The organism is Priestia sp. 40, from assembly GCF_049368575.1.
GTDB lineage: Bacteria > Bacillota > Bacilli > Bacillales > Bacillaceae_H > Priestia > Priestia zanthoxyli.
Map to the genome: position 1 here is coordinate 171116 of NZ_JBMPZA010000026.1, position 57671 is coordinate 228786.

The window sequence follows — 57671 nt, forward strand, 5'->3', positions numbered from 1 at the left end:
CAAAGTTGTTTCTCGAATAATTAATTTACACTCATACTGGTACTCTTCATAAGCTATCTTTTCTTTCAAAATTTGTTTAATAAGTAAATCTGCTGCTTTTGTTCCCATATCAAAAGCGGGCTGCGAAATCGTCGTAACGGCAGGCGTTGCTACATCTGCGTAAGGAATATTATCGTAAACAATTAAAGATAAATCATTTGGGATATTAAAGCCTTTTTGTTTAATAAACTTCTGTACTTCAATGAACACTAAATCGTTTCCAGCTAGCAGCGCTGTCGGCGGACTGTCGGCTGAAAATAGCTTCTCAAGCGCTTTTTGCATGTCCGCTTTTTTACAGTTAATAACCATCGATTCATTTACAGGCATATTGGCTGATGTTAACGCTTCTTTGTATCCTTCTACACGTTCGATCCGAGGTGTAATAGTTAATGGTTCTGTAATGATTGCTATATGCTTATGTCCAAGCTTGAGAAGATGCAAAATAGCCTGTTTTGTGGCTTCTTGGTTGTTTGCCACTACGGACGGAATTTTTCCTTTTACATCCTGAATTTTACGGTCCATAATAACAACGGGATATTCTTCTTTAATCATCTGTTCATAAAGAGAAGTATTCGCACCCGTTGGAAATAAAATAAGACCATCTACTTGCTTTGCTTTTAACATATTAATATATTTCTTTTCTTTATCAGGGTCATCATCTGCGTTACAGATGATGGCATGTATATCTTGTGAATGGCAGTAATCCTCAATTGCACGAATGACTTCCGTAGAGAATCTGTGCATAATATTCGCCACAATAATACCAATCATCGACGTTCGCTTTTGTTTTAAGCTTCGTGCTAGATAGTTGGGCTGATAGCCCAGTGTATCAATCGCTTCTTTAATTTTCTTTCGCGTTTCTTCGCCCATATATTCGTATCGCTTGTTAATGTATTGTGATACGGTGCTTTTGGAGACATTTGCTGCTTTTGCAACGTCCAGCATAGTAACTTTTTGCATCATGATCCGTCCTTTTCATTCAATCCCTAAAATTATGCTACTCCTAGTGTAAACGAAAAAAACGAAAAAGGAAAAGCCTTCTTGCTAGTAGAAGGCTTTATTTATTAAGCGTACGCAAGCCTAGCTTCTTGAATTTCATGAGTAAAACGTTTCGCTTCCCTTGTTACTTGAAGTAAGTATTCAGGAGTTGGAAGCTGCTTGCCATCTACTAATGTGCTTCCTGCTCCAATAGCAGCCGCTCCAGCTTTAATATAAGCGCCCGCATTTTCAGCCGTAACGCCGCCTGTTGGCATTAATGGAATGTGAGGAAGCGGTCCTGCTATATTTTTAAAATAGGCGGGACCTACTACGCTTGCCGGGAAGACTTTAATCATATCTGCGCCGCATTCATATGCTGTTAAAATTTCAGTAGGTGTAAAAGCGCCCGGGACGCTAATGACCCCGTACCTTTTAGCTGTTTTAATTGTTCGTTCATTCACCGTAGGAGAAAAAATAAATGACGCTCCTGCCATAATAGCAATTCGTGCTGTTTCTTCGTCTAGAACAGTTCCTGCTCCAATAAACATCGAGTCGTCAAATTCATTTTTTAACTCTTTAATAACCTCTACGGCAGCAGGGTTTTCCATTGTGATTTCTAGGTTTGTTACTCCGCCTTCTTTTAACGCGTAGGCAAGCGGAATAATTCGCTCAGCACTTGCTCCTCGAATGACCGCTACAATACCGCTACTTGTAATTTTCTCAATATGCATCTCAATTCTCCTTTTCTATCGTTACATTAAGCCGTTGTTTCAACTGGCTTCACACTCTGAACTTCTCTTGGCTTTTTCGTTGCGACAATGGTTAAAACTGCCGCAAGGAATAATGATCCAGCCATAAAGATATAGGAAGCGCCAAATCCTCCTGTTGATCCATTTAAAAATCCTACAATATAAGAACCGGCAAATGAACCAAGTGCGCCCATGCTATTAATTAAAGCCATCGCTCCTCCGGCAACATTACGCGGTAAAATTTCAGGTATAATCGCAAAGAACGGTCCGTACGGAGCATACATCGTTCCTCCGGCAATAACGAGTAAAGTAAAAGAAAGCCAGAAGTTGCTTGTGCCAACTAAATAAGATCCGTAAAAGGCAAGAGCTCCTACTAATAAGAACGGCCATACAAATGCGCTTCGTTTTAAAAACTTATCTGACAGATATGAAACCGTTAACATTAATACGACTGCTAATACGTAAGGAACGGATGCTAACCAACCGGTCTTTACTATACTCATGTTAGGCGCTGCTTTAATAATAGACGGCAGCCACATAACAAATCCGTAGACGCCAATACTCCATAGAGCATATTGAATGCTTAATAAAATAACGGTACGATTTTTGAAAGCTTCTTTATAGCCTTTAACAGGTTTGATTCCTTCTTGTTCTTTTTGCAGCGCATCGTGTAAATCTGCTTTTTCTTTTTTTGACAGCCAGCCTGCATCTTTTGGCTCATCGTTTACTAGTTTCCACCATAAAAACGCCCAAATAACAGCTGGAAAACCTTCTAAAATAAACATCCATCTCCAGCCAAACGATTCTAGCAAATACCCAGAAACAATCGACATCCAAAGAACGGTTGCCGGGTTTCCTAAAATTAAAAACGTGTTGGCTCTAGAACGTTCTGCTTTTGTAAACCAGTGGCTTAAAAACACGAGCATAGCAGGCATAACGGCACTTTCGACTACTCCTAAAGCAAATCGAATAACAAACAAAAATCCAACGTGGCTTACCATACCCGTAGCTGTAGCAAGTGCTCCCCATAAAATCAGAGACCAAAAAATCAGCTTTTTGGCACTTTTATTTTCAGCGTAGTGAGCGCCTGGAATTTGGAAAAAGAAATAACCTAAGAAAAAGAGCGATCCTAATAAAGACGAAATACCTGGCGTAATATGAAGATCTTCTGCCAGCCCTGCCGCTGCTCCAAACCCATAGTTTGCACGGTCTAAATAAGCAAGGCTATACGTAATAAATACGATAGGAATTAACCGAAGCCATCTTTTTTTTGCTAGCTGCTGTTTCATTATCACTTCACTCCTTGTTTTTGGGATTCCATATATCTTTGCAACTGCTGTTCAGTTGGATATCCGTCGTTATCTCCAGGGCTTTGTACAGCTAATGACCCAATGGCATTTGCTCTCCTTACAGATTGAGTAAGAGAATCATTTTGAAGAAGGCCGCTTAACAGTCCTACTGCAAAACCGTCTCCTGCTCCGACTGTATCCACTATTTGTTTCACTTTTATTCCTTCAACCATTCCTTGCTCTTTAGCCGTCTTAAAAAAGGCTCCTTGTTCACCTAGTTTAATAACGACAAGCTCTACTCCTGCATCTAAATAGTAAGAAGCAATGTCTTCTGGATTTTCGTAGCCGGTTAAGATTTTTCCTTCTTCAATGCCCGGCAGAACGTAGTTTGCTTGTTTAGCAGCTTCATTGATTGTAATAACCATTTCTTCTTTTGATGTCCAAAGAGTGGGTCGCAGATTCGGATCAAAGGAAACCGTTCTTCCAGCTGCTTTCATCGATGTAAGCGCATGTAGAGCAAAATCTCGCATACTTGCTGACACAGCAAGCGGTATTCCTGTCATATGCATATGTTTTGCTGCTAAAAAATAGTTTCGGTTAAAATCGCATGGGTGCAAGTGACTGGCTGCTGAATTTTTTCGGAAATAACAAACTTCGGGATCTCCCACTTCCACTTTTGATTTAATTTGAAAGCCTGTTGCATGTTCGCTATCTACTAGTACACAATCGGTGTTGACTGACTCCTCTTGTAGCCGTTTCATAATAAACGTACCGAAAGGATCGTTGCCGACTTTGCTCACCCAGCCTGCGCGCAGACCGAGACGAGCGAGACCAATTGCTACATTTGTTTCTGCTCCGGCCAGCTCCTTCGTATAATGCTTAATCTCATGCAGCGGTCCTGGCTGTTCTGCCATGAACATCGCCATTGCTTCTCCGAAGGTAATAACGTCTAATGAATTCATTGAACTTCCTCCTGTTCTGCTGCTTGCACCAATGAAATGAAGCCGGCGATTTGTTCCGGTTCATCGATTGGAAACTCTAAAGCTTTAAAAACCGAATGAGAAAACCCTTTCAAAATATCTTTCCACATTTCATTTGAATCGATTGATATAGCGGTTGTCACTAGCTTTCCACTGCTTTTTATTACGTGTTTAATATGAATATAGCCCACAAATGACCTTAGCTTTTTGATGGCTTCTTCGGGTCGTTCTTGTACATAAAGCCAATTACCAATATCAAACGTCATGGAAACAGGAACTTCGTAAGCGTTATCAAAAAATGCGTGCAGAGATGCTATATTGCCTCCGTAACTGGTTTGATCGTTTTCTACAAATAGACGTAAAGCTGGAAATGCCTCTAATAATTGCTGTAAATCTGCCATAGACGATTGGGGATGATAAAAACCAAGAGAAACTTTTACCCACTGAGCGCCAAGTGATACGGCTTCTTCAAGAATAGCTTTTAATTCTTGTTTGTTTAACTCTCCATTTTCTTTCCACAGTTCAATTGGAGCCGAATATACTGTAAAAAGCGGGTATTTTTTTAATTCTTCAGCAATAAGCTCAATTTCTTGATCTACTTTTTTCATTAACTCTCTTCGAATTTCCACTCCATGTACTTGCTGCTCATGTATTTTCCTAATCATGGTGTGCTGAAAGCCTGTTGTTTCAAATGCATTTAACGGGATAATGATACGATTCATAAATCGACCTACCTTTCTTATTGTACTAACTAACCACTTACTAAACCGGTTTAGTAAATCGATTTATCTAAATTATAAGACTATTGAAAGCGCTTTTCAAGCTTTTTTTATAAATTGTAAAAAAAAGAAACAACACAGCTTTATGCCGTGTTGTTTCTTAGTGATCATCTGTGCTTTTTACTAGATTGCGATCTTGCTGGTAAATATCATAGATTAAGAAACTAAAACCATAGTACAAGACCATGATGACAACTGACTTTGTCATGATAAATAAAGCGCCTAGCCCGATACCAACTAACAGCGTCTGGACACTTAAGCGGTCACGCTGGAAAGCTAGCTGTGACAGGAAATAACCAATACCAATTAAGACGGCCAACAGCCATGTGTTTTCAATGGCTAATATATAGTGACTATATAAATAAAAGCTAGGAAAATAGACGGTGCTTTCTACGAAGCTGGAAATACCGCTGTATGCAAGCCACCACTTTTGCTCTCTTTCCGTTTTAGGAACGGTTGCCTCAATTGACGTGGGCATTTCCTGTTCCACGAAAACCGTTTCTCCATGATCTTTCATCCATTGAATCATAATGGAAAGAATGATAAAGCCTGCAAAGATTAAAAGCAGCAAATATTCAATCCATGCTGGATACGGAGCCGTCCGGTGAATCGTATCTAGATACACTCCCTGCAACCCTAACATAGAAAATGGAACCGCATGGTATACCATCACCGCAATATAAAATAGTAAAATTAGCACATAAAAAAAGAACTGTTCTTTGTAGTAGCGAATCTTTTTGCCTTCTGAAGCAATTCGCTTAACAGTCACGCTCTCCAAGTACGGACGAATAATGCTTATGATAATAATAAGACACGTAAATACAATCATATAGTTATGTAATCACCTTTTCAACTTCATTATGTAACATTTTTTCCATCCGCAAGAACAGGTGGTTAACAGCTTCTGTCCTTTCTTATAGTACCAAAAAACTAAACTTTTTGACAATCCTGATTTATCAATTAGGAAGATGAAATAAGCGTAGCTACATTAATACCGCTAATTGTGACCATAGGAGATCCTCCTCCAGGGTGAGTCGTTCCTCCTACAAAATATAAGTTTTTAACATCTTTTGAGACGTTGCTTGGACGAAGAAAACTATCCATTTTCCGGTTTGAACTCACGCCATATAAAGCGCCTTTAAATGCACCAAACGTTTGTTCAATTTCATATGGAGTAACAATTCGTTCATGTACAATCGAGGGCTTAATATCTAAACCAAACTGAGAAAGCTTGCGATAGACAACTTCTCTGTAAGCTTTCATTTTTTCTTGATTCTCTTCTTTTACAGCAGGGGCATTCACTAAAATAAATAAATTATCACCCGGAGCTACCGTGTTATCGGTATACGAAGAATTACAAACGTAAATGGTAGGGTCGGTTGGAAGCGTTTTTTGCTGAAATAGTTCATAGAATTCCTGCTTGTAATCCTGAGAAAAGTACACTTGATGATGAATCAGCTGAGAAAAGCGCTTCTTAACTGCTGCCATAATTACATAGGCTGATATGGAAGGCTCAAATTCAGCTGCTTTTTTGTTTTTAAAATGAGGTCTATCCTGCTCTTTTACAAGTGCCGGATAGGCTTTTAGCAAGTCCCCGTTTACAATAACGATATCCGCGTCTATCTTTTCTTCTCCATTCACTTCCACTCCGACAGCCCGTTTATTTTTTACTATTATTTCAGTAACGCTGCAGTTTGTATACAGCTTTCCTCCGGCTTTTTGGAACACATGTCCCAGCCCTTTTGCAATTCTAGTATTTCCTCCTTTTACATAGTACACCCCATCATTCATTTCTAAGTGTCCAATCAGTGAAAACGTAGCGGGCGATGTATAAGGTGAAGATCCAATATAGGTTGCATATCGATTAAATGCATTTCGAATGTTTTCATTTCGAAAAAAGCGCTGATGAAACGTATCTACTGTTTCAAACGGCCTTACCTGCAGCAGTGCTTTTAATAGAGAAGGGTTTGTGTAATCTTTCCATGACGAAAATGTCCGGTAGAAAAATTGACTTTTTGCAATGTCATATATTCTTTTTACTTCTTTTAAATAGGCAGGGTATTGCTCCGCAGCAAAGGGATCGAGACGTTCAAGCTGCTCAATCATTTTTCGTTCATCGATAGACATAGAAAATTGTGAACCGTCGGTGAAGAAATTATTCGTATGATGCCTTAGTTTGACAAGAGGCATATAGTCTTCTGCACGTTCGCCCGCTTGCTCAAATAACCACTGAAAAACTTCTGGCATTGTAATGGTATTAGGTCCAAAATCAAAAGAATATTCTCCTAGCTCCACAGGCATCATTTTTCCGCCTACGTGCTCATTTTTTTCCACAATGGTGACATCGAACCCTTTTGTTTGAAGAAGAACTCCTGCAGCTAATCCACCTAATCCTGCCCCAACAATTAGTACTTTTTTCATTGATAATGCCTTCCTTTCCATTCATATCCCTGCTTTTTTCGTTCACGCTTCATAGAATGGTTCATCAGCAGCATCAGCGCAATTGCCGATGCCGGCATAGTAAGAAACAAAAGCCCTTTTTGCTGAGCCGATCGGTCAATTAAAAACCGCTGAAAAAGCATGATGCAAAAAGGCATAATCCAAAGCATGTTGCCTGTGAATATTCCTGCTATAAAAAAAGGAAGCGGCAGCACATAGTAACAGGCAAAAAAAACGCTTAGTACCCAAACTGCTTTTGCGGAGCGGCCCAGACCTACAAAGATGTTTTTAGCAAAACCGTTCCATACTTCTTCTGTTGTTTCATACATATAACAGCTAACATGAGAGGTAATATTGGCTAAAATGACGCGGTGTTTCTTTTGCTTAAAAAGCTGGGCTAGGTGGACATCTTCTACTAGTGAAGATTTGACGGCTTCATGTCCTCCTACAGCCTCGTATGCTTCTTTTTTTATAAACATAAAAGCACCGTGAGCCGCTGAAGCTTTGCTCATCTTGTTACGATTAGCTACGACAACCGGTAAATAACTAAAAACAACCACATGCTGAAGCGGAACAACCAACGCTTCTAACCACGTTTTTACGGGGAAACGAGGAAATCCTGTTAAAAGAGCGGCCTTTGTCGCTTGTGCGGTGGCTAAAGTATGTTCTAGCGTACGTTCTTTTAGTTCTACATCTGCATCTACAAACAATAAATAGTCTCCATTTGCAGCTTGCGACAGCTGGTGACAAGCATGAACTTTTCCGACCCAACCCTCTCTCAGCTCTTTTCCACCTATGATGGTAAACCTCGGATCCCCGTGAATTTCTCTCAACAGCTGTGTTCGTGTTTCGTCTGTGGACTGATCGTCTAGTATGACACATTCTAGATTGCTGTACGTTAATCCTTTAACAGAAGAAATGATTCGCTTTACATTTCGTTCTTCGTTTCGCATTGGAATCAAAATAGAAATGAGAGGCTGAGGTGTTTTTGAATCCAACTTGTATCTATTTAATTTGGGCATTGCTTGAATATTTACAATGGTTAGAAGTAGCATAAAAATAAATAAAAGCATATAGTAAATCATTATTTCACCTTCGCTTTCCACCACGTTAACCACTCGCTAAGCGTCTTTTTTCCTTTTAATAAAGTCGTAAATTCCTCGTCGTTTTCTTGAATGATTTTTTGTTTTTGATGATCGAGCTGAGCAGTGACTGCACCGGCTAGCGTTTTGGTTATATCTTCTCTTGCATTGGCTAAGTCGTAAAAAACAGCTTGCCCTACCCAGATAAAAAGCTCCGGTCGCTGATCATGGCGAAATGTATAGTAATATGTAATGGGAATAACTTCAACGTCAGAATGCTTCTTTAAAAGAAAAGCAGGTCCTTCAGAAAAAGCTAACGGTCTTTTCTCAAGATGCTCTTCTTTTCCTTGAGGAAAAATAAGCACGGTTTTTTTCTCTTCTAACAGCTTACTAGCAAACCTTAACGATTCCACCGTATGCTTCGGAGACGCTGCATTTACTGAAAAAGCCCCGATTCGTTGAAAAAAAGGAAAATCCTTCATTCCTTGTTCAGACATCATAGCGTATAGATCTGTTTTTAATACCGCGTTATTTAAATAAAATGTCACTAAACCGTCCCACCAGCTGGAATGATTAGCAATTAATAAAATTTTTTTATCTTTCGGGAGCTCTTCTATATGTAAATGAATACGATAAAACTGTTTTTTGAGCTGATATGTGACAAAGAGTTCAAAAAATCCCTCAAATAGTGAGTTTTTCTTCGGATAAATCATAAGCGAGTCTCCTTTTTATACACAATATAAAGAATAAGAAAAGGAATCATCGTCAGCCATACCACAAGCCACAGGCCATTTACTAACGCTACAATTACAAACATCATGACGACTGCACTATACAAAAACACCATTCTTCTTTCCCATACCGGCTCTTCTTCTTTAGGAACCTTAGCTAAAAAGAAATATACGACCAGCTGAATGAAGAAAGATAGTAAAAACCAGCCGGAGAAATTGGATAAAGGAATATTATAATAAAAGCTGTCCCCTTCCCACACCCAATATTGTTTAACAACATAGGCAACGGGATCAATAGCCAAATCCATAATAACAGCAAAAAGCGAACTAATGACTGCATAGGCAATTCCACGGACAATAAACGGCAGTTCCATACGTTTCATAATTCCCAGAGCTAATATTCTGCTTGTGATCACAACCATAAACCAAGCCGAACCAATGGTCAGAGGAACCCCTAAAATTTTGGCGCCAAAATCTTTTTCATAATCGTAGGATCCAAATAAAAATCCATACTTAACACCTAGGCTTTCGACATAAATAGATGCACCTGTCACAAATATCGCAACGAGCAGTGCCCGCCTTACTCCATAGGCCTTAGCTAGATAAATAAGAGCAAGAAGACTGCTCAAGTGTAAAAAAACCGCGTTTGCCCATTCTAACCATAAAGGCAGCAAATCGAAGGAAAGCAAGACGACTCCGCATACGTACCAAACAAGAAAAAAACGATAAATACCATTTGTGATCATCCTCTATCCACCTTCTCTCCAGCTTCTTTTTGTCAAAGTGCTATTATATAAGCTTGTACACATTCTCTCCATTTTCAATGTGCTCTTTTTTTGTGAGTAGTCCGCGCTCTCTTAAAGTTATGTAAAAACAGCCACTGTTAGTACGTTCCCTAAATAAGAGACTTTATTACTTATTTATAAACAAAAATAAAATAAACGTCCATTAAAATCTACTGATGTATAGATTGTAATGACGTTTATTTTTTCTTATGTATATACACTTCTAATAGCTTTTTGACAATGAGTCCGACAACAAGTCCTGGTATAACAGACAGCATAGGAAGCCAAATTGGCCCTATAAAAACACCGTTGATGGTTGTTACTGAGGAATACATAATCCCTACTGTAACAAAATAAGCACAGGAGACAAAAGGAATAAATGTAAATCTCGATGCGCCGTTTTCTGATTCTTTAACAGCATCCCAAATTGCAAAAAAATATAAACATGGATAAAACATTAACCACTGCATGTTCATTACCTCTAGGGATTGCCTTGTTTCTCCTAAAAAGCTTAAGCGAATGCCTTCATTAAAATTTGCCCCCATATTAATGAGAAATTCAAGTACAATAAACAAAATTCCTTTTATATGTTTTTTGTTTAGTAATTGTCCAAAGCCCGGCAACGCAATGCTCCATAAAAGAGCTTCTAGTCTAGTCACGTTCTGTCCTAACATTTTGACGTATGAAAGAACTCCACAGCATGATATCAGTAGAAATTTTGTCCATAGTTATCAACCTCACAATAATTTACTCATAGTTTTTGTAAATGTAAAATTTTTATACTACATCTCCTTTAATATTTGTAACTTATTGTAAATTAATAAAAAGTTTAGCTATTCAACCAGGCATTTTCGTTTAGAATTTTCTGTTTATTAAAACAAAAGCGTACGGCATACTAGTTTTATACGTACGAAAGGATGAGAAAGCTCACATGGAAACAAGTTTTTTTTCGATTTTAATATTAGGGTTTTTTTTAGGAATCAAGCACGCTTTAGAACCAGATCATATTATCGCTGTATCAACCATTGCTTCAAAAAGTAAAAAGCTGTGGCGCTCTTCGCTTGCAGGAGTATACTGGGGGATCGGCCATACGCTTACGCTGTTTATTTTTGGCATCATTTTAATGGTGTTAAAAAGCAGTATTTCTGAACGTATGAGCATGTCACTTGAATTTTTAGTGGGCATTATGCTCGTTTACCTCGGTTTTACATCGTTTCTGTCTTACAAAAAGCAAGTACATACGCATCACGAAAAAACGTCTTATTTAAAGTCATTAGGCGTTGGCTTTGTTCATGGACTGGCCGGAAGCGCAGCGATGGTTGTGTTAACGATGAGCACCGTTACTCACGTATGGCAGGGTGCTCTTTACATTATCATTTTTGGAATCGGTACTTGTCTTGGTATGCTGTTATTTACAACAGTTATTGGGATTCCATTCGTTACAACTAAAAAGCAAGTCACGTTAAACCGCTTCTTAATGCAGGTAACAGGCGCTGTCAGCATTATATTTGGCCTTTATTATATGTATAATTTAGGTGTAAGCGACGGATTATTTAGTCTGTGGTTCTAAAAGCGAATGAGACATAACGAAAACAATTCAATCTAAAGACGAATAAGTAGGATAAATGATCTGGACTGCTTGTTCCACAGCTGTTGATTTCTGTGCAAGACGTCGCTTTGTCCTCTAATCAACGGCTAGAAGGAACTACGTACAGGAAACCTACGTTCACCCCACCCATAAAAAATCCGAACGAATTTGATTCTCCATTAAGAACCCAGCTCGTTCGGATCTTCCTTCAACTACAGCACTTTTGTCCTACCCTCTTTAATACTTACGCAAAAGTGATACGTCAGCTTTTAGTAAATACTGTCGGAACAATCCGTATACTTTAGCGATTATGTCTTCAACTTCTTGTGTACTAGCAGCTAATATTCGAATAGCACATCCCGGGATCGAAAGTGCGGAAGCTCCTACTTTACAGCCTGCCTCTTCGCACAGCTGATGTACTTTCGCTATAAATGCGTCGTCGGCGTTTGGATGGACAATGATAATCGATCCAAAATGAGTAGACCCTTCCATTTTCATCATACCGTGCAAATGGCTTTCTGGCTTCAAGTATAAGTGATCGTATACCTTCAGCTGCTCGTTTACATACAGTTTAAGCTTGGAACGCATAGAGGTATATTGAAACAGCTGCCCATCCGGCGACCACCCCGGGGTGATGCTGTCACACATAAACAAAGCAGCGTTTTGTGCCATATGAACCGTTATTTCTTGTACAAATGCAGCATTTTCATACAAAATAAGCGGGTCTGGTATATATTCCATAATTGCTTGTTCTTCAAGGGTTATACACGTTTCTTGTAAAACCGCTTCGTTCGGTGTTTTGTACACCTTTGTCGCAGATTGAGTAGTAGTCGTCAGCTGGGCATTTTTCTCTACCGTTATCATCGTTTTATACTTGTCTCCGCTCACGTATCCTCCGCCTACGTGAAGCATATAAACAAAAGGGGATTCAGGAGTCATGTAAATAGGTCTGGCAACTTTGAAAGCCCCGTAATGATAAGTATCTTTAATGACGGTTCGCTCACTGTTTCTCTCTGCTCGAAGCTCTAAATAACCCGTGTAGCTCATGATTCAAGGCCGATTAAAAAGGCCTCTTTTTTAATCCATTTTATCACTTGGTCGAGCCCCTTATCTTCTTTTAAATTGGTGAAAACAAAAGGCTTGGGCCCTCTCGCTTGAATTGTATCTTTTTCCATTACTTCTAAACTAGCTCCTACATAGGGGGCTAAATCTGTTTTGTTGATAATGAATAAATCAGATTTAATCATTCCTTGCCCGCCTTTACGCGGGATTTTTTCCCCTTGTGCTACGTCGATGATATAAATCGAAAAATCAACGAGCTCTGGGCTAAACGTTGCGGCTAAATTATCTCCTCCGCTTTCTACAAAAATAAGTTCAACATCGGGGTGACGTTCTACTAACTCATCAATCGCAGCAAAGTTCATAGATGCATCTTCCCGAATAGCCGTATGAGGACACCCTCCTGTTTCTACTCCGACGATACGATTTTCTGGCAAGATACTGTTTTTTACTAGAAATTGCGCATCTTCTTTTGTATAAATATCGTTTGTAACGACCGCCATGCTTAGCTGTCCTTCTAGTGCACGCGTTAATCGTTCTACTAACATTGTTTTCCCTGCACCAACAGGGCCACCAATTCCAATTTTAATTGCATCCATTTTTTACGCCTTCATCGTTAGAAGGCCTTCCCTCCTTTTTTATGACATGAACAATCGAACATGCAATTGTTCATGCTGCATTTGAGCAATTTCTAACCCTGGTGTCACCGCACCAAATTCCTCTTGATCTGCTTGTAAAATATGATGAAGTGCTTGCTGCAGCAGCGGTTGAAAAAGAACGAGCGTTTTTTGTCCATCCGTTTGACCGATCGGTATGCCGCGAACAGCATTTTGAATTAACGACGAAATGCTAGCGTACAAGTGACTTAAAATTGCCTCTTCTTTTGTAATGTTTAACTGCAGGCTGGCTAATGCAAATACAACAGCAGGGTGTCCATACGCCTTCTTTGCTTTTACCTCACTCATATACTTTTCTAAATAAGAGCCTTGAAATAACTCTAAGCAAAGTTTTAACATGCGCTGGCCCACGCGTCTTGTCCCTTCTCTTGTTTCTTTTGACAAAGCAAGAGCGTATAATTCATGATCCACTCTCATAATTTCGGTAAAATGGTCATGAGCAGCATACTCATAAGCCAGTCTGCATGCTAAGCCGTCCGTATACGTCAGCTGAACATCAAGGTATGTACGAAGCGCTTCTTGAAAAGTTTCTGTGTTGTAAATTTGATCTCGCTGAATATACGTTTCAAAGCCAAACGAATGTGAAAATGCACCGGATGGAAAATTTGAATCACATAGTTGAATCAGCGAAAGCAATGAATTAGTCATGACTGTGTCCGATATGCTTAAAAGCTTGTTTTACTTTTCTTTTTTCGCGCTTATAGGGAATATCAAGCTGCTGAAGCAATTCTTCGACTAAATAATCGTACTGTACGAGCATGTCTCCACCTTCAAACTGTGCCGGCAAATGTCGGTTGCCAAGCTGATGAGCAATTTCTCCCATTTGCTGAATATCAATCGGCTGAATGGTTAAAATATCGTCTGCCACCACCTGCACAACGATCATATTGCTTTCATCCATAAACAGCACATCGCCATCAGTGAGCTCGCGGTTTTCTTTTAGACGAATTCCTAGTTCCTTACCGTGATCTGTTACAACGCGCTGAACGCGTTTTACTAAGTGATCACTTTCGATATATACCTTTTCTATATGCGGAGCCCGTTTTTCTAATGTTGCCATATTTCCGATAATTTTTTCGATTACCATTTCTTTCACCTCAAAATAAAAAGTATCGCTGCGCCATAGGCACAACTTCTGCTGCTTCACATGTAATCATTTGTCCATCTACTTTTACTTCATACGTTTGGGGATCAACTTCAATTTTAGGCATTTCCCCGTTTAACTTCATATCTGTTTTTTTTAATTGACGAATATTTTCAACCGGTTTAAGCTGCTTTTGTAACCCTAGCTTCTCGCCCACTTTGTTCTCGTACGCTGCTTTTGACACAAACGTAAGAGACGTTTTAGCTCGTGCTTTTCCATAAGAAGCAAACATCGGACGGTATAAAACCGGCTGCGGGGTTGGAATTGAAGCGTTAGGATCTCCCATTAAGCTATGTGCAATCAAACCGCCTTTTACAATCAAGTCAGGCTTTATTCCAAAAAACGCTGGCTCCCATAGGACTAAATCAGCCATTTTACCTGTTTCTACCGACCCTACGTATTCGGAAATTCCATGAGCAATAGCTGGATTAATCGTATATTTAGCTACATAGCGTTTGACACGTGCGTTATCGCCAGCTTCACTGTCACCATCAAGTTTTCCTCGCTGCTTTTTCATTTTGTCAGCTGTTTGCCACGTTCTTGTAATCACTTCGCCTACACGTCCCATTGCTTGAGAATCTGAAGAAATCATACTGAATACACCTAAGTCGTGTAAAATATCTTCAGCTGCAATCGTTTCCTTGCGAATACGGGAATCAGCAAAAGCGATGTCTTCTGGTACAGCTGGATCAAGATGATGACATACCATGAGCATATCTAAATGTTCTTCAAGCGTGTTGACAGTATAGGGTCTTGTTGGATTAGTTGATGATGGAAGCACGTTTGGAAAGCTTGCCATTTCCATAATATCAGGTGCATGCCCGCCTCCAGCCCCTTCAGTATGATAGGTATGAATGACTCGATCACCAATTGCTGCAATGGTATCTTCAACAAAGCCGCCTTCATTTAAAGTATCTGTATGAATTGCAATTTGAACATCGTACTCGTCTGCTACCTGTAAGCTTGTATCAATGGCAGATGCCGTGGTTCCCCAGTCTTCATGAAGCTTTAGTCCAATCGCTCCTGCTTTAATTTGTTCAATTAAAGGCTCTTTCGCACTTGCATTCCCTTTTCCTAAAAAGCCAATATTCATCGGAAATGCTTCAGCGGCTTCAAGCATTCGTTCAATATGCCACGCTCCGGGTGTACAAGTGGTAGCTTTTGTTCCTGTAGCCGGTCCCGTTCCTCCTCCAATCATTGTTGTAACTCCAGAGGCAAGAGCAGTTTCAATTTGCTGCGGACAAATGAAATGAATATGTGCATCAATACCGCCGGCAGTTACAATTTTCCCTTCTGCTGCAATCACTTCTGTACTCGCACCAATGATGATGTCTACTTCATCCATCAGCAGGGGATTGCCCGCTTTTCCGATGGTTTGAATGAGTCCATCTTTTATTCCAATATCTGCTTTATATATGCCTGTATAATCAACAATAATTGCATTTGTCAATACTAAGTCCGCTGCTTCGCTTCGAGTTGCAAGAGGATGCTGTCCCATTCCGTCACGAATGACTTTTCCTCCGCCGAACTTTACTTCATCTCCGTACGTGGTGAAATCTTTTTCAATTTCAATAAATAGCTCTGTGTCTGCTAAACGAACAGCATCTCCAACGGTTGGTCCAAACATATCTGCATACTGACGTCGCGACATTTGAAAACTCATCTTATACATCTTCCTTTCTATCAGAAAGCGATCTGTTTGTTTTATTGTTAAGACCGTAGATTTCTCTTGTTCCGGAGAAAGCAACGAGATCGACTTCTTTTGCATCACCTGGTTCAAAGCGCACGGCTGTACCGGCAGGAATATTTAAATGGTAGCCAAGTGCATCTTCGCGGGGGAATTCGAGCGCCGCATTCACTTCGAAAAAATGAAAGTGTGAGCCTACTTGAACAGGTCGATCGCCTCTGTTGATTACAGTCACGCTAATCGATTTCTTTCCCTTATTACATGTGATTGGGTCTTTTTTTAAAAAATATTCCCCTGGAATCATATTTTCCCCTCCTCTTAACGAATTGGATCGTGCACAGTGACGAGCTTGGTTCCGTCTGGAAAGGTAGCTTCTACTTGAATATCATGAATCATTTCCGGAATACCTTCCATTACATCTTCTCGTTTTAAAATCTTGGTGCCTTCTCGCATTAGCTGTGCTACCGTCTTGCCATCACGAGCTCCTTCCATAATTTCATATGTAATGATAGCTACTGCTTCGGGATAGTTAAGTTTTAATCCTCTTGTCTGACGGCGTCTCGCTAAGTCTGCAGCTACGACAATCATTAATTTCTCTTGTTCTCTCGACGTAAGTTTCAATGAAAGCTTCCTTTCTGCTAATCTATTTTCTTATTAACATCAAATGTGATATTTTCTAACACAAACACATAACTAATTATAGTAAATTTTCTGACAAAAAACAAAGGATTTATCTCTTCCGATAAAAAAAGATGAGCATTTTTGCTCACCTTTTACTCTTCTGAAATCGCTTGTGTTTTCCATTTCTGGAGGTGTTTCCAGCCCAAACCTTCAGCTAGCTGACGTTTTGCATAGTCTACTCCTTTTTCAATAGAAGCTTCATAGCCAAATAGATAATAGCGTAAGCCAGCGTTTAATACTACTTGATTATAGACGTAAGTCAGTTCGGAAGAAGATTCTCCCTCTAAAATGCGCGTCACATATTCTGCTTGTTTTTCAACACTTATTTTCTTTTCAAAGTGCTCTTCTTCTACAAACAGTCCGTATTCTTTTGGATTAACAATAAACGACTCCATCTCTCCTTCTGAGATAGTAAAAACAAAGCTGCTTCTATGTACAGGTACATCTTCAGATCCTTCTATACCTTGCACCACGTATACATGTTTAAACGGGAGCGAAGCAAAAATGGGCACAATTTTGTTAATGGCCGTGCGATGAAAAGCGCCCATCATTAAAGAAGAAGCATTTGATAAATTTAATAGTTTTTCAACCGTATTAATTAGTGTTCTTACGCCAATTTCATGACGAACTTGTTTGATGCGGCTAAGAGGATAAGAGATTGTTTCGGCATTTACAAAACCAATTTTTAACGTTTCAAACGCATGACCGATGTCTTCAATCGTTTGAGCTTGAGGGATATGTAATGAATGAAGTACATCTTCAATCGTTGTTCCAAACTTTGGAGGAAGTGCTTCTGTACAATGTAAAAAAGCAGGGACCCCCCTTTCAGCTAATAAAATCGATACAGGAACGGTCGCAAAAAATGAATTTCTCCCTGCATAAGGGCTTGCAAAATCAATTGATTTATCTTTTAACGGCTGAGACAGCGGTATTTCTTTTGTTTTTTCACGAAAAGCATGAACGAATCCCAATAGTTCATCTGCATTTTCAGTTTTAATACGTTCTGCGATGAAAAAAGCAGCGATCTGAGCATCCGTAGCTTCTCCAGAAGCGATTAAGCGAGCTGCTTCTTTTGCTTGTTCATACGTTAAGTCAGTTGATCCTCTTTTTCCGCGCGCTATTTCTTTGATAAATTGCTGCATATCGTACACTTCCTTTTTAACTGAATATTTGTACATTGTATCACATATTTTCTTTGTTCCTTAGATTATCTTCTATCAGGTACGCAAACTGCTAAAAAATATGAAATTAAAGGAAAAGTACTAGTTCTTTTATAACCTAATATAGTATAATCTATCTGCTATACTATTATTTGGATATTTGGGGGACTTTACAAATGAAAAAAGAGAAACTACTTGTACCATTTATAGCAGCATCCGTTTTAGTAGGAGCATCGGTGACAACGCCTGTTTTTAGTCACTCTGCTTATGCTGCTTCTTCTGTCAGCGTTTATCAAAAAGACGTTAATTCGCTAGCAGATTATTACGCACCATTTTATAAAACCGTAGAAAAAAAGCTAAAAGAAATTGAAGGAATAAAAGATGACGAAAAAGCGTTAGCCGCATATGATCAGCTTGCAGATCAAATTGACCAGTTTCTAACAAAGATCGATAAAAATTACGCGATGAATCATCTTAATTCAGAAGCTGATCAGCTTCAAGGGTATTTATATGATAGTTTAATTGCTCTTTACAATTACATTGTGGATCTTGAAGACTATGCGTATGGAGATGTAAGTGACCCGGAATTTAATAAGATCTCTGCAAATTTTGAAAAAGAAATCAACGCATACAATACGCAATTTCAGCAAAAAGCGAAGAGCTATAAAACGAAGCGAAAAGTAACGTTTAACGCAAATATGAGTTATTTGCTTGATGAAGATATTCAACCTTCACCAACAGCTCCGTCTACACCCGCTGATAGCAATGGCACCTACACGGTGAAAAAAGGAGACACGCTTACAGCAGTCGCTAAAAAGTACAGCATGACGGTAGCTGAATTAAAAAAATTAAACAATTTAAAAACAGATGCGCTAAAAGTTGGACAAGTGCTGAAAGTGAAAAGTGCAAGCGCACCTTCGCCGGCTCCAGCACCTCAAACTTCTGTTAGTACAAAACAGCAGCAAATTGTATCGTATGCCAAAACACTGATCGGAAAGCCATATAAATATGGAGGCACAACACCAAAAGGTTTTGATGTATCAGGGTACACACAGTATGTATATAAAAACGCGGGCTCGAATATTTCTATCCCCCGTACAGTAGCAGATCAGTATAAAAGCGGCACGGACGTAAAGCAAAACAGCCTGCAGGCTGGAGATTTAGTTTTCTTTAAAAACGGCAAGTCTGTTTCAGTTGTAGGAATTTACCTAGACAAACAAGAATTCATTTATGTCAGCAGCAAAGGCGTTAAAACGCAATCACTTTCAACAGCTTACTGGAAAAATAGCTATGCGGGAGCAAAGCGTATTATAAAGTAAAAAGAGGTGCCATAAGGCACCTCTTTTGTTTTACTAGCTATGTATTTCTATACTAGACTAGCAATTTTATAAAAAACTTCTTAGTTCATAACCGTGATTTTAACAGATTTTCTTCCGAACTGTTGAGCATCACCTTCAGAAGGAACGAATACATCAATTCGATTGCCTTTAATTGCTCCACCTGTATCGGCAGCTACAGCTTCACCATAGCCTTCTACATAAACTTTCGAACCTAACGGAATAACACTAGGGTCAACAGCGATTACTTTTTGGTTTGGATTTGCTTTTAAATCCACTCCTGTAGCAGTTGTACCGCTACATCCAGCACAATTAGCCGTATAGGCAGTTGCTTCAACTGTCATTGATTTGCCGCTGGCTTGTTGTGACGATTCAGCAGGTTGTTGTTGTTCTTTTTGAGCTTGTTCAGCTTGAGCTTGCTGCTGTTCTTTTTGAGCTTGTTCAGCTTGAGCTTGCTGCTGTTCTTTTTGAGCTTGTTCAGCTTGAGCTTGCTGCTGTTCTTTTTGAGCTTGTTCAGCTTGGGCTTGCTGCTGCTCTTTTTGAGCTTGTTCAGCTTGAGCTTGCTGCTGCTCTTTTTGAGCCTGTTCAGCTTGAGCTTGCTGCTGTTCTTCTTGAGTTTGTTCAGCCGGCGCTTGAGCTTGCTGAGCTTCTGGAGCAGCTTGGGCTACTGAAGGACTTGATTGCTGAGCTTGGCCGTTTGGAGACTGGATTTTTAATTGTTCGCCAGGATAAATTAAATCTGACGTCAGTCCGTTCCATTCTTTAATTTGATCTACCGTCACGCCGTATTGCTGACTGATGGACCATAATGTGTTTCCTTGCTGAACTTCGTGTGTCATTTCTTTTATAGTAGCTACGTTTAATTCTTGATTTGGATAAATAATATTAGATGTTAAGTTATTTGCATCTTTTAGCTCGTCTACGCTCACGCTGTGCTTTTGAGCGACTTTCCATAACGTATCACCTTTTTCTACGTGATACGTTCCGCTTGTAGAAGCAGAAGCTGCACCTACAAATCCTGCTGAAAGGATTGCTGTTGTTCCTAGAGTAAATATAAATTTTTTCATTACGAATACCTCCTTATTTACTCAATGATTGAATGATATCATCCTCACATTTCACAGCCGTTACAGAGCCATGCTACTTTTATTACAAAACTTAACAAAACAGAACGTTTAATCGTAATATTTCTGATAATTTGGGTATATGATGAAACGTTTCTACTTTTTACTGCTTTTTATTGTTCTTTTTCCTAAAATAGCCGGATTTCTTTATCATCGCTGGGGGATATCTCTTCTTTTTTTATTGATTATTTAACGTGTAATTTAAGTTTTTTCATAACAAAAAAGAGGTTGAGACATAACAAAATGAAGCTAAGTTAAAGACGAACAACTCGTATACATGAGCTGAACTGTTTGTGGCACCGCCGTTGATTTCCATGCCAGACTTCGCTTTCCGCTTTTCCAGCAGGGGCCTTCGACTTGCCCTCCGATCAACTGCTAGAAGGAACTGCATAAATGAAACCTATGTTCACCATAACAAAAAAAACGAACCGCTAATCAAAAATTTTGATCAATGGTTCGTTTTTCACTTCGTCTAAATATTTTTGTCTCAGCTTTTTTATTTCTTGTTAAATCCTTGCTTTTCAACAAATTCTTTCATATACATACGTTTAGGGTTGGAAAGCATGTCAGCCATTTGACCAGTCCATGTGTCTTGGCGTTTGCCATTTGTTCGTTCGTTGTAGTAAGCAGAAATTTCTTCGTTATATGTCGTTAATTCTTTTTTCGTCTGCTCATCGTTCGGCTCATATGTTTCTTCATGATACACATGTTTAAATGGTAAGCGCGGCTTTTTATCCGTAATACCTGCTGGATGTCCAACCGTTAGACCAAATAACGGGATTACATGATGAGGCAGTTTTAACAATTTGCTTACTTCCTCTAATTCATTACGCAAACCGCCAATGTAACAAGCTCCAAGTCCCATTGATTCAGCAGCAAGCGTTGCATTTTGCGCAGCAAGGGCAACATCAATAATAGCTACCATAAACTGCTCCGTGCTTTCGAGCGCTGTCGATAAATCTTTTTTCTCCATTTCCGCAATGACATCATGACGATGAAAGTCAGCGCAGAATACAAAGAAGTGTCCATTTGTTTCTACGTAAGGCTGATTTCCTGCTAATTGAGCAAGCTTTCGCTTCGTTTCTTTATCTTTTACTCCAATAATGGAATACGCTTGAATATAGCTTGATGTGGAAGCTGCCTGTGCGCTTTCTACAATCGTCTGAATTTGCTCTTCCGACAATGGTTTGTCTTCATATTTTCGAATAGAACGATGATTTAAAATCGTTTCAATAACTGAGTTCATATTATAATCTCCTTTTACTTCATTTAACCTTCTACAGATGTTATCTCTACAGTTAGTTTATCGAATGTAAAAAGAAATAACCAATGTTCTGCTTAAAATTGATTTTGACTTGTCTCATATCGATACAGCTTAAAATGATCTGCAAGCACGCGGTCTACTTTTACTTCTAAGCTGTCTACATATTCGTCCATCCGTTTTATCAAACGGTTTCGTTTTACATCATTTTCTAAAATGTTCTTAAGCTGCTGTTCAAAGGTTTCAGCATCATTAAGCGGTATCAGCAGCTCTTTTTCTTTTAGATATTCAATGTTAATTTGTTCTTGACCGGGAAGAGATGAGTGAATAAAAATAGGTAGTCTCTTGTGAAGGGCTTCGCTGATTGTCACTCCCCCAGCTTTTGTGACAATGGCATCTGCTCCTTCATATAAATCATTCATTTTCTCTCTCGATTTTACATACGAGACCGCTTTAATTCTCGGATGGTTTAATTTTATTAGTTCTTGATACAACTTTTTGTTTTTTCCGCACAGCACATAATACATATACGTACAGTTTTGCGGAAGCTGCTGAAGCATTTTGCGTACATTTCCAAGGCCGGAATTCCCTCCGGCAATCAGTATATGCTTCTGTGGCATGAGATGGTCAATCCGTCTTTTTAAAAACGCTTTATGAACAGGAATTCCCGTTACATAAATAGAAGACTCTTTTACACCGTGAACGTTCTGTAAAAACGCTTTTGTATCCTGATCAGGCACGCAGTGAAGCTCAATTCCATTTTTACCCCATACGTCGCTGACTAAGAAGTCGGTGTATACGTTTATAATAGGAAGATCAATGATGCCTTTTTCTTTTAACCCGCTTAATACACAGGAAGGAAAGCTGTGTGTACAAACAATGACATCCGGCTGCTCTGCATCAATTAATTTCTTCATATGGTATTCGATAATCGGCCACTTTTTCACAACAAAATCATCCATCGTATGGTCGTTTTTTTTGTATACATGACCGTAATAAAATTTTTCAAACTGCTTTGGAAAAACAGAAATCCATTTCATGTATATCGATGAAATCATTTGTTCAAGCGGTTTGCTCCAATAGCTTAAACAATCAATTTTTTGACAAATAACGTGCGAAAAACGCTCCATGATGGCATCCATAACGGCGTCTGCTACTTGGTGATGACCAGATGGCATCTGAAAAAGCGGTAAGAATAAAACCTTCCTCATTGACCATCCCTCCTCTCAAGACGTTTTCGGTTTCTTGTTCTTTTTATAAGTAAATAAATGATGAAAAAAGCTACAGCGCCCATGATAATATACGAAATATGAATTCGATCTCCTACATAGTAACCTAGAATCAGAAAAGAAAGGACCCATACTAGACTTCCTACTACCGATAACAATAAATAAAGTAAAAACGGATAGCGACTTATTCCCGCCATATATGGGCTAATCTGACGCAAGCCTGGAATATATAAACCAAATAAAATGGTCCATATCCCGTATTTATGGTAGCTGCCGCTTGCCGCTTCAATTTTCTCTTTGGTTAACCCTACGTATTTTCCGTATTTATCAAAAAATGGAGTTCCCGCATACCTTCCTAGCCCGTAAGCAGTAAGCATTCCAGTTATAACACCTAAAAAAGCAAAAAGAGATGATTCGTATAAGTTCAGCTGATGTTTGGCAATAAACATGCCTAATAATATTAAAAATGATTCTTCGGGCGCTGGAATTCCAACAATCCCACAAAAAAGTACAAGTAAAATAACAATATAACCATAGGAATGTATATACTGAGAAATAATTGTTAAGTCCACTGCTCGCTCCTCTATTTACGATTGATTCATCAATTGCTGCATGGTTATACTTTCATACCCTTGCTGTTTTAAGTAAGGTAAAAATTCTTCTAGTGCTGCAATCGTCATTTCAGGTGCTTTTTCATCTGCTCCCGGGGTATCTCCATTATCATGTAAAACAAAAATGGCTCCATCTTCTACTTTACGCATTAGTTTTTGAACTAATGCCGTTTTCGTTGTTTTTAGTGTCCAATCCTGAAAGATTCCTGTCCAGATCACAAGGTAATATGGCTTGGCCATTGATAAACTGCTCATATTTAAATGTCCCCACGGCGGACGATAAAAAAGCGGCTTTTGATTTGTTACTTTCTCTATAACCTGTGCACATTGATGAATTTGTCTTTTTAATTGCCAAGGTGTTTGCGTCCATGCACTCACATGACGATGATGATGTATAGCTACTTCATGTCCTTCATCGATCATCCTGTTTAAAATAGACGGGTGTTTTTCCCCTAGTTCTCCCACAATAAAAAAAGTAGCTTTCATTCCATGCAGTTTGAACAAGTCCAAAATTTTTGGCGTATAAACAGGATGAGGCCCATCGTCAAATGTTATAGCTATTTTATGCTTTTTTGCCCCTTTTATTATGACTGATGAATGATAGCGACGATAAAGGGTTTGCGAAATAATGGTATATACACATATAACCATTAGAACGAAAAGTAAAACAATAAAAAAACGAGTCATATGCTTTTAACCATCCTTTTGAATTTAAATCCTGCATTTATTATAACGGTTTACTCGGACTTTGGTTTCATTTTTTTGTGATAGAAGCCAGGAATTTTAAAATAACTTAATACTTTACCTAAAAATAGCTGTTCTGCAAGGATATACCGGAAATAAAATAATATCATAAAATTTCCCTTCATTCAGTAAAAAAAGTACTTTTTACCATTTATATCTATCTTTTGTATGATAACTGTCATTATTTCTTAAAAATAAAAAAACTTCCCGCACGAGTGCGGAAAGTTTTTAAATTAAAATTTTGACCGATACCATTTTTCAGCTGCTTCAATTTCTGTTCGTGTTAACTGATGTCCAAATGATTCCCAGTGCACCTGTACGTCCGCTCCGGCTTTTTCTAAAAGCACAGAAAGTTCTTCCGTTTCTGATGCTGGGCAAATAGGGTCGTTTGTACCTGCGCCTACAAAGATAGAGGCGTCGGTCTTAGGCACTTCAATTCCTCTTCTTGGAACCATCGGATGAAGAAGAGCCGCCCCTTTTAAAGAATTCTCATAATGAAATAGCAAACTTCCTGCAATATTGGCGCCATTTGAGTAGCCTACAGCTACGATGTTGCTTCGTTCGAATGAATACGTTTCAGCCGCTTCATCTAAAAATTGATGAAGTTCTTTTGTACGTTCAATTAAATCTTCTATATCAAATATCCCTTCTTGTAAACGTCTAAAGAAACGGGGCATTCCGTTTTCTAATACGTTTCCTCTTACAGATAATACGGAGCAAGAGGAATCAATCATATCTGCAACAGGGAGCAGATCTTGTTCTGTACCTCCTGTACCATGCAACAGCAATAAAGTCGGTTTCGTCTCGTCCGTTCCTTTTTTAAAAATATGTTTCACGTATATCCACTCCTTTTAAATATCTCGAATTAAAGATAATTTTATTATAAGAACTTTCGAAGCATTTGTAAAGGAACTACTGTCAAAGAAATACCTGTATGTTTTGCTGGCAGTATCACATAATACTGAATAACTTCATATGGCCATTGCTCATATGCAGCTAGGTATTTAATTCGTTTGACTTACAGCGGGGAAAGAAATATTCCACTTTTAGCTAAGTGCTCCCGTCAAAAGGTGGATAATGATTAAAACTCGCCCGTCCTCCTTCGTATAAAAAGTGCCCTAGTCTGATAAATTAGTTAATTTTTGCTTTATTTCGTTACTTTCAACAGATATCAGCATTTATACCCGAACGTACTAAATCTTATTTCTTATACGTGTTATAACAACTTTTTTCTATAAGAAACAGAACGTAAAATACCAGCTTGTTTTTTCATAAAGGGGAACAAAGCCCCGAATGGTGCTTTATACGACTTTATTTGACAAACACAAATTTATGGGTAAACTAAGTTCAGATGATTGTATTTCACTTCGTTTCAGTTTAATAAAAAAACGAAGCATCTGCGAGTAAGCAAAAAATAACTGCGTAAAGTGCTATTTATGTCAATCATCTTATACCCTAAAAACTTACCTGCACTTGAATAATAGCCTTTATAAAGCTTAGCGCGTCAGCTTATGAACGTTAATACTTTATCATCCATCTCTCTGTTAAAAGATTGAATGGGACAACAAACTTCAGCATTCTTTACATAACGATCTTGTAAAGACAAAGAATGTAGCTATGTGTGAACATGGAATTATTACTTAGTGGAGTGAACCAACATGAGGAAATTTATTTTAGCCTTTTTAGTCGTTGTTTTAATTGTAATGCTAGGAGTTACCTATGTATTAAAGCAATTTCAGCAAACGGCTGATTTATCTTACTCGAAACTGCAGTCGGTTCAAAGTACGGTAGTCTATGACAAAAATGACCGTAAGATTGACGAATTGTATAAAACCGTTCCCCGTCAAAATGTTTCGAGTAATGAAATTCCCGATTATGTAAAAATGGCGTTTGTTGCAACGGAAGACCGTCGCTTTTACAAGCATTTTGGGATTGATTTACAAGGTATTGGCCGCGCCCTTTTTAAGAACATTGTAACAATGAGTAAAGCTGAAGGCGCAAGTACCATTACGCAGCAGTTAGCAAGAAATCTTTACTTATCTAGTGATAAGACCATTAAACGTAAAGTAGATGAAATGTTTCTATCGCTAGGCTTAGAAAGACAATTTACAAAAGATCAAATTTTGGAATTATATTTAAATCAAATTTATTTCGGAAGCGGTGTATATGGTATTGGTGCAGCTTCTCAGATTTATTTTAATAAGCCTGTATCAGATTTAACCGTAGGCGAAGCTGCGCTTTTAGCAGGACTGCCAAAAGCGCCGAGTACGTATTCACCAAGCAATAGTACAGAAAAAGCGACAGCCCGACGAAACGTTGTATTGAAACTGATGCATGACCAAAACGTTATTAGCGATACTCAGTATCAGCAAGCGTTAAATGAACGTGTAGTCGAGCCTAGTATTCCGGTTAAAAAACCGAACTCAAATCAAGCATTTATTGATTATGTAATTAAAGAAGCTGCTCAACAATATGGCGTATCTGCTGATGACCTTTATAAGGGTGGTTATGCCATTTATACAGATTTAGATCCTAATTTACAGGAATCAATTAATAACTCTGTAGCAAATCATACGTTCCGAGATGATGCCATCAACAGCAAAGTAGAGGTTGGAATTTCAGCTGTCAACCCTAAAACAGGTGGGATTTCAGCGATGTATGGAGGACGCAGCTATGAGCGAAACGGCTTAAACCGTGCTACAAGCGGCTATCAGCTTGGTTCAGCTATTAAGCCTTTAGCCGTATATGGTCCAGCCTTAGAAACTGGAGATTATACACCAACTTCACTTTTAAGTGACGAACGACAAGACTTTGGCGGTGGATATAGCCCTAAAAACGCAGAAGGTGAATATCAAAAGCATGTGACAATGCGTGAAGCACTTACTCGTTCACTCAACGTTCCAGCTGTTTGGCTTTTAAAACAAATTGGTATTGATACAAGCGCAAAATTTATGGAAAAAGCTGGACTTCCTCTTGAAGATGACGATAAGTCAAAATTAGGGCTTGCTCTTGGAGGAACGACGACAACGTTCTCTCCCCTTCAGTTAGCACAAGGATATACAACTTTTGCTAACAAAGGCGTCATGACTAAGCCTTACGCAATTCGAAAAATTGAGATGCGCGACGGTGAAGTGAAAAAGCCAGACATTCAGACAGAGCGAGTAATGAGTGAAGAAAATGCGGATACAATGACATCCATGCTGCAAGACGTGATTGAAAAAAGCTATGGAACAGGTGTTAACGCTCGTTCTTCACGAGATGCTGCAGGTAAAACTGGTACAACCAACGATGTCAAAGATGCTTGGTTTGTCGGGTATACCGATGATGCAGTCGTTTCTATCCATGCTGGCTTTGATAATGCTAATTCTACGCAAACAACGAAATATTTATCAGGCGGCGGCGGACAAGACCCTGCTACACTGTTTAGCTCAATTATGAATAACTGGTAACCAAAAAACCTCCAACTTCACTGTTGGAGGTTTTTTTAAGATAAATGCGTTTTATGCTTAAGTGAAAAAAAGGAAACGTTGATGACTTTGCAAATCGTTACATAATGCAGAACGGTCAAGACAACCACGCCACAGTTCATTCCGATAATAATTCCCTGCATGCCAATATTGGTTTGTGATCCTAGGAAAAACATGAGGGAAAAAGATACAATATGAGACCAAATCGTATGGTAAAAAGCATCTTTTACATACCCAAGGCCAATTAAATAAGCTTGAAGCGGGACGGCAAAGAAGTGAAAAAGAAAATACGGCCATAAAGCCTTTAAATAGTACACGGCCTCTGTAGAATGAAAAAACAAGTTGGTAAGCGGCTCAGCAAAGAAATACATCGCCACTATAGACGGAATCCCATATAAAAATGTCATTTGCATACTTTGAGTCAAAAGTCTTTGAAGCTGTTCTTCCTGATTTTTCGCATGAGCTTCAGATACAGCAGGTATTAGTGCTACTAAAAGAGAATGAGCAAAGAAAGCTGGAAAAAAGCCGATCGACATCGCTACTCCTGTCAGCATACCAAAATGCTGCGTTGCCCCGGTTAAAGTCATTCCAGATAAAACGAGCGCGTGTTTGATTAAAAACGGCTGAATAGCATTACATACCGCATTAAATAAACGCAGTCCCGTGGTCGGAAGTGAGACGCCTAACAGCTTTTTCCGAATCTCACTTGGAGAAAGCAGAGGTCTGTGCCCTCTTGATAAAACGCTTAACTGAGTAACATACGTGATAAAAAAATAAAGCAAAATAACAGCTTCGGTTCCAATTAGCGTACAAATCGCAATAAACAGCGACATTTTAACATCTGTGAAAGCAAACATTTGAAAAACAACAAATAAAATAGTTAGCTGAAAGGCTTTGCGGATAAAATTAGACACAGCGATAGTCGTCATATTATTTTTACCCGTAAAATATCCACGAAGCACCGCTGAAAATGAAACAACCGGAATGAAACATAGTACAACCCATTTTAAGTAAGGATGATAGTGACTAAAAAATGGAAAGGCTGCTAATACGGCCAGTGTAATAAAAAAGATTCCCAAACTCACAGCAGTCGCAAAAATGGTGGCATGCTTCATCATATGCTGATGTTCTTTGCGATGATGTTCAGCAAGAAATTTAGAAATAGAAATAGGCAGTTCTAAGTTAGCTACGGTGGCAATAAGAAAAATGATAGGAAGAACGGTCATGTACATGCCCATACCTTCCCTTCCTAATTCTCTAGCAAGTACCATATTTACAAGAAATTCAATTAACTCTCCCGCAAAGGCAGCACCTGCTAGAATAAACGTTCCTTTCAAAAAAGTGTTCATCTCGTTATCTCCTCTATTTCCCGTCCTTTTTCATCACTACCTCTTCTCTCTATGTATATGACAAGCTCGATACGAATTATTTGTCTAATTGTATTTTTCGGTGTACAAGTTCTCGTATAATGTTCAACCTATGTGAAAAAAAACCGTTATATACCTTTTTTACATAGGAAATTCATTCATTTCTTATATTTTGGCTCTCAAAACTTACATAGAGAAAACAGGAGACCCAATGAGCCTGCTGATTGCTAACGGGAATAGAGCATGTTGTTTTAATGTAATAAATTCACATATTAGTTAAGCGTCTTTATTCATTATTTCCTGTGGATGCGATTCTTTTTTTGATACCGAGGCGTTTTTGCCTAGTACAACCGAAAAGACAACAATTATTGCTATAGCAAGAGTAAAAAGTGTAATTGATTCGCCTAGAAATAGAGCTGCAAACAGAATCATTAAAAATGGCTGTAAATATTGAACCTGACTAACTCTGGCTATTCCCCCCATAGCCATCCCGCTGTACCAAGCAACGTATGCTAAAAATTGACTCACTACTGAGAGATAAATCAAACTAACCCACGCTTGTAAAGGCGCATGAAGCATCTCAGCTGTAATGCTTAGTCCCACTGGAATCATAAAAAATGGCGCACCGATGATAATGGCCCAAGCAATCACTTGCCAGCTGCCTAATTCTCTTGCCAACACCCCTCCTTCTGCGTAGCTCAGTCCAAGTATCAGCACCGCTGCTAGTAAAGCTGCATCGGCAAACTGCAGTTGACCAAATCCGAGGTGAAGAGCATACACGATAACAGCTGCAGAACCAATCATGCTTGATATCCAGAATTTGAAAGAAGGACGTTCACCCCCTCTAAACATCGCAAAACCGGCTGTGGCTAATGGTAAAAGAGCGAGTTCAACCGCTCCGTGAGAAACTGGCAATGATTTCATTGCCCAGGAAGTGAGCAGAGGAAACCCTAAAACTGCGCCTAAAGCCACGATCAGCAGACTTTTAAATTGGCGAAGAGAAGGAATTTTTTCTTTTCGTACAATCAATATCACAGCTACTAAAATAGCAGCTACAGCTGTTCTTCCTAAACCGGCGACTGTCGTTCCAAAATACTCGACTGCAATGCTTGTAGAAGGAAGGGTTAAGCTAAAACAGATAACACCTACTACCCCGAGCAATAAGCCCATTTTCTCTCTCGTTTCTTTTTGCATCTTACCCTACCCCTGTCTTTTTATTTTTCAGAACTGTACCATTTTTCTAAAAAAAGTTCTGATATAATTAAAAGGATAGCGCAGGACAACGAGTAAAATAAATCATTCTTTTACCTATCTGTACGGGTACAAATTAAAGGAGTAGGACCTATGAGTTTAAAATATTTGAAAATCATGGAAGAAATTAAGCTTGGCCTAGCAAGCGGATCGCTTATTGCAGGTGGTAAACTCCCTTCTGTTCGCCGACTCTCCCAACATTTTTCGTGCAGCAAGAATACCGTTATCAAAGCGTACAGCGAACTAGAAAAAGAGCATTTAATTTATTCTGTTCCTAAAAGCGGCTACTACGTTGTGGCGGAATTTCAACATAGGACGAAGGAAAATGAAGTGATTGATTTCTTGTCTGCTGGTCCAGATAAAAACGTTATGCCTTATCTTGAATTTCAGCATTGTATAAACCAAGCAATTGAACACTACAAAGAAGAGCTTTTTACATACTCTGATCAACAAGGCTCTTACTCATTACGGGTACAGTTAGTGAAACACTTGCAGAATCTACAGGTGTTCACTCAAGCTGAAAGGTTAGTTGTTGTATCCGGGTCTCAGCAAGCTCTTCACTTATTAGTTTCTATGCCCTTTCCAAATGGAAAAAATAATATCCTAATTGAACAGCCCACTTATTTCGGTTTTATCGAATCTCTTATCCTGCACCAAGCTACTACTTTTGGGATCGAGCTATCGATGGAAGGGATTGATCTTGATCGTTTGGAGTACATTTTCCGAAATAATGACATAAAATTTTTCTATATTATTCCAAGGTTTCACAATCCTCTTGGGCATTGTTATACAAATTTTGAGAAGAAAAAAATCGTGGAGCTAGCCGAAAAATACGATGTATATATAGTGGAGGATGACTTTTTGGGCGACCTTGATCCCGATGCAAAATCAGATCCTTTATTTTCTTTTAATCCTTCTGGACGAGTTATTTACATTAAAAGCTTTTCGAAAATCTTTCTTCCCGGGTTACGCATTGCTGCTGTCGTGCTTCCTTCGTTAATGAATAGCAACTTTTTACGATATAAATTCAGTTCGGATTTTAATAGTTCAGCGCTTTCTCAAGGTGCTCTTGAAATTTATTTAAAAAGCGGCATGTTTACTAGTCATCTTAAAAAGATAAAAGAGGTATACCATACCAAAATGCAAACTCTTGTAGAAGCTTGTGATTCATTGCTGCCGGCTCATACACATTTTTCTAAACCAACTTCAGGATTCTATTTATCCATTAGTTTGCCTGAGCATGTAACAGCAAAACAGATCGTTCACATGCTAAACGAGCAGCACATATATGTTGATGATGCTTCTAGATTTTTTTTACCAGAATACAAACGAAACACTCTTCTCCGATTAAGCATCTCACAAGTAAATAAGAATACGATCAAACGAGGAATTGAACAGTTGGCTCAGTGCATTACTTTAATTGATGATAGAAAAAATCATCCTATCCCAAATAACCTTTTCTCCCTGTAGAATGGTAATTCAATGGACATACTAAACGAAAAGAAGCCAAGGAATTAGAATCCTTGACTTCTTTTATTTAACCGTAACGGTTATAAGAGGCATGTTATGCGTCCCTTTTGCAGAAACGTGTGACTGCACGGTATATGTGCCAGGCTCAGAGAAAGATGTTTGTATCTCATATACACCTTCTCCTATTTGTTTAGGTTTTAACATCTTCCCTTTCCCGTCGCCATCTTTTTTCTCTATTTCAAATTCAATCAGTTCAACATCATCATTATTCACTTTTTCGTTTCCATATGTAACTTCAGCTTTGTAGTTACCGCTTTCATTTTTCCGTAACGCTTCTGGACCTTGAAGATTTACGTTCAACGGTTTTGGCTGTTCAGCATTTGTGCTTTGAGCAGGCTCCTGACCACAGGCCGTTAAAAGTAAGCAAAGGCTGATTATAGATATACTTATTCTTTTTTTCATGTATTCATCTCCTTTTTAAACCCTTTGTTTAACTATAACGCGTATTGCAAAGAAAAAAATGAATTTTTCTAAAAAAGAAGGATTTTTAAAGATTTTTTAAGAAAAAAAGTTCATACTGATACTAACTAGTTTTTTCCAAGGAGGAAGAAAATGAATTCAGCTAAATCTCCAGCTAAACAATCATGGCTACAGATATTAATCAAAAATAAAAGTGAGCGTAAAAAAGTGATCTTGATCTTTACTATCTCTTTTTTACTAGTTGTAGCAGGGCTTATTTACATCCCTATTTATAAACACTCCCTTCCGATTGATTCTAAAATATATGAAGGGAATTTTAAAGAGCTTGGTTCAATTGCAAGAATTGGTTTCTTTGCAGCTTTAGCCATTTATCCTATTTTTTTATTATTAAAGTGGAAACCGTTATCGCACATAAAAAAAGGAAATTTTGAGTTAAAACCGCTTATTCAATTTTTAGCCAAGTACGTTCGTCAGTGGCACGTGCCCATTGCTCTTATATCAACTGCCTTGGTTATTTTACATGGTTATATGGCTTTAATAAGAGGATTTCAAGCAAATTTTACGTACTTTTCAGGCATTATTACGATGGCTGTTCTAGCTTGTTTACTTGTAATGGGCGTAAAGCGCTATAAACGTACAGATAAAAAGTGGCATCTTAAATTTGCTATCTCTTTTTTGGTTTTGTTTATGGTTCATGCTACGTTTTCATAACTTGCCATTGTTTAACCTTTTTTATATAGGGTACAGTTCACAATAAGTACATGATATGTATCACTATACGTTTTACATCATTTAGGAGGTATACACATGGCAAGAGTGTTAGCTGTATTATCAAGCGGATACGAAGAAAAAGATTATCACACAGGTTGGTGGGCAGAAGAATTATTTGCTCCGCTGCAGAAGCTTGAGGGCGCAGGACACACCGTTGATTTAGCCTCACCTTTTGGAGGTAAGCCGGAAGTAGACGTTCGAAGTATTTCAGAAGACTTTGATCCAAATGGAACATATAAGAAATTATATGAATCAGGAAGAGCGGATCAGACAATGAAGCTTGAAGAAGTAGATGCTGAGAACTATGACGTTATCTTAGTAGTAGGCGGCCACGGCGCTATGTTTGACTTAGCAAAAAATGTGGACTTGCATGCACTTATGAACAAAGTGTACGACAACGGAGGTATTTTAGCAGCTGAGTGTCACGGACCTTCTGTTTTTGCTTTCTTGAAAGGATCCGATGATGAACTGTTAATTAAAGGACTAGACGTAACCGGTTATCCTGATGAAATTGAACCGGAAGAAGTACTTCCTTTTTTACCATACAGTTTAGAACAAGAGCTTCGTGAAGTGGCTAATTACATCCCGGAGATGGATAAAAAAGCATATGCCGTTTGGGCAAATGATCAAATTGTCACAAGCCGAGATCCTTTTTCTTCGGAACTAATGGGTGATGAATTAGTTAAAAAGCTAAATAAATAAACTAAAAAAGACTGTTTTTCAAGCAGTCTTTTTTGTTTGTTCTATAGTGATGTTTGAAACTGCTGCTCCACCAACCGCCGGTAAAAAGCATGAGAGGCTAACAGCTCTTTGTGCGTCCCGTTTCCTGTAACTCTCCCTTCTTCTATTACAACAATTTGGTCTGCATTAATGACCGTAGATAGACGATGAGCAATGACGAGTGATGTGCGTTCTTTCATTACCGTTTCCAATGACTCTTGCACAAGCTTTTCTGATTCGGAGTCCAAGCTAGCTGTCGCTTCGTCCAGTAGTAAAAACTGGGGATTGCGTAACAGTGCTCGGGCAATTGCAATACGCTGTCGCTGTCCTCCTGAGAGATTAATACCTCTTTCTCCAATCATTGTTTCGTATTGAGCTTCAAAGGACTGAATGAAATGATGAGCATTCGCTAACTTCGCTGCTTCTTCTATTTCTTCATCCGTCACATGCCTCTCTAACCCGTAAATGAGATTTTCTCGAATTGTTCCTGCTAAAATCGGAGAATCCTGCTGAACATAGCTAAACAGGTGACGCCACGAACGTAAGTTGACGTTTTGACTGTCTGTTCCATCCAAGAATATGTGCCCCGATGAAGGCTCATAAAAGCGTTCGATAAGCGAAAAAACAGTAGATTTCCCAGCTCCGCTAGGTCCAACAAAAGCGGTAACTTCTCCTTTTTTAGCAGAAAATGAAACTTCCTGCAATACTGGTTTATCTTCATATTGGAAAGCAACTTTATCGAACCTTAAACTCCCTACCTGTTCAAGCACTTCTCCATTTTCATAGTTCTCTTCTTTCTCAGCTAATATATCAAAAATTCTTTCTGAAGCTCCTTTGGTTTGCTGAAAGCTCGTAACAAATCGGGTAAGTGAACCAACTGGAACCATAATTTGAAAAAGGTAAAGAACAAAAGCCACCAGCTCTCCTGCAGTGATAAATCCCTCACTCACCCGGTAGGCACCAAACCCGACGATGGCAATCATAACAGCGGTCATCACCGTGCTAATAATCGGTGTAATGATGGCTTCAATTTTAGCTCTCTTTACACCGAAGAGGTAGAGTGACTGAAACGATTGTAAGCCCGAATCAACTTCTTTTTTCTCTGAACCGGATACTTTAATCAAACGGATTTCACTCAGCATTTGAGCTAAAAAAGCCGTAAGCTTGGACATTTTATCCTGCTGCTCACGTGCAATTTTATGTATTTTTCGCGCTAGCGGCATAACCAGTACAAACATAACGGGAATAACCGCTAATAAAATGAGCGTCATGGGTACATCAAGCGTAAATAAAATAACAACGGCAACGATAATAGATAAAATATTTTTAACAAAGTCAATCATTTCTGTTGACAATAAATTCATCACAATGGTTGTATCATTTGTAATGCGGCTTACCATTTCACCTGAACGATTTTGATCGTAAAATGAAACAGGAAGCTTTATGAGCTTGTTCCACACTTTATGTCTGAGTTCTTTTACAACACCTTGCCCTACTTGAGCAAGGAGATAAAGAGACAGTGCGCTTGTTACCATTTGAGCAGCAAATAAGCCAAGAAGTCCTGTCACAAGCTGTGGTGAGACGCCTGTTGAAATTTTCTCCATCACTTCTTTAATAACAAGAGGAATGGAAAGAGAAGCTCCCGTATTGATTAAGGCCAGTATAAACGAAATGACTAACTTCCCTGTCGGAGGGTTTGTTAACAACCACAATTTTTTAAATGAAAAATTAATTCCTTTTTGCGTTTTCATCTTAGTTCCTTTCTAATTCTCTTAATAGGTGATATACATACCTTAGGTAGACACCTGAAACTTTACCTTCAAAGTTCTATCTTATTTTACACCATTTCTTTTCTCAACCTGAACTTCTAAGCTTTTACCCATTTTTTGAACTCGTCTATACAAAAATGACAAGCTGGTCATATACTATGGTACACTGAATTTCTTTACTAGATGAGAGGTTGAATAAGAATGTCTGTTTATATTAAATCTATTTCAATTGGAACCATTTCTGGCGGTATCGTTATTTTTGGAAACGCAGGAAATATATCGCCTCCAAGCGGCTCTACGTCCAGCTCTGGTTCTGCTTCTAGTTCTAGTTCTAGTTCTAATTCTCAAATGCCGATGCCTCCCTCTCCGGGAAAAGGCCCGAGGGATAACACAGCTTTTAATGCCTAACAAAAAAACAGTGAGAGATTTCTCACTGTTTTTATACTTGAATACTTGTCATCATCGCAATATAAAAAGCAAAAACAAACAAACCTGCACTTAATACGCTAAGCCATACTGTCTTTTTGTAAAAACAAATAAGTACATACACAAAAAACAGCAGTGCGACAAATAAGAACAAGGTTCCTACTACCGTTACTTGAAAGGTTAAAGGAAGCGTCACTTGCTTTCCATAAATAAATGGAAGAATCGATGAATCCATTGCCATATGACTTATATTGGCTGGCGGCGATTGCGTCACCATAATAGCTGTAAATAAAAAAATGATAAGCAAAATAATGCTTTCTGCTCGAATCCACGCCACGGGCTTATATTCTGGCTGTTTTATGGCTTTCTTCATAAGAAAGCCATTAATAACGGCAAATGCAAGCAGTGGAATAATCGTAATATGCTTTAGTAAAAGAGACTGTCCGTAATCTGTAGCCCATGAATTCACATAGTTGGACAGACCCATGATAATAATCATCGAAATGAATCCACTTAATGACAGAAGTACAAAGCAACCGATCGCAAAAGGAGTAAACCAGCTTAAGAAATTTTTCCAATTAGAGGTTTCTTTTGAAAAAGCGGCAACAATTAGAACCACTCCTCCCCACAGTCCAACTGCTAAAATATGAATGGAGTGAGAAAGCATCCCACTAAGCGCAGAAGCGGAAGCTGCGTGACTCGCATAGGCGATTCCTCCAACCAACGCCAAAGTCAGCAATGTATACATATGAGAGTGGCTCTCTATTGTGACAGCAATCATACATAAAATAGCCATCAGCACAACAAAAATCCAGGCGTGTCCTGTTCGTGTTTCTAATAATACAAGACGAACTGTTTCACCTAACCCTCTTATTTTTGAAAAAGATAAAATAATCTCAAGCGAATTTCCAACCGAAAAAATAGCGACAGCCGCTGCACTTGCAAGTAGCCATCGCTTTGATAATAAAATTGTTGGCTTTTTTGTAAGCGGCACATATTGCAGTACGGCAAATCCTAATAATAAGGAAAGACCTACGTATGTGAACCACTCAAAAACAGGCAACAAAATATTCATCTTTTTAAGCCTTTTTCTTTCTAAAGATTAAGAGTAATGCTCCAACCACCACTACAATCGCAATAATCATGATAACAAAAAACGATGAAGAATCATTGTTCTCTGTTTTTTCATCATTTGCTACTGCACTTTTTTGGTGTTGTTCAGATTGCTTGGCGTCTTGCTTTTTTTCACTATCTTTTCCGGCTGCTTGAGTATTCTCTTCTTTCGCTTCATCTTTCACATCTACTTTAAAAGCAATAGAATCTTTCATTACATGACCATCTTCCCCTACAATTTCCCAGTTCACTGTGTAAGAGCCGTTTTCAAGAGGCTGATCGACAGAAGCTATTAAATCATGACCCTCTACTTTTTGCGATGCAAGTGAAATTTTTTGTCCATCTTTTGTAACTGTTATAGTACTAATTTTCTCGATGGGTGTTTCAAAGGTTAATTTAATTTCTTTTAGAGGAGCTGTAACAGTTGCACCGTTTTCCGGCACGGTTGTTTGCACATGTGTATGAGCAAAACTAACTGTCGGAACAGCTAAAAAGCATGCTAAAAGTAAACCTATTATTTTTTTCATATTTAGGACTCCCTATCTCTTTTTCTTTTTTCATCATATCCAAAAATGCTTTTATGTAGACGTTTCCGAACACGATCTATTTTCCTAGTAAGTGTACTCCTTTTTTACTCAGTCTCACAATAACTATTACCAATTCGTTATAAAATGTTCACAAATCCTAGGTAAGGTGCCGCTGTAATTTTTTGAATATTCTTTCAGACTATCCTTGAATATAGTAAAATAGTTAAATAAGATGGCTGACTTTTTTCTAGCTTAAAATCCCATACAGAAAGGATAGAAACAATGAAAAAGTATACATGCCCTTGCTGTGGTTATCAATCGTTAGACAGTGATGGTGACTATGATATTTGTGAGATATGTTTTTGGGAAGACGATCCGTACCAAAAGCTGAATGCCAACGAATTAGGAGCCAACTCTATTTCTTTAATAGAAGCGCAGCAAAATTTTATAGTCTTTGGAGCGTGTAATAAAGAAAGCTTACAGCACGTGAGAAAGCCTTCTGTTCAAGATGTAAAAGATTTTAACTGGAAACCTATTATAAGTCACGAGTAGCAAAACTAGTTTATAAAAAAAGAATGCTTGCAAAAGCATTCTTTTTTGGAGTCAGTAAGAAGTGGAAACAAATGTAGAAAGCACATTTGTAAACCTATAAAAAGTTTGAGTTTTAGACGAAGCTCTTCCTTTTGAAGTGAATGAATGAAACATAGCACTTCGCAGCGGTTGACTAATCTCTAATTGAATACTTTTCCCGGTACGATTTTTATTTGCAATGTTTCTAGGGTTAATGCCTGCAATCTCATCGTGCCCTTTTGTAATCAGTTCCGCCGGAAATCCATTTTGATTTAATAATTGCGTTAATTTTTTTGCACGCTCCCGATCAGTTCCCCCCACAAAAATATGTTTTTCGTTCCCAGAATACCCGTGAAGAGATAAAACATTATCATACTTGCTTACTATCTTACGCGCTGTGGGCTCATCAAAATGAGTGCTTGTGAGGTGCAGGTCTCGTGACCCTTTCGACTTTAACGATTCGAATAGGTAAAGAGCATTTTGTTTGCTAAGCTCTTTGGCAATTTCGCTTGTTCCCCCTTCAATTCCTCCACCGTGTGGAGCAAAGATAAGGACAGGGCTTTTCGTTTCTTTGGTCGTCACTTTATAGCTAGCTGAAGACTCGTGCTGTGAGAGCTGCTTGAAATTTTGATATTTATCAGTTGATGCACTAGATGTGTCTTGAAAAGGTGAAATAAATAAAACGAGTAGACAGATACATAAGGTAGAGAAACTTACTAAACGATAGCTTTTCAATTTGTACTCCTGCTTTCCATTGTGTAATAAGACCTAAAACATTAGAATCTTAAAAAATCCAAAAATAATATTTTTGGTAGTCTTATTTACTTATCGTTATAAATTATAATTTATTTAATAGTTCTAAATACCTATTTATATTATTTAAAAAAACTTCAGCGCATATCTACTGAAGTTTTTTTACTTTTTTTGTTTTTATTTATTTAAAGCAAGCGCCAAACTAATTTTATCCAGCCAAAGAAGGCGATCCATAAAGGTATGCTCAAAGATGTTCCCCACGCTAAACCAATTAAGAAGTTTCCTCTTTCGATCATACAAACCACTCCTTATGAACATTGTAGGTGAACAAGTACAATTCTATACCTTCACTATAACAGAAAGCGCTTTCATTTAATAGTAACTTACACGTTTTTAGTTCTATATTCATACAGAAAACCGGATTTCAAGTAGATAAAGGGCGATATATAAGAAAATGAATAATTACAAGATGTAAAAGTATAATCATCTACTAAAAAAAGAAACCTTCTTTGAAGGCTTCTTTTCTAGGTGTTTTTTATTGTTCGCCGCTGCGCTGCAAGCGATTCTCAATAAATAGGCGTTCAACAAATTTATTTAGCTGGGCTTGATACAAACGGCGTTCATCTAGCGTTTTTGCGTCTTGTATTTGTTGCTTAAAGCGTTTGATTTGCTGTCTTTGTTCAACCGTTACATGATGAGAAAGAAGCATAGGTCCCCCTCCATTTCACTAACGTTTGAATTAAGTAAACCAAGGTTTACCAAAACAAACAACAAACCTGTTAGCTTCTCTTACATAAATTTTTTACTCAGCCTCTTTAGCCCCAACTAATGCTAAACCTGGACCGTACGGCGTTGTATGAACATCTAACATTAATTCATTGGTATAAGGCACAATAGAAGCTTCCATTGCTACTTGTACTCCGTTAACTTCATATACTTCATCATTTTCAAAAGGCTCTTCAAAAGCTAACCCAATATTAGGGATTTCACAGCTAATTCCTTTGAAATACAAGCGAATTCCTGTTATCTCCTGCTCTTCAAGTATATTGTTAATTAATTGTTTTGCTTCTGGTGTAATATGCATAACTAATCCTTCTTCCTTTCCATACTCTTGCTCTATCCTATCATATCTTTAAAGTTTTTAAAGAGAATAACTGCAATTTAAAAGTATTATTGTTATCATTTAATAATTATTATAAATAAGTATTGATTTTAATTTAATATTTGATATAATATAAACATAAGATAACAACAACTCATTAGGAGGCTATTAACTATGAATTTAGAAAACGTATTGAACCAACAAATTGCCGATTTTAACGTATTGTATACGAAGCTACATCGCTTTCACTGGTATGTAAAAGGGCCTCAATTTTTTACGCTTCATGAAAAATTTGAAGAATTCTATAATGAGACGGCGGACTATATAGATGAATATGCAGAACGATTACTAGCCATTGGAGGAAGCCCAATTGCTACAATGAAGCAATTTTTACAAGCAGCTACTCTTTCTGAAGATGGAAACGAGCAAACGAGTGACGAAATGGTAGAAACCTTAATTAATGACTATACGTTACTTGTTAAAAACTTAAAAAATTCAGTTGAAAAAGCTGAAGCAGCACATGATCACGTAACAGCTGACTTATTTATTGGAACAATCGGCAACATTGAAAAACATATTTGGATGCTAAAAGCTGCTTTACCTGTAAAAACATCTGTAAATGCATAAAAAGAGCCTAACCGGCTCTTTTTTACGTTTGTTGATTTACTTTTTTTTGTCTTTGCAGCCACATAAAAAAAGACATATCATCGTGAATGCCATCTTCTAGCACAGCCTTATAGACGTGATCACTCGTATAATAGCGATTATATCCGCTTTGCTGTTTGAAAAATAAAATGCATTCCCGCTTCTTTTCAGTGAGAAGTGATTTTAATAACTCTTGTTTCTCAACTTTGTCCTTCACGATATTTTCTGGAAGCACGGAAATATCAAGCTTCCACTCTTCTCCCTTCTGAATCATATACACACTCCACTGATACTTATCTTTTTCATTAGCAAATATCATCTTATAAGGGTTAAAACGTTTTGTAAGCTGATACCCCATGTGAAAAATAGATTCTTCATCCATTTCATCATTTCCTACGTAAAAATTAAGGATGCGATTTGTCATGACATTTAACTCGAAACTCTCCCCTGAAAGAGGACAACCATATTCTTTTAACAGATCCAATAAATGATTGGATACCACCAGTTGATGCGCTTCATGTTTTAATTCACTTGAGTATGACAGCAGCTCATTCATGTTTTTTGATTCCCCTATCTATAGATCGTGAATTGTTATTGATATTCGCTTTTTTTTCATAAAACCCTTTCACTTTTACCCTTTAATTAAATAACTAGATGTAAATTAAGTTATGTAGAGCAACATTTTATGAATAAATCAAGTTTAAGTATAAAACCTGAAGAAGTTTAAAGACTATAGTCGATACCGATTTTAAGGAGGACTTAGTATGAATAATCACGAACTTCCTACAAACATGCAAACTGGAGCTGTACCCCCTCAATTGAACCATGGAGGGCATGAACTATTTGACGTTCATGAAACACTTGCCGGCTCGATTAATGTAATGGATCAGTTTATGATGTTTAGGCAATATGTAAAAGAACAAGAGCTGCTTGATATCATTGATCGGCAATATCAGTTTATTTTAAATGAATATAATTTAATCGTAGAAGCTTTTTCTACTGGTCAAAAGCCGGCCGGTTCTACACATGTGTATAACATGAAGCAGTCTCATACCTTTGTTTATGGCTTAAAGCCTTCGCAGCCTAAAAAGCCGAATCAGTCCGTTGAGGAAATTAATGAAAAAGGCATATCAGGTCATATGCTAGGTCTAGTCAAGTCTCAGGCATCTCTTTTAACCATGACCGCTTTAGAAATAACAAATCCTGTTGTTCGCCGAATATTCGGAGACAGCGTTCCTAATTGGATTGAAATGGCTTATGAAATTTCTCTTTATCAAAATAAACACCATTATTATCAAGTGCCTCAGCTTGCAAAAGAAGATATGCAGCAAATGATCACAAGTTTTGCAAAAGCAGCTGCCTCTCCTCAGATGCCTAATAACCATAAGCTGCATTAATTAAAAGAGGCTGGGACAAACGTATTTTAATTAAAGGAAGATCCGAACGATTCATCGTTCGGATCTTTTCATTGGTAGGGTGAATATAGGTTTAATGTTAATATATTTAGAGTTGCTTCTAGCTGTTGATTGGAGGGCAAGGCAAAGACTTCTTCGGAAAGCGAAGTCATGCACACAAATCAACAGCGGTGGAACAAGCGATCCATACTCGATCATTTATCCAATTTGTTCCCTTTTAGATTCGATGAATATAGTTGTGTCTCAATCTCTTTTGCGCATATATTTCAGAAAATGACAAAAAACTATGCATTTTGAATTATTTTCTGAATATTTGTAGTATTTTGATTAATTATGTATTATAATAAATTTAACCAATAGAAAGGAGTGAGAGATGCATCATATATACTCGGATTACAGTTAAAGGAGGTGTCATAACACGCTCGCAATACGTTTGCTAAAAGTCAGTTGAACTGTAGAACCGATATGTGATAGACCATGATGGTAAAGTTAAGATTAATTCCCCTAAATGAACATGTAACATAATAAACTGCTTCTTATTCTTTTTAAAGATAGAAGCAGTTTTTTTATGTGCGTTTTTCTTTTCCGGATTTAATACATGTTTTCTCCACTTTGGCTAACACTTAAGATATACATTTACGTACAAGGTGGTGACTTTAATGATCGCCGTAAAATTACTATTAGTCGCGGTTTTAATTGCATTAACTGCTTTTTTTGTAGCGACAGAATTCGCTATTGTAAAAGTAAGGAGTTCAAAAATCAATCAGCTTTTAGAAGAAGGAAATAAAAAAGCCATCTCTGCCAAACATGTTATTACGCATCTAGATGAATATCTATCCGCTTGTCAGCTTGGTATCACCATCACGGCTCTTGGGCTTGGCTGGCTTGGTGAACCGACGCTAGATCGGTTGCTTCACCCTCTTTTTACTACCTTCCATACGAATGAGCCGCTTGCTGGTATTTTATCTTTTGTCATTGCATTTGTTGTTATTACTTTTTTACATGTTGTCTTGGGAGAATTAGCTCCTAAAACGTTTGCTATTCAAATGTCTGAACAAATTACGCTGAACTTTGCAAAACCGATTATCGTGTTTTACAAACTTATGTATCCGTTCATTAAAATATTAAACGGCTCAGCTCGTATGCTGACCAAGGTTTTTGGTATAACGATGATTTCAGAAAATGAAGCTGCTCATAGTGAAGAAGAGCTTCGCATTTTGTTATCTGAGAGCTTTGAAGGCGGTGAAATCAATCAATCCGAATATCGATATATGAGTAAAATTTTTGATTTTGATGATCGTTTAGCTAAAGAAGTAATGGTCCCTCGTACGGAAATTGTGAGTGCTTCAAAAGACGACGTCGTAGAGGTTTTTTTGCAAATCGCAAATGTCGAAAAATATACGCGCTATCCAATTGTTGAAGATGGGGATAAAGATAAAGTAATCGGTCTCGTTAATATTAAAGAAATTTATAACGATATTGTATTTAATGAAAAAGACGGCACCAATACGTTGGAATCGTACGTCAAGCCTATTTTTAAAGTAATTGAAACCGTACCTATTCATGACTTGCTTGTAAAGATGCAAAAAGAACGTATTCAAATGGCTATTCTCTTTGATGAGTATGGCGGAACTGCTGGGCTTGTCACAGTAGAAGACATTATTGAAGAAATTGTGGGAGAAATTCGAGATGAGTTTGATACGGACGAAATTCCTTATGTACAAAAAATTAAAGACGATCATTATATTCTTGACGGAAAAATGCTCATTAGCCAAGTAAATGATTTACTCGGCACGGATATTAGCGACGAAGAAGTAGATACCATTGCCGGGTGGGTGTTAACCGAAAAGTTTGATGTGACCAAAAATGATATCATTCAGCATGAGCAATTTTACTTTAAAGTGTTGATTATAGAAGATTTTCACATTAAGTATATAGAAGTAAAAAAAAGAAAGAAGAAAGAAAAAAAGGATGATCATCATTAATCATCCTTTTTAGTTATTCAAAACTCCTTTTACCAATCGTCTCCTCCATCAAAAAAATCTCCATCCAACAGGTCCTCCCCGGCTTCTTCAATATCTTCTCCAATTTCACCAAGAGCCGAGTCTTCAAACATATCATCCATCAAATTCTCAATGAGCAGCCCGCCTAACATACCTGCTGCAAAGCCTCCCATTGCTCCTCCTAACCCGCTCATACGTGGGTGGTGTGAACGCTGATCATAGTGAGAAGGCTTATAATACTCATAGTCTCGAGGGTTTTCCATCATCTCTTCCATCGCTTCTTCCAGCAAGCGAGCGATAGTGGATGGCTGGCTTAGTTCATCGTTTGTAAAAAAGAGTTCGTTTTTTATTTCCCTCTCTCGGCCGAAAGAAGGTAAATCTAGCTCCAACAACACGCGAATACCTTCTCGTTCAATGGCTACCTCAAACTCAACCTCATTTACATACCCCTTTAAGAAGTCTGTAGGAAAAAATGCAAATTCTTGTTTGTATCCGTTAAATTTTCCTGAATGATGTTTTTCTCTAAACCCAAGTGCTTCAAATCCCTCTACTAGCTGATATAGGCTTTTTGGAGCTTTAATGCGCACAGGGTCCCGGTCTGTTGAGTCAACTCCTCCTTCAATATCTAAGTATGTCTTAAAGAAATAGCTAACGTTGCTCGCAGAGATTGGAAGATCCAAAGGTAAATGATATGTAAATGGAATTTCTTTTTTCTCTCCTTCACTAATTGTAAACGAGGAAGCTGCGCGCAGGCTTTCCACACGATGTGTATGCATTTGACCGCTTTTCATTTGAACTTCAAGCCAAAATTCAACATCAATTAAATTAATATGTTGCTGAACGTTTCCACCTTGGATGACAATAGCTCCTTCAATTACTTGACCGAGCGTATAGGCCGTTTCATTTAGTCGTAAATCCACTTTGGCAGCTCCAACTCCAATTTTAGCAAACATTTTTTTAAACATTTTTTTTCCTCCTCCAAAATGCTCTTACTATATATACGAAGTATACCGTTTATAAGTTTCAACTTACAAAAAAAGAACTCAATTTCTTGAGTTCTTTCTGTTGCTTTGAAGCTCCTGTATTAAAAAACCCAGCCCCAGCAGCAGTTACGTCTTTTGCAGCAATGACGTTTTTTACAACCGCCGTGATGTCCGCCGTGATGACAGCCACTGTGGTTACCATGGTGATGCCCTCCATCGTGGTTACCGCCGTGATGTCCACCATGATTGTCGCCATGACCCCCACCGTGGTTACCGCCGTGATCGCCACCGTGACCCCCGCCATGATGACATTTTTTATGACCTGAACGATGATCATCATCATGTTTAGGACAATGATCGTTATGCTTATAATCGTTATGACAGCATTTTCCTTCATGGCTACTTCTTGGATCATAACCAGAAGTTTTGTAATAATACTGATTAGAACACCAGCAACAGTTCTTTTTGTTGTTGTAACTCACATAAACCATCCTTATCTATAAATAAGATTTATATAGGCAATTTTATACCTATATATAAATAGATTATGTAAACTAGTACAAGGAAGTGCATTGCTGTGGGCCATGACCTAAGCCTGTTTTTAGGAGTATATGCGGGGCAGCTAAGACAAGAAAAAAAGCCATCTAAAGATGGCCTTTTTTATATTTGATTTTTCACTTTACTTGCGCTTTCTGCATAAAACTCTAGAATTTCTCTTCTTCTCACAATTCCAATAAATACACCTTGATCATCCGTTACAGGAACAAAATTTTGGTCAATTGCCTTTGAAAGGATGTTTTGAACTTCATCATATATAGCAACTGGGTTATAATCTTGATAGCGGTCAATCTCTGTTAATTTAATATTTTCCGTATCTTGAAAGCGATAGTCTCCTAGGCTTTTTAACTTCCAAAGAAGATCTCCTTCAGTAAGAACGCCTACATATTTACCATCATCGTCAACCAGCGGAACTGTAGAATAGCGATGATACTCCATTTTTTCAAGAGCCTGTCTTAATGTGGATTGAATATTTAGTGTTACAACATCACTTTTTGGTACTAAGAAAAATGCAATATTCATTTTTTAATCTCCTTTTCCTTACCCGCTCATCTTACGATTTCTATTTATTTTTTCAGTTTTCGGCTTATTTTAATGTTTTAATCATACAAAATGCAGCTCGCAGTTATCTTACATTTACAACTATAAGCTGTCAATCCTAAGCTATGTAATTTCGGCTTCTTATTTTCTTTATTACAGTACCCGTTTTCTAAATAATCAAATCCTAATTTTTAGAAAAACACGTCTAGTTAAAATGATGGTTCCTACAGCTGCTTTTTTATACTAATAAGGGCCGGAAGAGCTACTTTCAGCTCTTCTTCTCTGCGATAAGAACGCAACTGAACCTCATTATATGCTCTGTTTATACTTTTTGACTCATGAAAAAGTCCCACATGATTCGGCTAGCGTTGGGGCCTTTAGGGTCTGTATAGCTGCCCGCTGAATTCCCTCCGGACCATGCATGCCCCATTCCATTGATAATATATTTATCAATAGCTAATTCTCCCTTACTGCTTTCGTAGCGATATGTGGTATAATCCCGTCCAAAGAGAATTTTTTCTTCTCTCGTCTTAACCGGGCTATCTTGAATCCATCCATCTATTCTTCCGTTATAAGCAAGATTATTCGTTGTAATCCACTGGTGAACCACTTGATCTGCATTGGCTACATTTACCGTAGAATCAGCGTTACCATGAAATACAATGAGCGGCAGTGGCTTTGCCCGTTTTCCCATTTGCTGATAAGCAATTCTCCCTTGTTTAACGGGGGAAGGACCTTTACTGGCCATGACAGAATACGCATTAAATACGTTAAGAGCCGCCTGATATTCGATACCTGCTGACACACCTATTCCAGCAAATAGTTCTGGATACGTTACCCCCATAACGATGCTCATTGCTCCTCCTGCCGACAGACCGGCAATAAACACTTTATTTTTCTGAATAAAGTGCATGTTTTGGACTTTTTTTACAATTCCTGCGATAATAGCTGGTTCGCCAAACCCTCTAATTTGATGGAGCGGTTCAAACCAGTTCCAGCATTTATTCATATTTGAGTTAGAAGACTGCTGTGGGTATACGACAATAAATTCCTTTTCATCGGCGAGCTCATTCATTTGCGTGCCTATCGCAAAATCATCTGCATTTTGTGTACATCCATGCAGCATAACCATTAGTGGGTAAGATTTTAAAATATGATAGGATTTAGGTAAATAGACCTTAAATTTTTTTCCTTTATGAGTATATGTTTTAAATGATTCAGATGACGCTTCTTGTTGTTCACTTGAAGACACAAGCGTTGACGTATTTATAACATTAGGTAGTGAACCCAACATGGTACCCCTCCTCTTTTTGTCAACGTTTTCATTTTTCTTCCCAATTACGTCCTGTATTACAATACTACATATTATTTCGTTTTTTTGCACGTTCTACATACTCTGAGAGTACAACTTGTTTTGGTTTTAAGCCGTTTTTTATATTCTTGAAATTTGGGATTTTTTTGCTATATATATACTTTATTACTATATATGAAAATTGTCACTATAATCATGAAAAAAGGACAAACATGCCGTTTGCCCTTTTATTTGGACCTTGATGTTTCAATGCCCTTTGCCGAATTAAGACTCTATACTTTTATTATATGATGCTCCCTATCATTTATATGAATTTATTGCTCTTCATGTTTAAATCTTTAACCTTTACTATTTCATACTTTGACCAATTCTTTCGTAGCAGACGGCAAGGTGCAGGTGCGGAAGCCACGTTGAAAAAGAAGAATCTTGAAGAGCAAATATTTTCGTTTAACCTCTTCTTCGTTCGCAACAATCGTACAAAGGCTGATTGCAATCACTCTTTCCCCCTCCTTTTGCTTGAATAGGTATAGCAAAGAGATGCTATTAGAGTAGATTCCTTTATTTTGCATACATTTTTTAGAAAACTATGGTAAAAATAAGACTTATCATATGGAGGTGAATAAATTGGCAAATATCCCAAAGGATACTGAGCCCTACTGGCGCGATCATTTAAAGTTTCCAACATACCCATCTCTTTCAGAAAATCGAAAAGTTGATGTTGTAGTAGTAGGAGGCGGTATTAGCGGTATTACAACGGCTTATTTATTACAAAAAGAAGGGCTGAACGTGGCGTTAATTGAAGCTGATAATATTTTAAATGGTACAACCGGTCACACAACAGCAAAGATTACAGCTCAGCATGACGTTATCTACGATGAGCTGCTTTCACACATTGGCGAAGAAAAAACGCTGCTGTATTATAAAGCAAATGAACAAGCTCTGCAGTTTATGAAAAACTTAATTCAAACGGAAAACATTGACTGTGATTTTTCGGTACAAGATGCTTACTTATACGGAGAAACGCTGGAGTTTGATCATCGAGTTCGTAAAGAATTTCGAGCCTATCAGCGATTACATATTCCATGTGAATTTGCAACGGAGCTTCCTTTTAATTTTGATATTAGGGCAGCAGCTATTATGAAAGATCAAGCTCAGTTTCATCCGTTGAAATATCTGCTTCATTTAGCAAAAAAATTCACAGAAAGCGGCGGATTGATTTTTGAAAATACCGTAGCAACTGACGTAGAAGAAAGCACGTCGCCCACCGTTGTCACAAGAGACGGCCATCGAATTTCTTGTAAGTATGTAGTGGCGTGTTCACACTTTCCATTTTATGATGGAGCGGGCTTTTACTATACGCGCATGTATGCCAAACGTTCGTATGTGTTGGCAGCAAAAGTTGAACAAGCTTATCCCGGAGGTATGTATTTAAGTGCTGATCAGCCTACTCATTCGCTGCGTTCAACAAAAGTTGACGGAGAAGAACTCATCTTAATTGGTGGAGAAGGCCACAAAGCTGGACAAGGGATTAATACTCTGTTCCACTATGAGTCCCTTCAGAGGTTCGCCGAAGAAAATTTTACTGTTCAACATTTTCGTTATAAATGGTCTGCACAAGATTTATTTACCCTTGATAAAATTCCATATATCGGTCCCATTAAAGAAAGCAAGCCAAACATCTTTATTGCCACCGGATTTAAAAAATGGGGAATGACTCATAGCACGATTGCAGCACACATTATTCGAGATGCAATAACCGGAAAAGACAACCCCTATGCAGAGTTGTATCATCCATCTCGTTTTTATGCGGATCCTAGCCTTAAGCATTTCTTTCGTCAAAATCTTGATGTGGCTGAACACTTTATTACCGGTAAGTTTTCAATGCCTGAAAAAGGACTGGATCAGCTTCAAAATGATGAAGGGTCGGTCGTATATGTAAACAGCAAACGTACGGGGGCTTATAAAGATCCTCAAGGGAAGCTTCACTGCGTCGATACTACATGCACGCACTTAGGATGTGAAGTGAATTGGAACGCTGGTGACCGCACGTGGGACTGCCCTTGTCACGGTTCTCGTTTCTCTTACGACGGATCTGTGGTAGAAGGCCCTGCTAAAAAGCCGCTTACACCAGTGGATGTCAATTCAAGCGATAAAAAAAGCACGCCGTAGGGCATGCTTTTTTTATCATTATTAATGGATTCACATTTGAGTTTACTCTTTACATCCTTCTTTTCTAAAGTATCGATTATACACCAAAACCATTGCATAAATGACTAGAAAAGAAAAAGTAAAGATAATTAACCTTCCAGATTCAGGGACATGATCAAGGTAGTCTGTTTCAAAAAACATAACAAACATTAAAAATGGTAATAGAAACAAAAACCAAATAAAATCTCGATCCATAAACATTTTTATAAAAAATAAAATGGCCCCGATGTAGACAATCATCAAAAACATAATCATTCACCAAATTCTATTTAATACTAGAGGTGTTGTAATGATTATATCGGATTTCTCCGGCGAAATATAGAGTCATTGGTTTTAATTTTATAAATTCCTTACAACTTTCAAACTGCTATTTTAACATAATAAGGGAATTTACTGCTGTAAAGACTCTAAGTGAGCAAAAAACTGCGGGTAAGAGACAGATACCGCGTCACGATTTTCAATAATTGTTTCCCCTTCTCCAATACAAGAGGCAACAGCGAGCATCATACCAATGCGGTGATCTCCGTGGCTGTTTACATTTGCCCCGTGAAGTTTTGTGCCTCCGTGAATAATCATTCCATCTTCCGTGGCCTCAATATTAGCACCCATTTTTGTTAACTCATTTACTACCGTATCAATACGGTTTGTTTCTTTGACTTTTAACTCTGCAGCATCTTTAATAACTGTAATCCCTTCTGCTTGTGTGGCAGCTAGTGCAATAATTGGAATTTCGTCGATTAAACGTGGAATTAAATCGCCGCCTACTTCTGTGCCTTTTAAATGAGAAGCTTCTACAACTAAATCTGCATAAGGCTCTGCCGTTTCTTTTGTTTCTTTGACTGTCTCTATCGAAGCACCCATATTTAAAAGTACATCTAAAATACCCGTTCGAGTCGGGTTCATCCCCACTTTTTGAATTTCAATACGGCTGTTTGCAATAATGGCTCCCGCTACTAAAAAGAATGCGGCTGAGGAAATATCACCAGGCACTTCTACATGCGTTCCTTTTAACGTTTGGCCTCCTTCAATTGAAACGGTTAATCCTTCTTCTTTCACTTTAACGCCAAACGCCTCTAGCATACGTTCCGTGTGGTCTCGCGATTTTGCCGGCTCCGTTACAGAAGTTGTTCCGTCTGCTTGTAGTCCAGCAAGTAAAATAGCTGATTTTACTTGTGCGCTTGCAACTGGAGATGTGTAGTGTATACCTTTTGCTTTACCACCGCGAATAACAAGCGGAGTAAAATTAGCGTCTTTTCGGCCATCTAAATGAATATTCATATCACGAAGCGGGCCAGTCACACGCTTCATAGGGCGTTTAGCAATGGATTCGTCTCCAATTAACGTTGAGTGAAAAGGCGTATTTGCTAAAATCCCCATCATAAGGCGAATTGTTGTGCCTGAATTTCCGACATCTAAAATATCAGATGGCTCTTTTAGAGCTCGTATACCTTTTCCTTTTACCACGACGCTTTGTTCATCCATCATTTGAATATCTACACCTAGTTTTTGAAAGCAGGAAATGGTGCTAAGGCAATCATCTCCCGGCAAAAATCCGTTAATTGTTGTTGTTCCTTCTGCAATTGAACCAAACATAACGGAACGGTGGGAAATTGATTTATCTCCTGGAATTTGAATCGTTCCTCGTAAAGCTTTTACTGTCACAATATGTCTCTCCTTTTATGCGTGAAGCGAATCACGAAATTCTTTGGCATCTGAAAAGTAATCAAATAATTCGTGACCGTCACCTTTTTCTACTAATAGTTTTACTTGTTCCATTTCTTTCATCCAGTCATCAAGCAATGTTAAAAGCATAGAACGATTTTGTTTTAGTATATCTCTCCACATATGAGGGTTGCTTGAAGCAATTCTCGTAATATCTCGAAAACCGCCTGCTGCCATTTCTGTGACAAGATGATTCTGTGCTGAATATCCTTTTACTTGTCTTACAAGACTGGTCGCAATCACATGAGGTAAATGACTGACAACTCCGGTGATTTGGTCATGAGTAGCTGCATCAAGCGGTACAAATTGTGCACCCGTAGGCTCTAGCAAATACATAAGCGCATCTATTTTTTCTTTTTGCTCATTTTCAAACGGCGTTAAAATATAGCGCGCCGAACAAAATAAATCCGCTCGTGCATTGACTGCACCGCTTGTGTGAGAACCAGCCATCGGATGCCCGCCAATAAATGAAATACGTTTCTTATTCAGCACTTGGGCTGCTTTCATAATTTCACCTTTGGTACTTCCGACATCCGTTACGATAACCGTTTCTTTAAGCTTCCAAGTAGAAAGGTCGTGTATCCATGCTGTCGTGTACTCTACTGGAGTAGCAAGCACGATGTAATCCGCTTGGGCTGCTTCTGTTTTTATGTCTTCAGCTACATAATCAATGATACCTAGCTGTTTGGCTGCTTGTACTTCATTTGTGTTGATATCAGCTCCAACGACTGTTACGTGACGATGCTGCTTCATAGCTAGCGCTAATGATCCTCCAATAAGGCCAACGCCAATAAGTAATACACGTGTTTTCACCTTTCATTCTCCTCTATTCTTTAAAATTGCTTTGCGTATTCTTCGTGTTTTTTTACATTTTCTTGAATTAACTGAATTCGGTCTGCCCCAAACTGATCGATAATAGCAGATGCTAGTTCCCAAGCGATCACTGATTCTGCTACAACCGCTGCCGCCGGTACTGCACAGCTATCAGAGCGTTCAATACTTGCAGCAAATGGCTCTTTTGTATCAATATCTACACTTTGCAGCGGCTTATATAAGGTAGGAATAGGTTTCATGACGCCTCGCACAACAATCGGCATCCCTGTTGTCATGCCTCCTTCTAAACCTCCTGCATTGTTCGTTTTACGCGTATAGCCGTTTTGTTCATCCCATAAAATTTCATCATGTACTTCACTTCCCGGTCTGCGAGCTGCTTCAAAGCCTACACCAATTTCAACACCTTTAAACGCGTTAATGCTCATAATGGCAGCAGCTAGCTTTGAATCTAACTTACGATCATAGTGCACGTAACTTCCGACTGCAGTAGGCATTCCTTCTACTACTACTTCCACTACGCCACCAATGCTGTCTCCATTTTCTTTTGCATCATCGATTGCTTTCATCATCTTCTGTCCCGCTTCTTCATCTAAGCAGCGAACAGGTGACGCTTCTGTTTTTTCCTGAAGTTCTGTCAGTGACTCATATGCCGTTTTTTCAGCTTTCACACCGCCGATTTCAAGCACGTGACATGCAATATTTACGCCTACAGCTTTTAGTACTTGTTTGGCAACTGCCCCTGTAGCTACTCTTACCGTCGTTTCACGAGCAGATGAACGTTCCAATACGTTTCGCATATCTCTGTGACCGTATTTAATCGCTCCATTTAAATCCGCGTGACCTGGACGAGGCTTTGTAATTTGTCGCTTTACTTCTTCATCATGATCAACTGGATCAGCACCCATAATATTTCTCCAGTGAGTAAAGTCTTTGTTTTCAACCACTAAAGCAATAGGTGAACCAAGCGTCTCACCGTGGCGAACCCCGCCTTTAATCTGAACTTGATCTTTTTCAATCTGCATGCGGCGTCCGCGCCCATGTCCCTTTTGTCTTCTTGCTAAATCTTCATTAATATGTTCGGCTGTTAATTCAAGCCCTGCCGGTACTCCTTCAATAATCGCTGTTAATTGAGGTCCGTGCGATTCTCCTGCTGTTAAATATCTCATATTATCGATTCCTTTCTGTTATAAAAAATAAAAAAACTCGCCCCCACGTCATAGGGACGAGTTTTTCTCGCGATACCACCCTAGTTGCAAACATTGCTTGCCACCTCGAATTGTTAACGATCCGCTGACCGCTCTGTAAAAGAGTACTCAAAGAGTGTAATTCGCTCACATTTGTGTACTGACTTCCACCAACCGTCAGCTCTCTGAGACAGGGAAATGTTTGCTACTAGTTTCTTATCACTGTATCACTATGAAATTAAGATAATTTTACTGCTGCACCTTTTAATTCTTCCATGAATTTGTGGAATTCAGGAATGTTCATTTGCTGTGCTGAATCTGATAGTGCTACTGCTGGGTCTGGATGAACTTCTGCCATTACAGCATCTGCGCCGATAGCAATCGCTGCTTTTGCACATGGTAATAGTAAGTCTTTGCGTCCTGTTGAATGCGTTACGTCTACTACAACTGGTAAATGCGTTTCTTTTTTCAAGATTGGAACAGCTGAGATATCTAATGTGTTGCGTGTTGCACGCTCGTATGTGCGGATACCGCGTTCACAAAGAATAATGTTTCCATTTCCGCGAGACATAATGTATTCAGCAGCGTTAATGAATTCTTCAATTGTTGCTGCCAATCCGCGTTTTAAAAGAATTGGTTTGTCTACAGAACCTGCTGCTTTTAATAGCTCAAAGTTTTGCATGTTACGTGCACCAATTTGAATCACATCTACGTAGTCTAGAGCCGTTTCAATATCTTGAGGAGAAACAATTTCACTAATAATTGATAGGCCTAGCTCATCTCCTACTTGACGTAAGATTTTTAATCCTTCCACTCCAAGACCTTGGAAATCGTAAGGTGATGTACGTGGTTTGAACGCTCCGCCGCGCATTAATGTAATCCCTTGTTCTTTAAGCGCTAAGCCCACTTCTTTTACTTGCTCGTAGCTTTCTACTGCACATGGTCCCATTACAAATTCTAAATTTCCAGGTCCTACTTTTGTACCGTTGATGTCAACAATTGTATCTTCAGATTTCTTTTTACGAGATACAAGAAGTGCTTTACGGTGATCGTCTTCTTGAAGCTCTAAGCTAGCTTTGAAAATTTCTTTGAAAATGTGCTGAATTGTTGAAGCTTCGAATGGGCCATTATGATTAGCTAAGATTTGATCTAACGATTTACGTTCACGAACTGGATCGAAGCGATTCACACCTTGTGTACCTTTTACTTTTCCAATTTCTTGTGCGATTTCACCGCGTTTGTTTAATAATTCTAAAATTTCTAAATTTATTTCGTCGATTTGTCCTCGTAATTGTTCTAGTGATTTTGTCATTTTAAAAATCCTCCTTTGATTTTATAACCTCGAACGGACTTTCTCGTTTAGTTTGTATTGAAAAATCCGTTTTACACCTACACAGCCGCTTATGCGGATATACAAAAAGTCCCTACTGATTGTATCAGTAGGGACGAATTGATCGCGGTACCACCCTAATTGCAAGCATTGCTTGCCTCTTCATTAAGATAACGGCTATTGCCGCTTTTGACTATCGCCAAAAGAAAGCTCCAAGAATGTAATTCGCAATCTCTTTTGTACTGATTCGCACCAACCATCAGCTCTCTGAATACAGGGAAGATTTTGCTACTATGCTCTTTTCATCGCTTGTAATGGATATAAAATTATAATGGACCGAAATACAAAAAGTCCCTACTCACCCTTAAGATTTTTCTTAAGAGTCAGTAGGGACGAAAATTCGCGGTACCACCCTAGTTGCAAGCATTTCACTTGCCTCTTCATTAAAATAACGGCCAGGCCGTCTTTTCCTGCTCGGAAAAGATGCTCAAGGAATGTACTTCGAAAAAATTTGTGTTCTGACTCGCAGCAACCGTCAGCTCTCTGTTACAGGGAAATTTTTTCTACTAGTGCTCCTATCAACGCTCAGTATTGACTATGTATGTGTACTTGGATAATCAGTTCCGATCGTTTGAAACTGTTTGTCGCTTCCAAGTTGTGTGTAATGTTGTGTGATGTTGATTTGTATTATGAATGGTTTTTTTATCTTCGTCAACACTTTTTATTAATTTTTTTTATTTTTTTAAAACCATAGCTCCTTCAAACCCATCTCTATCAAGAGTTTTGCTACTCTAATTTTTTTCAAACACGTATTCCATTTCAGATTCACATTCAATAAATCCATGTTTTTGATACAAGCTTTTTCCAGCGGAAGAAGCATTTAACCATATTCGATTTACACCACTTTTTTGGCAGTACTGCATCAAATGCTTTAAAATAGCTGAAGAATAGCCATGCTTTCGGTAATCAAAAGCTGTATACATGTTCATAACATATGCTTCTTTTCCTTGGAGGTTACTCGGTGAAGGCGGACGTATAAAAAAGACGATGCTTCCTGCCGATACAATTTCTCCATCCGCTTTTAAAATAGCCGTATAGCTATTTGGATTATTTATATTTGCAGTAAAATATTCTTCTGTAGCTTTTTGAAACAGCTCCTCGTTCCCGTTTAATTCTCCCAGTTCTTTCATGAGCAACATTCGCAATTTAACCAAATCCTGAACGTTTTCTAGCGCCGCTTTTTCAACCATGAATTCCCCTCTTTTCGTCTCTTTTACACAAAAAAAACTCTCATTATTTGAGAGCTTCATTTAAGCAAGAAAAACAGCTCCGTATACGAGTGCTCCGACAATAACGAACGCTGGATGCACACGCAATTTTTCCAATAAAAGAAAGCTGGCTGCTACTAAAAATAAAGTTTGCCATATACCTGAATCACTGTATGAATTCATAAAAAATTCATACGCCATCAAACCCAGTAAAATGGCGATAACGGGACGAATGTAGTTCGTCATTTTCTTAACATTTGGCGAATCTTTATACTTAAATAATATTCGAAGTAAAATAACTAAAAGTAAAACCGATGGAGCAATCGTTGCAAAAAGAGCAATCACAGAGCCTAAAATCCCTGCCTGCTGATATCCGATAAACCCCGCCATTTTTGTTGCAATTGGACCAGGAAGCGCATTTCCAATTGCCAGCATTTCACTAAACTCTTTGACCGTAAGCCAATGATAGCGATCTACGACTTCTTTTTGAATAAGCGGAATCGACGCAGGTCCTCCTCCATAGCCTAAAATATTTGAAACAAAAAACGCCATAAATAGCTGAATATAAATCATACCGATTCCCTCTTCTGCTTGTGTTCAGCACTTTCGCCTTTTTTTCCTTTTCGTCTTAGCGGAATCCAAGCTGCCGCCATAAGAACAATAATAATGACCGCTGGATGGATATGGGCAAATTCCATTAATCCTAAGCTAATAATCAGTAAGATAATAGCTGGCGTCCACCCTAAACCAGACGTTGATTTTTTAAAAAAGTCCCTTGTCATAACCGCGAGCATAACTCCCACTACAGGAACAACTGCTTTGGTCATGCCCATAACCCACGGCTGATCTTTAAATTGCGTTAAAGTGGTTAACAGCAATACCATTAAAAAAACGGTTGGAATAACGGCTGCAAATAAAGCTGTCCCGAGACCCAAAATACCGCCGACTCGATAGCCGATATATCCAGCCAGCTTTGTAGCAATAGGCCCAGGCAGCGTATTGGCGATTGCTAACAAATCGCCAAATTCATCGTCATCCATCCACTTGTACGTATCGACCACTTCTTTTTTTACGAGTGGAATAGCTGAAGGTCCTCCTCCGTAGCCGAGCATACCTGAGCGAAAAAACGCTATAAAAATATCCAATTGTCGCATTTCTCGCGCTCCTTTCTCTGTGATCTAATAAGCAACGACGGCTCCGTCTGTTCGCGCTTCTGTGCCGCCGTATAATACACCGGTTTGTTCATCTCTTAAAATAATCTGCCCTCTTCCAAACGTATGTCTGCTCGTAGCCACATGAATATCATGCCCTTTGCGTTCTAATGCTTCTACAATATGTGAAGGCATTTCTTTTTCCACAAGAACCTTTTTATGTTCAATCCACTGCCATCTTGGTGCATCTAAAGCTGCCTGAGGATTTAGATGAAAATCAATCATATTCATGACGACTTGCACATGTCCTTGAGGCTGCATAAATTTGCCCATTACACCGAATGGACCTACAGCACTTTTATTCTTTGTTAAAAATCCAGGAATAATGGTATGATAGGTTCGTTTTCCAGGCTCTAATCGGTTATGGTGCTGTGGGTCTAACGAAAAATTATGCCCGCGGTTTTGCAGGCATATGCCCGTATTAGGTACAACAAGTCCTGAGCCAAAATCCATGTAATTACTTTGAATGAATGATACCATGTTTCCTTCTCCATCGGCTGTCGCTAAATAGATGGTGCC

The 57671-nt window shown here is 38.4% G+C and carries 62 protein-coding genes and 3 other annotated features (2 of these 65 running past the window's edge); of the genes, 12 read left to right on the top strand and 50 right to left on the bottom strand.

Annotation, left to right across the window (positions count from 1 at the left end):
* The 11 genes from ACO1DI_RS27070 to ACO1DI_RS27120 form a co-directional block, all read right to left on the bottom strand.
* Nucleotides 1-1002 carry the 5' portion of a LacI family DNA-binding transcriptional regulator gene (locus ACO1DI_RS27070; RefSeq protein ID WP_423145766.1) on the bottom strand. The gene continues 9 nt to the left of window position 1, outside the view, so 1002 of the gene's 1011 nt are visible here — the first part of the coding sequence; the start codon lies at nt 1000-1002; its stop codon lies off the left edge, out of view.
* A gap of 101 nt (nt 1003-1103) precedes the next feature.
* Nucleotides 1104-1748, bottom strand: coding sequence for a bifunctional 4-hydroxy-2-oxoglutarate aldolase/2-dehydro-3-deoxy-phosphogluconate aldolase (locus ACO1DI_RS27075; RefSeq protein ID WP_014459503.1), 645 nt, complete (start codon nt 1746-1748; stop codon nt 1104-1106).
* 26 nt (nt 1749-1774) lie between these two features.
* Nucleotides 1775-3055 (bottom strand): MFS transporter, encoded by a 1281-nt coding sequence (locus ACO1DI_RS27080; protein ID WP_013083743.1) that lies wholly within the window; start codon nt 3053-3055, stop codon nt 1775-1777.
* 2 nt (nt 3056-3057) lie between these two features.
* The gene (locus ACO1DI_RS27085) at nt 3058-4017 is read right to left on the bottom strand and encodes a sugar kinase (RefSeq protein ID WP_042992058.1); all 960 of its coding nucleotides are present in this window, start codon (nt 4015-4017) and stop codon (nt 3058-3060) included.
* Nucleotides 4014-4757 (bottom strand): sugar phosphate isomerase/epimerase family protein, encoded by a 744-nt coding sequence (locus ACO1DI_RS27090; protein ID WP_014459502.1) that lies wholly within the window; start codon nt 4755-4757, stop codon nt 4014-4016. The genes ACO1DI_RS27085 and ACO1DI_RS27090 overlap by 4 nt, the downstream gene beginning before the upstream one ends.
* A gap of 157 nt (nt 4758-4914) precedes the next feature.
* Complete coding sequence (locus tag ACO1DI_RS27095; RefSeq protein WP_014459501.1) at nt 4915-5643, bottom strand: hypothetical protein; 729 nt, start codon at nt 5641-5643, stop codon at nt 4915-4917.
* A 131-nt stretch (nt 5644-5774) separates the two neighbouring features.
* The gene (locus ACO1DI_RS27100; protein WP_140451424.1) at nt 5775-7235 is read right to left on the bottom strand and encodes a phytoene desaturase family protein; all 1461 of its coding nucleotides are present in this window, start codon (nt 7233-7235) and stop codon (nt 5775-5777) included.
* Nucleotides 7232-8275 (bottom strand): glycosyltransferase, encoded by a 1044-nt coding sequence (locus tag ACO1DI_RS27105; protein WP_423145767.1) that lies wholly within the window; start codon nt 8273-8275, stop codon nt 7232-7234. The genes ACO1DI_RS27100 and ACO1DI_RS27105 overlap by 4 nt, the downstream gene beginning before the upstream one ends.
* Before the next feature lie 62 nt (nt 8276-8337).
* A complete protein-coding gene (locus ACO1DI_RS27110; RefSeq protein WP_140451423.1) occupies nt 8338-9048 on the bottom strand; it encodes a lysophospholipid acyltransferase family protein in 711 nt (236 codons plus the stop codon).
* Entirely contained in the window at nt 9045-9812 is a 768-nt protein-coding gene (locus tag ACO1DI_RS27115; protein WP_140451422.1) for a carotenoid biosynthesis protein, read from the bottom strand. The genes ACO1DI_RS27110 and ACO1DI_RS27115 overlap by 4 nt, the downstream gene beginning before the upstream one ends.
* 236 nt (nt 9813-10048) lie before the next feature.
* Entirely contained in the window at nt 10049-10525 is a 477-nt protein-coding gene (locus ACO1DI_RS27120; RefSeq protein ID WP_014459495.1) for a hypothetical protein, read from the bottom strand.
* Between the two features lie 257 nt (nt 10526-10782).
* On the opposite strand from ACO1DI_RS27120, the gene ACO1DI_RS27125 reads away from it, so the two are divergent.
* The gene (locus ACO1DI_RS27125; protein ID WP_014459494.1) at nt 10783-11421 is read left to right on the top strand and encodes an urease accessory protein UreH; all 639 of its coding nucleotides are present in this window, start codon (nt 10783-10785) and stop codon (nt 11419-11421) included.
* A gap of 255 nt (nt 11422-11676) precedes the next feature.
* Here ACO1DI_RS27125 and ACO1DI_RS27130 read toward each other — a convergent pair whose 3' ends face one another.
* The 8 genes from ACO1DI_RS27130 to ACO1DI_RS27165 all read right to left on the bottom strand — a co-directional run bounded on the left by ACO1DI_RS27130 (nt 11677) and on the right by ACO1DI_RS27165 (nt 17829).
* Nucleotides 11677-12486, bottom strand: coding sequence for an urease accessory protein UreD (locus ACO1DI_RS27130; RefSeq protein ID WP_014459493.1), 810 nt, complete (start codon nt 12484-12486; stop codon nt 11677-11679).
* Nucleotides 12483-13097: an urease accessory protein UreG gene (gene ureG / locus ACO1DI_RS27135; RefSeq protein ID WP_014459492.1), complete on the bottom strand. Its 615-nt coding sequence runs from the start codon at nt 13095-13097 to the stop codon at nt 12483-12485. Before ureG ends, ACO1DI_RS27130 begins: the two co-directional genes overlap by 4 nt.
* 39 nt (nt 13098-13136) lie before the next feature.
* Complete coding sequence (locus ACO1DI_RS27140; RefSeq protein ID WP_014459491.1) at nt 13137-13823, bottom strand: urease accessory protein UreF; 687 nt, start codon at nt 13821-13823, stop codon at nt 13137-13139.
* Nucleotides 13816-14262: an urease accessory protein UreE gene (gene ureE, locus ACO1DI_RS27145; RefSeq protein ID WP_075420876.1), complete on the bottom strand. Its 447-nt coding sequence runs from the start codon at nt 14260-14262 to the stop codon at nt 13816-13818. Before ureE ends, ACO1DI_RS27140 begins: the two co-directional genes overlap by 8 nt.
* Nucleotides 14263-14272: 10 nt before the next feature.
* Entirely contained in the window at nt 14273-15982 is a 1710-nt protein-coding gene (ureC, locus tag ACO1DI_RS27150; protein WP_115654254.1) for an urease subunit alpha, read from the bottom strand.
* Nucleotide 15983: 1 nt separating this feature from the next.
* Nucleotides 15984-16310 (bottom strand): urease subunit beta, encoded by a 327-nt coding sequence (locus ACO1DI_RS27155; protein WP_140451420.1) that lies wholly within the window; start codon nt 16308-16310, stop codon nt 15984-15986.
* Nucleotides 16311-16324: 14 nt separating this feature from the next.
* Nucleotides 16325-16627 (bottom strand): urease subunit gamma, encoded by a 303-nt coding sequence (locus ACO1DI_RS27160; protein WP_013057659.1) that lies wholly within the window; start codon nt 16625-16627, stop codon nt 16325-16327.
* A gap of 152 nt (nt 16628-16779) precedes the next feature.
* Nucleotides 16780-17829 carry an anthranilate phosphoribosyltransferase gene (locus ACO1DI_RS27165; protein ID WP_371905985.1) on the bottom strand — a complete coding sequence of 350 codons (1050 nt, stop codon included), beginning with the start codon at nt 17827-17829 and terminating at the stop codon, nt 16780-16782.
* Nucleotides 17830-18023: 194 nt separating this feature from the next.
* On the opposite strand from ACO1DI_RS27165, the gene ACO1DI_RS27170 reads away from it, so the two are divergent.
* Complete coding sequence (locus ACO1DI_RS27170) at nt 18024-19166, top strand: NlpC/P60 family protein (protein WP_423145768.1); 1143 nt, start codon at nt 18024-18026, stop codon at nt 19164-19166.
* 80 nt (nt 19167-19246) lie between these two features.
* On the opposite strand, the gene ACO1DI_RS27175 is transcribed toward ACO1DI_RS27170, so the two are convergent.
* From ACO1DI_RS27175 to ACO1DI_RS27205, 7 genes are all read right to left on the bottom strand, one after another.
* Nucleotides 19247-20251 (bottom strand): LysM peptidoglycan-binding domain-containing protein, encoded by a 1005-nt coding sequence (locus tag ACO1DI_RS27175; RefSeq protein ID WP_423145769.1) that lies wholly within the window; start codon nt 20249-20251, stop codon nt 19247-19249.
* A 306-nt stretch (nt 20252-20557) separates the two neighbouring features.
* On the bottom strand, nt 20558-20680 hold the full coding sequence (locus ACO1DI_RS27180; protein ID WP_423145770.1) for a hypothetical protein: 123 nt from the start codon (nt 20678-20680) through the stop codon (nt 20558-20560).
* Nucleotides 20681-20804: 124 nt separating this feature from the next.
* Nucleotides 20805-21554, bottom strand: coding sequence for an oxygen-insensitive NADPH nitroreductase (gene nfsA, locus ACO1DI_RS27185; protein ID WP_014459483.1), 750 nt, complete (start codon nt 21552-21554; stop codon nt 20805-20807).
* A 92-nt stretch (nt 21555-21646) separates the two neighbouring features.
* Nucleotides 21647-22780, bottom strand: coding sequence for an MGDG synthase family glycosyltransferase (locus tag ACO1DI_RS27190; RefSeq protein ID WP_014459482.1), 1134 nt, complete (start codon nt 22778-22780; stop codon nt 21647-21649).
* Nucleotides 22777-23370, bottom strand: a complete 594-nt coding sequence (locus ACO1DI_RS27195; protein ID WP_140451418.1) for a DedA family protein — start codon at nt 23368-23370, stop codon at nt 22777-22779. Before ACO1DI_RS27195 ends, ACO1DI_RS27190 begins: the two co-directional genes overlap by 4 nt.
* Before the next feature lie 15 nt (nt 23371-23385).
* The gene (locus tag ACO1DI_RS27200; protein ID WP_014459481.1) at nt 23386-24096 is read right to left on the bottom strand and encodes a polysaccharide deacetylase family protein; all 711 of its coding nucleotides are present in this window, start codon (nt 24094-24096) and stop codon (nt 23386-23388) included.
* A 290-nt stretch (nt 24097-24386) separates the two neighbouring features.
* Nucleotides 24387-24989, bottom strand: a complete 603-nt coding sequence (locus tag ACO1DI_RS27205) for an alpha/beta hydrolase (protein ID WP_423145771.1) — start codon at nt 24987-24989, stop codon at nt 24387-24389.
* An 822-nt stretch (nt 24990-25811) separates the two neighbouring features.
* Here ACO1DI_RS27205 and ACO1DI_RS27210 point away from each other — a divergent pair.
* Complete coding sequence (locus tag ACO1DI_RS27210; RefSeq protein ID WP_028412808.1) at nt 25812-27602, top strand: transglycosylase domain-containing protein; 1791 nt, start codon at nt 25812-25814, stop codon at nt 27600-27602.
* Between the two features lie 35 nt (nt 27603-27637).
* Here ACO1DI_RS27210 and ACO1DI_RS27215 read toward each other — a convergent pair whose 3' ends face one another.
* Nucleotides 27638-28969 carry a polysaccharide biosynthesis protein gene (locus tag ACO1DI_RS27215; protein WP_013057669.1) on the bottom strand — a complete coding sequence of 444 codons (1332 nt, stop codon included), beginning with the start codon at nt 28967-28969 and terminating at the stop codon, nt 27638-27640.
* A gap of 294 nt (nt 28970-29263) precedes the next feature.
* Nucleotides 29264-30181 carry a DMT family transporter gene (locus ACO1DI_RS27220; protein WP_115654261.1) on the bottom strand — a complete coding sequence of 306 codons (918 nt, stop codon included), beginning with the start codon at nt 30179-30181 and terminating at the stop codon, nt 29264-29266.
* Between the two features lie 150 nt (nt 30182-30331).
* On the opposite strand from ACO1DI_RS27220, the gene ACO1DI_RS27225 reads away from it, so the two are divergent.
* Nucleotides 30332-31708, top strand: coding sequence for a PLP-dependent aminotransferase family protein (locus ACO1DI_RS27225; RefSeq protein WP_423145772.1), 1377 nt, complete (start codon nt 30332-30334; stop codon nt 31706-31708).
* A gap of 63 nt (nt 31709-31771) precedes the next feature.
* Here ACO1DI_RS27225 and ACO1DI_RS27230 read toward each other — a convergent pair whose 3' ends face one another.
* Complete coding sequence (locus tag ACO1DI_RS27230; RefSeq protein WP_098625844.1) at nt 31772-32170, bottom strand: FixH family protein; 399 nt, start codon at nt 32168-32170, stop codon at nt 31772-31774.
* Between the two features lie 150 nt (nt 32171-32320).
* On the opposite strand from ACO1DI_RS27230, the gene ACO1DI_RS27235 reads away from it, so the two are divergent.
* Both ACO1DI_RS27235 and ACO1DI_RS27240 read left to right on the top strand, forming a co-directional pair.
* On the top strand, nt 32321-32899 hold the full coding sequence (locus ACO1DI_RS27235; RefSeq protein WP_098625846.1) for a hypothetical protein: 579 nt from the start codon (nt 32321-32323) through the stop codon (nt 32897-32899).
* Between the two features lie 96 nt (nt 32900-32995).
* A complete protein-coding gene (locus ACO1DI_RS27240; RefSeq protein ID WP_098625848.1) occupies nt 32996-33661 on the top strand; it encodes a type 1 glutamine amidotransferase domain-containing protein in 666 nt (221 codons plus the stop codon).
* Nucleotides 33662-33702: 41 nt separating this feature from the next.
* Here the strand turns inward: ACO1DI_RS27240 and ACO1DI_RS27245 are convergent, their stop codons facing one another.
* Nucleotides 33703-35430: an ABC transporter ATP-binding protein gene (locus ACO1DI_RS27245; RefSeq protein WP_014459472.1), complete on the bottom strand. Its 1728-nt coding sequence runs from the start codon at nt 35428-35430 to the stop codon at nt 33703-33705.
* Nucleotides 35431-35649: 219 nt separating this feature from the next.
* Here ACO1DI_RS27245 and ACO1DI_RS27250 point away from each other — a divergent pair, with 219 nt between their 5' ends.
* Nucleotides 35650-35856, top strand: a complete 207-nt coding sequence (locus ACO1DI_RS27250) for a hypothetical protein (RefSeq protein WP_302893081.1) — start codon at nt 35650-35652, stop codon at nt 35854-35856.
* 31 nt (nt 35857-35887) lie between these two features.
* Here the strand turns inward: ACO1DI_RS27250 and ACO1DI_RS27255 are convergent, their stop codons facing one another.
* Entirely contained in the window at nt 35888-36949 is a 1062-nt protein-coding gene (locus ACO1DI_RS27255; protein WP_226555306.1) for a copper resistance D family protein, read from the bottom strand.
* Nucleotides 36950-36953: 4 nt separating this feature from the next.
* The gene (locus ACO1DI_RS27260) at nt 36954-37514 is read right to left on the bottom strand and encodes a copper resistance CopC family protein (RefSeq protein ID WP_014459469.1); all 561 of its coding nucleotides are present in this window, start codon (nt 37512-37514) and stop codon (nt 36954-36956) included.
* A gap of 282 nt (nt 37515-37796) precedes the next feature.
* Between ACO1DI_RS27260 and ACO1DI_RS27265 the strand changes: the two genes are divergently transcribed.
* Nucleotides 37797-38066, top strand: a complete 270-nt coding sequence (locus ACO1DI_RS27265) for a CPCC family cysteine-rich protein (protein WP_014459468.1) — start codon at nt 37797-37799, stop codon at nt 38064-38066.
* 51 nt (nt 38067-38117) lie between these two features.
* Here ACO1DI_RS27265 and ACO1DI_RS27270 read toward each other — a convergent pair whose 3' ends face one another.
* The 3 genes from ACO1DI_RS27270 to ACO1DI_RS27280 form a co-directional block, all read right to left on the bottom strand.
* On the bottom strand, nt 38118-38819 hold the full coding sequence (locus tag ACO1DI_RS27270; RefSeq protein WP_116739022.1) for a poly-gamma-glutamate hydrolase family protein: 702 nt from the start codon (nt 38817-38819) through the stop codon (nt 38118-38120).
* A 553-nt stretch (nt 38820-39372) separates the two neighbouring features.
* Nucleotides 39373-39546 (bottom strand): hypothetical protein, encoded by a 174-nt coding sequence (locus ACO1DI_RS27275; protein ID WP_013057683.1) that lies wholly within the window; start codon nt 39544-39546, stop codon nt 39373-39375.
* A gap of 93 nt (nt 39547-39639) precedes the next feature.
* A complete protein-coding gene (locus ACO1DI_RS27280; protein ID WP_014459466.1) occupies nt 39640-39921 on the bottom strand; it encodes a hesB-like domain-containing protein in 282 nt (93 codons plus the stop codon).
* 192 nt (nt 39922-40113) lie between these two features.
* Between ACO1DI_RS27280 and ACO1DI_RS27285 the strand changes: the two genes are divergently transcribed.
* Nucleotides 40114-40566: a Dps family protein gene (locus ACO1DI_RS27285; RefSeq protein WP_116739020.1), complete on the top strand. Its 453-nt coding sequence runs from the start codon at nt 40114-40116 to the stop codon at nt 40564-40566.
* Nucleotides 40567-40588: 22 nt separating this feature from the next.
* Here the strand turns inward: ACO1DI_RS27285 and ACO1DI_RS27290 are convergent, their stop codons facing one another.
* Entirely contained in the window at nt 40589-41140 is a 552-nt protein-coding gene (locus ACO1DI_RS27290) for a hypothetical protein (RefSeq protein WP_140451414.1), read from the bottom strand.
* 208 nt (nt 41141-41348) lie between these two features.
* Here ACO1DI_RS27290 and ACO1DI_RS27295 point away from each other — a divergent pair, with 208 nt between their 5' ends.
* Both ACO1DI_RS27295 and ACO1DI_RS27300 read left to right on the top strand, forming a co-directional pair.
* Nucleotides 41349-41981, top strand: coding sequence for a spore coat protein (locus ACO1DI_RS27295; RefSeq protein WP_115654268.1), 633 nt, complete (start codon nt 41349-41351; stop codon nt 41979-41981).
* A 677-nt stretch (nt 41982-42658) separates the two neighbouring features.
* On the top strand, nt 42659-43984 hold the full coding sequence (locus tag ACO1DI_RS27300; RefSeq protein ID WP_014459462.1) for a hemolysin family protein: 1326 nt from the start codon (nt 42659-42661) through the stop codon (nt 43982-43984).
* Nucleotides 43985-44013: 29 nt separating this feature from the next.
* On the opposite strand, the gene ACO1DI_RS27305 is transcribed toward ACO1DI_RS27300, so the two are convergent.
* The 5 genes from ACO1DI_RS27305 to ACO1DI_RS27325 form a co-directional block, all read right to left on the bottom strand.
* The gene (locus tag ACO1DI_RS27305; RefSeq protein WP_226555304.1) at nt 44014-44967 is read right to left on the bottom strand and encodes a sporulation protein; all 954 of its coding nucleotides are present in this window, start codon (nt 44965-44967) and stop codon (nt 44014-44016) included.
* Nucleotides 44968-45025: 58 nt separating this feature from the next.
* Complete coding sequence (locus tag ACO1DI_RS27310) at nt 45026-45400, bottom strand: hypothetical protein (protein WP_042992056.1); 375 nt, start codon at nt 45398-45400, stop codon at nt 45026-45028.
* Between the two features lie 245 nt (nt 45401-45645).
* Nucleotides 45646-46065 (bottom strand): CBS domain-containing protein, encoded by a 420-nt coding sequence (locus ACO1DI_RS27315; protein WP_013057690.1) that lies wholly within the window; start codon nt 46063-46065, stop codon nt 45646-45648.
* Between the two features lie 340 nt (nt 46066-46405).
* A complete protein-coding gene (locus ACO1DI_RS27320) occupies nt 46406-47377 on the bottom strand; it encodes an alpha/beta hydrolase family esterase (protein WP_016764703.1) in 972 nt (323 codons plus the stop codon).
* A 371-nt stretch (nt 47378-47748) separates the two neighbouring features.
* On the bottom strand, nt 47749-47892 hold the full coding sequence (locus ACO1DI_RS27325; protein WP_182420923.1) for a hypothetical protein: 144 nt from the start codon (nt 47890-47892) through the stop codon (nt 47749-47751).
* 127 nt (nt 47893-48019) lie between these two features.
* Here ACO1DI_RS27325 and ACO1DI_RS27330 point away from each other — a divergent pair, with 127 nt between their 5' ends.
* Nucleotides 48020-49564: an FAD-dependent oxidoreductase gene (locus ACO1DI_RS27330; protein WP_182420924.1), complete on the top strand. Its 1545-nt coding sequence runs from the start codon at nt 48020-48022 to the stop codon at nt 49562-49564.
* 42 nt (nt 49565-49606) lie between these two features.
* On the opposite strand, the gene ACO1DI_RS27335 is transcribed toward ACO1DI_RS27330, so the two are convergent.
* From ACO1DI_RS27335 to ggt, 9 genes are all read right to left on the bottom strand, one after another.
* Nucleotides 49607-49858, bottom strand: coding sequence for a hypothetical protein (locus ACO1DI_RS27335; RefSeq protein WP_225518904.1), 252 nt, complete (start codon nt 49856-49858; stop codon nt 49607-49609).
* A gap of 135 nt (nt 49859-49993) precedes the next feature.
* Nucleotides 49994-51265: a 3-phosphoshikimate 1-carboxyvinyltransferase gene (gene aroA / locus ACO1DI_RS27340; protein WP_423145773.1), complete on the bottom strand. Its 1272-nt coding sequence runs from the start codon at nt 51263-51265 to the stop codon at nt 49994-49996.
* A gap of 15 nt (nt 51266-51280) precedes the next feature.
* Nucleotides 51281-52138 carry a prephenate dehydrogenase gene (locus ACO1DI_RS27345; RefSeq protein WP_140451410.1) on the bottom strand — a complete coding sequence of 286 codons (858 nt, stop codon included), beginning with the start codon at nt 52136-52138 and terminating at the stop codon, nt 51281-51283.
* A 20-nt stretch (nt 52139-52158) separates the two neighbouring features.
* Nucleotides 52159-53325: a chorismate synthase gene (gene aroC, locus ACO1DI_RS27350; protein WP_013057697.1), complete on the bottom strand. Its 1167-nt coding sequence runs from the start codon at nt 53323-53325 to the stop codon at nt 52159-52161.
* A 49-nt stretch (nt 53326-53374) separates the two neighbouring features.
* Nucleotides 53375-53575 (bottom strand) — a binding site (T-box leader).
* Nucleotides 53576-53581: 6 nt separating this feature from the next.
* Nucleotides 53582-54655: a bifunctional 3-deoxy-7-phosphoheptulonate synthase/chorismate mutase gene (locus tag ACO1DI_RS27355; protein WP_013057698.1), complete on the bottom strand. Its 1074-nt coding sequence runs from the start codon at nt 54653-54655 to the stop codon at nt 53582-53584.
* Nucleotides 54656-54781: 126 nt separating this feature from the next.
* Nucleotides 54782-54988, bottom strand: a binding site (T-box leader).
* 70 nt (nt 54989-55058) lie between these two features.
* Nucleotides 55059-55264: a binding site (T-box leader), on the bottom strand.
* A 200-nt stretch (nt 55265-55464) separates the two neighbouring features.
* Nucleotides 55465-55923, bottom strand: coding sequence for a GNAT family N-acetyltransferase (locus ACO1DI_RS27360; RefSeq protein WP_371905991.1), 459 nt, complete (start codon nt 55921-55923; stop codon nt 55465-55467).
* Between the two features lie 60 nt (nt 55924-55983).
* The gene (locus ACO1DI_RS27365; protein ID WP_115654274.1) at nt 55984-56514 is read right to left on the bottom strand and encodes a chromate transporter; all 531 of its coding nucleotides are present in this window, start codon (nt 56512-56514) and stop codon (nt 55984-55986) included.
* Nucleotides 56511-57095 carry a chromate transporter gene (locus ACO1DI_RS27370; RefSeq protein WP_423145774.1) on the bottom strand — a complete coding sequence of 195 codons (585 nt, stop codon included), beginning with the start codon at nt 57093-57095 and terminating at the stop codon, nt 56511-56513. The genes ACO1DI_RS27365 and ACO1DI_RS27370 overlap by 4 nt, the downstream gene beginning before the upstream one ends.
* Nucleotides 57096-57119: 24 nt before the next feature.
* A protein-coding gene (gene ggt / locus ACO1DI_RS27375) for a gamma-glutamyltransferase (RefSeq protein ID WP_115654275.1) crosses the window boundary here: on the bottom strand, nt 57120-57671 show its 3' portion. It continues 1059 nt past the right edge of the window; the window shows 552 of its 1611 coding nt (coding positions 1060-1611); its start codon lies beyond the right edge, outside the window — the gene reads right to left on this strand; its stop codon occupies nt 57120-57122.

Coding starts and splice junctions, on each gene's coding strand:
- ACO1DI_RS27075 (WP_014459503.1), bottom strand. CDS start 1,748: ATGCATATTGAGAAAATTACAAGTAGCGGTATTGTAGCGGTCATTCGA.
- ACO1DI_RS27080 (WP_013083743.1), bottom strand. CDS start 3,055: ATGAAACAGCAGCTAGCAAAAAAAAGATGGCTTCGGTTAATTCCTATC.
- ACO1DI_RS27085 (WP_042992058.1), bottom strand. CDS start 4,017: ATGAATTCATTAGACGTTATTACCTTCGGAGAAGCAATGGCGATGTTC.
- ACO1DI_RS27090 (WP_014459502.1), bottom strand. CDS start 4,757: ATGAATCGTATCATTATCCCGTTAAATGCATTTGAAACAACAGGCTTT.
- ACO1DI_RS27095 (WP_014459501.1), bottom strand. CDS start 5,643: ATGATTGTATTTACGTGTCTTATTATTATCATAAGCATTATTCGTCCG.
- ACO1DI_RS27100 (WP_140451424.1), bottom strand. CDS start 7,235: ATGAAAAAAGTACTAATTGTTGGGGCAGGATTAGGTGGATTAGCTGCA.
- ACO1DI_RS27105 (WP_423145767.1), bottom strand. CDS start 8,275: ATGCCCAAATTAAATAGATACAAGTTGGATTCAAAAACACCTCAGCCT.
- ACO1DI_RS27110 (WP_140451423.1), bottom strand. CDS start 9,048: ATGATTTATCCGAAGAAAAACTCACTATTTGAGGGATTTTTTGAACTC.
- ACO1DI_RS27115 (WP_140451422.1), bottom strand. CDS start 9,812: ATGATCACAAATGGTATTTATCGTTTTTTTCTTGTTTGGTACGTATGC.
- ACO1DI_RS27120 (WP_014459495.1), bottom strand. CDS start 10,525: ATGTTAGGACAGAACGTGACTAGACTAGAAGCTCTTTTATGGAGCATT.
- ACO1DI_RS27125 (WP_014459494.1), top strand. CDS start 10,783: ATGGAAACAAGTTTTTTTTCGATTTTAATATTAGGGTTTTTTTTAGGA.
- ACO1DI_RS27130 (WP_014459493.1), bottom strand. CDS start 12,486: ATGAGCTACACGGGTTATTTAGAGCTTCGAGCAGAGAGAAACAGTGAG.
- ureG (WP_014459492.1), bottom strand. CDS start 13,097: ATGGATGCAATTAAAATTGGAATTGGTGGCCCTGTTGGTGCAGGGAAA.
- ACO1DI_RS27140 (WP_014459491.1), bottom strand. CDS start 13,823: ATGACTAATTCATTGCTTTCGCTGATTCAACTATGTGATTCAAATTTT.
- ureE (WP_075420876.1), bottom strand. CDS start 14,262: ATGGTAATCGAAAAAATTATCGGAAATATGGCAACATTAGAAAAACGG.
- ureC (WP_115654254.1), bottom strand. CDS start 15,982: ATGAGTTTTCAAATGTCGCGACGTCAGTATGCAGATATGTTTGGACCA.
- ACO1DI_RS27155 (WP_140451420.1), bottom strand. CDS start 16,310: ATGATTCCAGGGGAATATTTTTTAAAAAAAGACCCAATCACATGTAAT.
- ACO1DI_RS27165 (WP_371905985.1), bottom strand. CDS start 17,829: ATGCAGCAATTTATCAAAGAAATAGCGCGCGGAAAAAGAGGATCAACT.
- ACO1DI_RS27170 (WP_423145768.1), top strand. CDS start 18,024: ATGAAAAAAGAGAAACTACTTGTACCATTTATAGCAGCATCCGTTTTA.
- ACO1DI_RS27175 (WP_423145769.1), bottom strand. CDS start 20,251: ATGAAAAAATTTATATTTACTCTAGGAACAACAGCAATCCTTTCAGCA.
- nfsA (WP_014459483.1), bottom strand. CDS start 21,554: ATGAACTCAGTTATTGAAACGATTTTAAATCATCGTTCTATTCGAAAA.
- ACO1DI_RS27190 (WP_014459482.1), bottom strand. CDS start 22,780: ATGAGGAAGGTTTTATTCTTACCGCTTTTTCAGATGCCATCTGGTCAT.
- ACO1DI_RS27200 (WP_014459481.1), bottom strand. CDS start 24,096: ATGACTCGTTTTTTTATTGTTTTACTTTTCGTTCTAATGGTTATATGT.
- ACO1DI_RS27210 (WP_028412808.1), top strand. CDS start 25,812: ATGAGGAAATTTATTTTAGCCTTTTTAGTCGTTGTTTTAATTGTAATG.
- ACO1DI_RS27215 (WP_013057669.1), bottom strand. CDS start 28,969: ATGAACACTTTTTTGAAAGGAACGTTTATTCTAGCAGGTGCTGCCTTT.
- ACO1DI_RS27220 (WP_115654261.1), bottom strand. CDS start 30,181: ATGCAAAAAGAAACGAGAGAGAAAATGGGCTTATTGCTCGGGGTAGTA.
- ACO1DI_RS27225 (WP_423145772.1), top strand. CDS start 30,332: ATGAGTTTAAAATATTTGAAAATCATGGAAGAAATTAAGCTTGGCCTA.
- ACO1DI_RS27230 (WP_098625844.1), bottom strand. CDS start 32,170: ATGAAAAAAAGAATAAGTATATCTATAATCAGCCTTTGCTTACTTTTA.
- ACO1DI_RS27235 (WP_098625846.1), top strand. CDS start 32,321: ATGAATTCAGCTAAATCTCCAGCTAAACAATCATGGCTACAGATATTA.
- ACO1DI_RS27240 (WP_098625848.1), top strand. CDS start 32,996: ATGGCAAGAGTGTTAGCTGTATTATCAAGCGGATACGAAGAAAAAGAT.
- ACO1DI_RS27245 (WP_014459472.1), bottom strand. CDS start 35,430: ATGAAAACGCAAAAAGGAATTAATTTTTCATTTAAAAAATTGTGGTTG.
- ACO1DI_RS27250 (WP_302893081.1), top strand. CDS start 35,650: ATGTCTGTTTATATTAAATCTATTTCAATTGGAACCATTTCTGGCGGT.
- ACO1DI_RS27255 (WP_226555306.1), bottom strand. CDS start 36,949: ATGAATATTTTGTTGCCTGTTTTTGAGTGGTTCACATACGTAGGTCTT.
- ACO1DI_RS27260 (WP_014459469.1), bottom strand. CDS start 37,514: ATGAAAAAAATAATAGGTTTACTTTTAGCATGCTTTTTAGCTGTTCCG.
- ACO1DI_RS27265 (WP_014459468.1), top strand. CDS start 37,797: ATGAAAAAGTATACATGCCCTTGCTGTGGTTATCAATCGTTAGACAGT.
- ACO1DI_RS27275 (WP_013057683.1), bottom strand. CDS start 39,546: ATGCTTCTTTCTCATCATGTAACGGTTGAACAAAGACAGCAAATCAAA.
- ACO1DI_RS27280 (WP_014459466.1), bottom strand. CDS start 39,921: ATGCATATTACACCAGAAGCAAAACAATTAATTAACAATATACTTGAA.
- ACO1DI_RS27285 (WP_116739020.1), top strand. CDS start 40,114: ATGAATTTAGAAAACGTATTGAACCAACAAATTGCCGATTTTAACGTA.
- ACO1DI_RS27290 (WP_140451414.1), bottom strand. CDS start 41,140: ATGAATGAGCTGCTGTCATACTCAAGTGAATTAAAACATGAAGCGCAT.
- ACO1DI_RS27295 (WP_115654268.1), top strand. CDS start 41,349: ATGAATAATCACGAACTTCCTACAAACATGCAAACTGGAGCTGTACCC.
- ACO1DI_RS27300 (WP_014459462.1), top strand. CDS start 42,659: ATGATCGCCGTAAAATTACTATTAGTCGCGGTTTTAATTGCATTAACT.
- ACO1DI_RS27305 (WP_226555304.1), bottom strand. CDS start 44,967: ATGTTTAAAAAAATGTTTGCTAAAATTGGAGTTGGAGCTGCCAAAGTG.
- ACO1DI_RS27310 (WP_042992056.1), bottom strand. CDS start 45,400: ATGATCCAAGAAGTAGCCATGAAGGAAAATGCTGTCATAACGATTATA.
- ACO1DI_RS27315 (WP_013057690.1), bottom strand. CDS start 46,065: ATGAATATTGCATTTTTCTTAGTACCAAAAAGTGATGTTGTAACACTA.
- ACO1DI_RS27320 (WP_016764703.1), bottom strand. CDS start 47,377: ATGTTGGGTTCACTACCTAATGTTATAAATACGTCAACGCTTGTGTCT.
- ACO1DI_RS27335 (WP_225518904.1), bottom strand. CDS start 49,858: ATGATTATGTTTTTGATGATTGTCTACATCGGGGCCATTTTATTTTTT.
- aroC (WP_013057697.1), bottom strand. CDS start 53,325: ATGAGATATTTAACAGCAGGAGAATCGCACGGACCTCAATTAACAGCG.
- ACO1DI_RS27355 (WP_013057698.1), bottom strand. CDS start 54,655: ATGACAAAATCACTAGAACAATTACGAGGACAAATCGACGAAATAAAT.
- ACO1DI_RS27360 (WP_371905991.1), bottom strand. CDS start 55,923: ATGGTTGAAAAAGCGGCGCTAGAAAACGTTCAGGATTTGGTTAAATTG.
- ACO1DI_RS27365 (WP_115654274.1), bottom strand. CDS start 56,514: ATGATTTATATTCAGCTATTTATGGCGTTTTTTGTTTCAAATATTTTA.
- ACO1DI_RS27370 (WP_423145774.1), bottom strand. CDS start 57,095: ATGCGACAATTGGATATTTTTATAGCGTTTTTTCGCTCAGGTATGCTC.